The organism is Flavobacterium sp. FG68 (genome assembly GCF_057808895.1).
Genome location: NZ_JBMDIY010000045.1, coordinates 1 through 49456, shown reverse-complemented (window position 1 = coordinate 49456; position 49456 = coordinate 1). Strand labels below are relative to the sequence as shown.

General features: G+C 33.0%; 50 protein-coding genes and 1 tRNA gene. 25 read left to right on the top strand and 26 right to left on the bottom strand.

Features of this window, described 5'->3' with window-relative positions:
- Positions 1–191: 191 nt before the first annotated feature.
- Positions 192–1811, top strand: a complete 1620-nt coding sequence (pafA, locus tag ACODSB_RS21945) for an alkaline phosphatase PafA (RefSeq protein ID WP_488938579.1) — start codon at positions 192–194, stop codon at positions 1809–1811.
- 120 nt (positions 1812–1931) lie between these two features.
- On the opposite strand, the gene ald is transcribed toward pafA, so the two are convergent.
- A complete protein-coding gene (gene ald / locus ACODSB_RS21940) occupies positions 1932–3050 on the bottom strand; it encodes an alanine dehydrogenase (RefSeq protein ID WP_256635846.1) in 1119 nt (372 codons plus the stop codon).
- 199 nt (positions 3051–3249) lie between these two features.
- Here ald and ACODSB_RS21935 point away from each other — a divergent pair, with 199 nt between their 5' ends.
- Together ACODSB_RS21935 and ACODSB_RS21930 are read left to right on the top strand one after the other, a co-directional pair.
- The gene (locus ACODSB_RS21935) at positions 3250–3708 is read left to right on the top strand and encodes an Lrp/AsnC family transcriptional regulator (protein ID WP_053474073.1); all 459 of its coding nucleotides are present in this window, start codon (positions 3250–3252) and stop codon (positions 3706–3708) included.
- A 47-nt stretch (positions 3709–3755) separates the two neighbouring features.
- Positions 3756–4433 carry a hypothetical protein gene (locus ACODSB_RS21930; RefSeq protein WP_488938578.1) on the top strand — a complete coding sequence of 226 codons (678 nt, stop codon included), beginning with the start codon at positions 3756–3758 and terminating at the stop codon, positions 4431–4433.
- A 67-nt stretch (positions 4434–4500) separates the two neighbouring features.
- Here the strand turns inward: ACODSB_RS21930 and ACODSB_RS21925 are convergent, their stop codons facing one another.
- Together ACODSB_RS21925 and ACODSB_RS21920 are read right to left on the bottom strand one after the other, a co-directional pair.
- Positions 4501–5949 carry a glyceraldehyde-3-phosphate dehydrogenase gene (locus tag ACODSB_RS21925; RefSeq protein ID WP_488938577.1) on the bottom strand — a complete coding sequence of 483 codons (1449 nt, stop codon included), beginning with the start codon at positions 5947–5949 and terminating at the stop codon, positions 4501–4503.
- Between the two features lie 219 nt (positions 5950–6168).
- Positions 6169–7569 carry a trypsin-like peptidase domain-containing protein gene (locus ACODSB_RS21920; RefSeq protein WP_053474071.1) on the bottom strand — a complete coding sequence of 467 codons (1401 nt, stop codon included), beginning with the start codon at positions 7567–7569 and terminating at the stop codon, positions 6169–6171.
- A 172-nt stretch (positions 7570–7741) separates the two neighbouring features.
- On the opposite strand from ACODSB_RS21920, the gene dapF reads away from it, so the two are divergent.
- The 5 genes from dapF (at position 7742) to ACODSB_RS21895 (ending at position 11855) form a co-directional block, all read left to right on the top strand.
- The gene (dapF, locus tag ACODSB_RS21915) at positions 7742–8524 is read left to right on the top strand and encodes a diaminopimelate epimerase (protein ID WP_488938576.1); all 783 of its coding nucleotides are present in this window, start codon (positions 7742–7744) and stop codon (positions 8522–8524) included.
- An 82-nt stretch (positions 8525–8606) separates the two neighbouring features.
- Positions 8607–9140, top strand: a complete 534-nt coding sequence (locus tag ACODSB_RS21910) for a GNAT family N-acetyltransferase (RefSeq protein ID WP_073484255.1) — start codon at positions 8607–8609, stop codon at positions 9138–9140.
- Between the two features lie 10 nt (positions 9141–9150).
- Positions 9151–10191: an endolytic transglycosylase MltG gene (gene mltG, locus ACODSB_RS21905; protein ID WP_180859713.1), complete on the top strand. Its 1041-nt coding sequence runs from the start codon at positions 9151–9153 to the stop codon at positions 10189–10191.
- A 2-nt stretch (positions 10192–10193) separates the two neighbouring features.
- Positions 10194–11111, top strand: coding sequence for a DUF2279 domain-containing protein (locus ACODSB_RS21900; RefSeq protein WP_488938575.1), 918 nt, complete (start codon positions 10194–10196; stop codon positions 11109–11111).
- 99 nt (positions 11112–11210) lie between these two features.
- On the top strand, positions 11211–11855 hold the full coding sequence (locus tag ACODSB_RS21895; protein WP_053474066.1) for a hypothetical protein: 645 nt from the start codon (positions 11211–11213) through the stop codon (positions 11853–11855).
- Between the two features lie 49 nt (positions 11856–11904).
- Here ACODSB_RS21895 and scpA read toward each other — a convergent pair whose 3' ends face one another.
- The 11 genes from scpA to dnaA form a co-directional block, all read right to left on the bottom strand.
- Positions 11905–14043 (bottom strand): methylmalonyl-CoA mutase, encoded by a 2139-nt coding sequence (scpA, locus tag ACODSB_RS21890; RefSeq protein WP_488938574.1) that lies wholly within the window; start codon positions 14041–14043, stop codon positions 11905–11907.
- Between the two features lie 12 nt (positions 14044–14055).
- The gene (locus ACODSB_RS21885) at positions 14056–14229 is read right to left on the bottom strand and encodes a hypothetical protein (protein ID WP_180859719.1); all 174 of its coding nucleotides are present in this window, start codon (positions 14227–14229) and stop codon (positions 14056–14058) included.
- A 37-nt stretch (positions 14230–14266) separates the two neighbouring features.
- Positions 14267–15628, bottom strand: coding sequence for a methylmalonyl-CoA mutase subunit beta (locus tag ACODSB_RS21880; RefSeq protein WP_488938573.1), 1362 nt, complete (start codon positions 15626–15628; stop codon positions 14267–14269).
- A 16-nt stretch (positions 15629–15644) separates the two neighbouring features.
- Complete coding sequence (locus tag ACODSB_RS21875; protein ID WP_053474062.1) at positions 15645–15977, bottom strand: FtsB family cell division protein; 333 nt, start codon at positions 15975–15977, stop codon at positions 15645–15647.
- A gap of 94 nt (positions 15978–16071) precedes the next feature.
- Positions 16072–16680, bottom strand: a complete 609-nt coding sequence (gene udk, locus ACODSB_RS21870) for a uridine kinase (RefSeq protein ID WP_053474061.1) — start codon at positions 16678–16680, stop codon at positions 16072–16074.
- Between the two features lie 274 nt (positions 16681–16954).
- Positions 16955–17836 (bottom strand): SDR family oxidoreductase, encoded by an 882-nt coding sequence (locus ACODSB_RS21865; protein ID WP_053474060.1) that lies wholly within the window; start codon positions 17834–17836, stop codon positions 16955–16957.
- Between the two features lie 74 nt (positions 17837–17910).
- Entirely contained in the window at positions 17911–19038 is a 1128-nt protein-coding gene (locus ACODSB_RS21860) for a methionine aminotransferase (protein WP_488938572.1), read from the bottom strand.
- Positions 19039–19071: 33 nt separating this feature from the next.
- Complete coding sequence (locus tag ACODSB_RS21855; protein ID WP_488938571.1) at positions 19072–19539, bottom strand: energy transducer TonB; 468 nt, start codon at positions 19537–19539, stop codon at positions 19072–19074.
- A 21-nt stretch (positions 19540–19560) separates the two neighbouring features.
- Entirely contained in the window at positions 19561–20274 is a 714-nt protein-coding gene (locus ACODSB_RS21850) for an SAM-dependent methyltransferase (protein ID WP_488938570.1), read from the bottom strand.
- 73 nt (positions 20275–20347) lie between these two features.
- Entirely contained in the window at positions 20348–20815 is a 468-nt protein-coding gene (locus ACODSB_RS21845) for a low molecular weight protein-tyrosine-phosphatase (RefSeq protein ID WP_053474056.1), read from the bottom strand.
- Between the two features lie 9 nt (positions 20816–20824).
- Positions 20825–22252 (bottom strand): chromosomal replication initiator protein DnaA, encoded by a 1428-nt coding sequence (gene dnaA, locus ACODSB_RS21840; RefSeq protein ID WP_011921525.1) that lies wholly within the window; start codon positions 22250–22252, stop codon positions 20825–20827.
- 186 nt (positions 22253–22438) lie between these two features.
- Here dnaA and ACODSB_RS21835 point away from each other — a divergent pair, with 186 nt between their 5' ends.
- Entirely contained in the window at positions 22439–22843 is a 405-nt protein-coding gene (locus tag ACODSB_RS21835) for an acyl-CoA thioesterase (RefSeq protein WP_053474055.1), read from the top strand.
- A 31-nt stretch (positions 22844–22874) separates the two neighbouring features.
- Here ACODSB_RS21835 and ACODSB_RS21830 read toward each other — a convergent pair whose 3' ends face one another.
- The 3 genes from ACODSB_RS21830 to ribD all read right to left on the bottom strand — a co-directional run bounded on the left by ACODSB_RS21830 (position 22875) and on the right by ribD (position 25286).
- Positions 22875–23507: an IMPACT family protein gene (locus tag ACODSB_RS21830; protein WP_053474078.1), complete on the bottom strand. Its 633-nt coding sequence runs from the start codon at positions 23505–23507 to the stop codon at positions 22875–22877.
- A 134-nt stretch (positions 23508–23641) separates the two neighbouring features.
- Positions 23642–24244 carry an HAD-IA family hydrolase gene (locus tag ACODSB_RS21825; RefSeq protein ID WP_488938569.1) on the bottom strand — a complete coding sequence of 201 codons (603 nt, stop codon included), beginning with the start codon at positions 24242–24244 and terminating at the stop codon, positions 23642–23644.
- Positions 24237–25286 (bottom strand): bifunctional diaminohydroxyphosphoribosylaminopyrimidine deaminase/5-amino-6-(5-phosphoribosylamino)uracil reductase RibD, encoded by a 1050-nt coding sequence (ribD, locus tag ACODSB_RS21820; RefSeq protein WP_488938568.1) that lies wholly within the window; start codon positions 25284–25286, stop codon positions 24237–24239. The genes ACODSB_RS21825 and ribD overlap by 8 nt, the downstream gene beginning before the upstream one ends.
- Before the next feature lie 126 nt (positions 25287–25412).
- On the opposite strand from ribD, the gene ACODSB_RS21815 reads away from it, so the two are divergent.
- From ACODSB_RS21815 to ACODSB_RS21805, 3 genes are all read left to right on the top strand, one after another.
- A complete protein-coding gene (locus tag ACODSB_RS21815; protein WP_488938567.1) occupies positions 25413–25904 on the top strand; it encodes a GNAT family N-acetyltransferase in 492 nt (163 codons plus the stop codon).
- A 75-nt stretch (positions 25905–25979) separates the two neighbouring features.
- Entirely contained in the window at positions 25980–26846 is an 867-nt protein-coding gene (gene prmC, locus ACODSB_RS21810; RefSeq protein ID WP_256635831.1) for a peptide chain release factor N(5)-glutamine methyltransferase, read from the top strand.
- 23 nt (positions 26847–26869) lie between these two features.
- Positions 26870–27394, top strand: a complete 525-nt coding sequence (locus ACODSB_RS21805; protein WP_488938566.1) for a hypothetical protein — start codon at positions 26870–26872, stop codon at positions 27392–27394.
- A gap of 68 nt (positions 27395–27462) precedes the next feature.
- Here the strand turns inward: ACODSB_RS21805 and ACODSB_RS21800 are convergent, their stop codons facing one another.
- On the bottom strand, positions 27463–28707 hold the full coding sequence (locus ACODSB_RS21800; protein ID WP_488938565.1) for an ABC transporter permease: 1245 nt from the start codon (positions 28705–28707) through the stop codon (positions 27463–27465).
- A 183-nt stretch (positions 28708–28890) separates the two neighbouring features.
- On the opposite strand from ACODSB_RS21800, the gene hisS reads away from it, so the two are divergent.
- From hisS to ACODSB_RS21740, 12 genes are all read left to right on the top strand, one after another.
- Complete coding sequence (gene hisS, locus ACODSB_RS21795; RefSeq protein WP_488938564.1) at positions 28891–30318, top strand: histidine--tRNA ligase; 1428 nt, start codon at positions 28891–28893, stop codon at positions 30316–30318.
- 343 nt (positions 30319–30661) lie between these two features.
- A tRNA-Trp gene (locus tag ACODSB_RS21790) sits at positions 30662–30732 on the top strand.
- Positions 30733–31193: 461 nt separating this feature from the next.
- Positions 31194–31772, top strand: a complete 579-nt coding sequence (locus ACODSB_RS21785) for a nucleotide exchange factor GrpE (protein ID WP_053474046.1) — start codon at positions 31194–31196, stop codon at positions 31770–31772.
- Between the two features lie 77 nt (positions 31773–31849).
- Positions 31850–32959 (top strand): molecular chaperone DnaJ, encoded by a 1110-nt coding sequence (gene dnaJ / locus ACODSB_RS21780; RefSeq protein ID WP_053474045.1) that lies wholly within the window; start codon positions 31850–31852, stop codon positions 32957–32959.
- A 163-nt stretch (positions 32960–33122) separates the two neighbouring features.
- Complete coding sequence (locus tag ACODSB_RS21775) at positions 33123–34052, top strand: ABC transporter ATP-binding protein (RefSeq protein ID WP_488938563.1); 930 nt, start codon at positions 33123–33125, stop codon at positions 34050–34052.
- An 81-nt stretch (positions 34053–34133) separates the two neighbouring features.
- Positions 34134–35450, top strand: coding sequence for an ABC transporter permease (locus ACODSB_RS21770; protein ID WP_488938562.1), 1317 nt, complete (start codon positions 34134–34136; stop codon positions 35448–35450).
- An 83-nt stretch (positions 35451–35533) separates the two neighbouring features.
- Positions 35534–36697: a sigma-54-dependent transcriptional regulator gene (locus ACODSB_RS21765; protein WP_053474042.1), complete on the top strand. Its 1164-nt coding sequence runs from the start codon at positions 35534–35536 to the stop codon at positions 36695–36697.
- A gap of 45 nt (positions 36698–36742) precedes the next feature.
- Positions 36743–37405, top strand: coding sequence for a DEAD/DEAH box helicase (locus ACODSB_RS21760; RefSeq protein WP_180859756.1), 663 nt, complete (start codon positions 36743–36745; stop codon positions 37403–37405).
- A 95-nt stretch (positions 37406–37500) separates the two neighbouring features.
- Positions 37501–38316, top strand: a complete 816-nt coding sequence (locus ACODSB_RS21755) for an alpha/beta hydrolase (protein ID WP_488938561.1) — start codon at positions 37501–37503, stop codon at positions 38314–38316.
- 26 nt (positions 38317–38342) lie between these two features.
- Positions 38343–38561: a putative signal transducing protein gene (locus ACODSB_RS21750; protein WP_053474039.1), complete on the top strand. Its 219-nt coding sequence runs from the start codon at positions 38343–38345 to the stop codon at positions 38559–38561.
- Positions 38562–38653: 92 nt separating this feature from the next.
- A complete protein-coding gene (locus ACODSB_RS21745; protein WP_488938560.1) occupies positions 38654–39457 on the top strand; it encodes a Cof-type HAD-IIB family hydrolase in 804 nt (267 codons plus the stop codon).
- Positions 39458–39463: 6 nt separating this feature from the next.
- On the top strand, positions 39464–39991 hold the full coding sequence (locus ACODSB_RS21740; RefSeq protein WP_488938559.1) for a GNAT family N-acetyltransferase: 528 nt from the start codon (positions 39464–39466) through the stop codon (positions 39989–39991).
- Positions 39992–40077: 86 nt separating this feature from the next.
- Here ACODSB_RS21740 and ACODSB_RS21735 read toward each other — a convergent pair whose 3' ends face one another.
- Positions 40078–40602 carry a hypothetical protein gene (locus ACODSB_RS21735; protein WP_053474077.1) on the bottom strand — a complete coding sequence of 175 codons (525 nt, stop codon included), beginning with the start codon at positions 40600–40602 and terminating at the stop codon, positions 40078–40080.
- A 499-nt stretch (positions 40603–41101) separates the two neighbouring features.
- On the opposite strand from ACODSB_RS21735, the gene mtaB reads away from it, so the two are divergent.
- Positions 41102–42436, top strand: coding sequence for a tRNA (N(6)-L-threonylcarbamoyladenosine(37)-C(2))-methylthiotransferase MtaB (mtaB, locus tag ACODSB_RS21730; protein ID WP_488938558.1), 1335 nt, complete (start codon positions 41102–41104; stop codon positions 42434–42436).
- A 219-nt stretch (positions 42437–42655) separates the two neighbouring features.
- Here mtaB and ACODSB_RS21725 read toward each other — a convergent pair whose 3' ends face one another.
- The 7 genes from ACODSB_RS21725 to ACODSB_RS21695 all read right to left on the bottom strand — a co-directional run bounded on the left by ACODSB_RS21725 (position 42656) and on the right by ACODSB_RS21695 (position 49185).
- Positions 42656–43168 (bottom strand): hypothetical protein, encoded by a 513-nt coding sequence (locus ACODSB_RS21725; protein WP_317044747.1) that lies wholly within the window; start codon positions 43166–43168, stop codon positions 42656–42658.
- Positions 43169–43257: 89 nt separating this feature from the next.
- Complete coding sequence (locus ACODSB_RS21720) at positions 43258–43974, bottom strand: 3-ketoacyl-ACP reductase (RefSeq protein WP_053474034.1); 717 nt, start codon at positions 43972–43974, stop codon at positions 43258–43260.
- 112 nt (positions 43975–44086) lie between these two features.
- On the bottom strand, positions 44087–44674 hold the full coding sequence (locus ACODSB_RS21715) for an LURP-one-related/scramblase family protein (protein ID WP_053474033.1): 588 nt from the start codon (positions 44672–44674) through the stop codon (positions 44087–44089).
- A 52-nt stretch (positions 44675–44726) separates the two neighbouring features.
- Positions 44727–46898, bottom strand: coding sequence for a vWA domain-containing protein (locus ACODSB_RS21710; protein ID WP_488938557.1), 2172 nt, complete (start codon positions 46896–46898; stop codon positions 44727–44729).
- A gap of 79 nt (positions 46899–46977) precedes the next feature.
- Positions 46978–47946, bottom strand: a complete 969-nt coding sequence (locus ACODSB_RS21705) for a hypothetical protein (protein WP_488938556.1) — start codon at positions 47944–47946, stop codon at positions 46978–46980.
- Between the two features lie 2 nt (positions 47947–47948).
- A complete protein-coding gene (locus tag ACODSB_RS21700; protein ID WP_053474076.1) occupies positions 47949–48449 on the bottom strand; it encodes an RNA polymerase sigma factor in 501 nt (166 codons plus the stop codon).
- A gap of 220 nt (positions 48450–48669) precedes the next feature.
- The gene (locus ACODSB_RS21695) at positions 48670–49185 is read right to left on the bottom strand and encodes a hypothetical protein (RefSeq protein ID WP_256635820.1); all 516 of its coding nucleotides are present in this window, start codon (positions 49183–49185) and stop codon (positions 48670–48672) included.
- Between the last annotated feature and the right edge of the window lie 271 nt (positions 49186–49456).

Sequence of the window (49456 nt, the reverse complement as noted above, 5' to 3'; positions counted from 1 at the left end):
GTCGTCGCCTTTCTTTTGAAAAACCCTATCCAAAACGGATAGGGTTTTTTGTTTTTTACATGTTTCCTAAATGTGGCTTAGATTACAAAACTAAACTGTTAAATTATAGTCAATTGTTTGTTCTTCATCATTCATACTTTAGAAGTTTTAAATAGGATTGAGTATTTTTGTGTTTAAATTATTTATTAAACATGAAGAAAAGTATTTTACTGTTGACACTTTTTGTTATTACAAATTTAAGTGCGCAACAACGTCCCAAATTAGTCGTAGGTATTGTAGTTGATCAAATGAAAATGGAATATTTATATCGATTTTCAGATGATTTTTCCCCAAATGGTTTTAAGAGATTAATGAATGATGGATTTGTTTTCCAGAATATGCATTATAATTATATGCCAACTTACACTGCGCCAGGACACGCTTCTATATATACTGGCGCAACACCTGCTACACACGGAATTGTTGGTAACGAATGGTTCAGCAGAGCTCTTGGTAAAGACATGTATTGTACAGACGATGCTGGTGTAAAAACTGTTGGAGACGGAACTGCGGAAGAAGGTGCAATGTCTCCTAAAAATCTTCAAGCTACTACAATTACAGACGAAGTTCGTATGGCTACCAACTTTAATGGAAAAGTTATCGGAATGAGTCTTAAAGACCGTGGTGCAATTTTACCAGCTGGACATTTTGCAAATTGGGCATTTTGGTACAGTAAAACCGGGTCGTTTATTTCTAGTACTTTTTACGGAGAAAAATTACCGGAATGGGTATCAGAATTCAATAACGAAAAAAACTACCTAAAATACATTAATAAAGGTTGGGATTTATACAAACCAGCTTCCGTATACAATGAAAGTCTTCCTGATAATAATCCTTATGAAGGTAAATTATATGGAAGTGCAGCTCCAGTTTTTCCATATGATTTAAAATCAATGTATGAGAAAAATGATGCTGGAGTCATTCGTGTAACTCCTTATGGAAACGATTTACTTGCTGATTTTGCTAAAAGAGCAATCGAAAAAGAAAATCTTGGAAAAGATAATAATACTGACTTCTTGACGGTTAGTTTTTCTTCTACAGATTATGTTGGACATTTACTTGGTCCAAGATCTATGGAGCTTCAGGATACTTATTTGAGATTAGATCAAACTATTGCCGATTTCTTAGCGTATTTAGATAAAACAGTTGGAAAAGGAAACTATTTACTTTTCTTAACCGCAGACCATGCAGGTGCTGAGAATGTAATTTATTTAAAAGACCGCAAGTATAATGTAGATAATTATCCGTCAAAAGATGTAAAGAAAAGTATGCAGGATTTCTCAACACAAACTTTCGGAGTTGATTTAATTTTAAACTATTCAAATTTCAATGTTTTCTTCAATAAACAAATTATAAAAGATAAAGGTTTAGAATTAGCAAAAGTTAAACAAGCTTTTAAAGAGTTTTTAATTTTTCAGCCACAAGTTAAAAAGGTGTATACTGAAGAAGAAATTTTAGCCAATGCCGGAAACGATTATTCTCTGAATTTTGTAGCAAAAGGCTATGATGTAACTCAAAATGGAGATCTTGTTATTGTTGACAAGCCCGGAGATATTGAATATGCTACTACAGGAACTTCACACGGTACAATATATAGTTATGACACTCATGTTCCAGCTATTTTTTACGGATGGCATATTAAAAAAGGAGAATCTTACGATAAAAAGGCTATTACAGAAATAGCACCAACAATTGCACAAAAAATTAAAGTTACTTTCCCTAATGGAACTGAAGCAAAAGTATTGCAAGAAGTTTTAGATGAAAAGAAATAAACTATAAATGAGAAAAACCTGTCTTTCAAGACAGGTTTTTTTTATGCCATAAAAAAAGGCTTTTCATTACGAAAAGCCTTTTTACTTTATTGCTTAGTAAGCACTTATATAATATTGGCACTATGCGTTTGCCAATACTAATTCTTCATTAAAAGGAAGGTTCCATGCTTCAGCAACTCCTTTGTAAAGGATTTTTCCGTTAGCAATATTTAAACCTTTTTTCAATTCTTCGTTTTCTGCACAAGCTTTTTCCCATCCTTTGTTTGCTAATTGTACTGCATAAGGCAAAGTAGCATTAGTCAAAGCTAAAGTAGATGTATAAGGAACAGCTCCTGGCATATTTGCTACACAATAGTGTACGATATCATCAATAATAAAAGTTGGGTTTTCGTGAGTTGTAGGAGTACAAGTTTCGATACATCCACCTTGGTCAACAGCAACGTCAACTACAACAGTTCCCGGACGCATTAATTTAAGCATATCACGTGTAATTAAGTGAGGTGCTTTTGCCCCTGGAATTAAAACTGCTCCAACAATTAAGTCAGCATCTTTAATTGCTCTTGTAATATTATAATGATTAGACATTTCTGTATTAACGTTTGCTGGCATAATGTCATCTAATTGACGTAAACGTGGCAAACTTAAATCCATAATAGTAACCTGTGCTCCTAAACCAGCAGCCATTTTTGCTGCTTGAGTTCCAACAATTCCTCCACCTAAAACTAATACTTTTGCTGGTGGAACACCTGGGACACCACCTAAAAGAATTCCTCTTCCTTTTAATGGTTTTTCAAGGTATTTTGCTCCTTGTTGAATAGCCATACGACCTGCAACTTCAGACATTGGAACTAATAATGGTAAGCTGCGGTCTGTTTTTTCAACAGTTTCATAAGCTAAACAAACTGCACCTTTTTCAAGCATTGCATGAGTTAATGGCTCAGATGAAGCAAAGTGGAAATAAGTAAATAATAATTGATCTTTTTTGATTAATTCATATTCAGATGCAATTGGTTCTTTAACTTTGATGATCATTTCTGCAATTGCATAAACTTCTTCAATAGTTGGTAAAACTACAGCACCAGCTTGCGCATATTCTTCATCCGCAAAACCACTACCTAAACCAGCAGTAGCTTGTACATAAACTGTATGTCCATGTTTTTTCATTTCAGAAACACCAGCAGGAGTTAAAGCAACTCTGTTCTCGTTGTTTTTTATTTCTTTTGGAACACCTATTATCATTTGATATATTTTTTGTTTTTTATTGAATTTGTTTTACAAAGCTACAGAGAGAGAATAAATTATGGTTTACCGATTAATAAATAAGAAAATATTATTTTATTTTTTACTTTTACAGAAAATTATTCTGTTTTGACCCGTAATTTATTCTTCAAAAAGAAAAAAAAACTAAAAAATACTACTCTAATAAAACGTTTTCGTTATGGCTTTAGATGAAATTGACAAAAAAATCTTACGTCTTTTACAGGAAGATGCGCACTATACTTTAAAAGACATCGCAAACAAAATAAATTTGTCTTTAACTCCGGTTCACGATCGGGTGAAACGTCTTGAAAAAGATGGGATTATAGAAAAATACGTTACGATTTTAGACAAGAAAAAACTCGGAAATAATTTAACAGTTTACTGCCAGGTTACGCTTACCAAACAGACTTATGATACCTCTGAAGGATTTAATCAGTCCATTTTAAATTTACCTGAAGTTGTAGAGTGCAATTATGTTTCAGGAAATTTCGATTATATGCTTAAAATTATAATTCCAGATATGGAAAGCTATCATCATTTTCATCAAAAGAAATTATCTGTTTTACCTGAAGTTTCACTTATAAATACCGTCTTTGTAATATCTGAAGTAAAAAGCACAACTGTTTTACCTATTTAGTTTTGTAGTAAAATATTTATATATTTGTGTTTTGAAATTAAATATAGATGGGATACAAAATAAAACCATTGGATACTCGGGATAGAAAAAACATCTATTTATTATTTTTGTTTTTTTCATGCCCAGGAATTATAATCTTTCTAGTTTATTGTTATATAGCAATCTCTTGGAGTTCTAGCGAAATTTTTATAAATTCTTTACCACTGATTTTAGCTTGCATAATAATTCCGCACATTTTTTCAATCAAATATTTAATAGTATTAAAAAATAACGAAAAATATGTTGTAAAAGGAATTCTAACATATGTGTGTTCCATACACAATGGAACTTGTTGGTATACAGTTGACGAAAAAGATAAATTTACTACTACAAGTATTGGAGATATATTTTGTGATAGATTGCAAGGAGGCAATGTGGTTGAATTACATATTCTTCCTTATATGTATTCTAAGAAAAAAATATTTTATGCTAAAAGAATAAGTGAGTCTTATGAAATGACTTTAAGTGTTATAGACATTAAAATAGACAAAACAGAGAATTTTATAAGTATTGCTTTTTCTAATTTTGGGACACATACTTTTCTTAAATCTTCTTTTTTAAATAGTATAAAAATTGGAGATCTTCTTTTAGTGAAAGTAACAATAGAAATAACTTCTGGAAAGCCGTTGTTTGCTTTTGAAAAAATAACCTCAGATAAGAATTTAAAATTGGATTATAGATTTTAGATTTTCAATCATAAAAAACAAAAACCACCAAGTAAACTTGATGGTTTAAGTAAGTAGTTAGATTGAATTAATAATAAGTATAACGTCTTACCTTGGCAATATATTTTGCAAGACGAATAACTTGATGACTATAACCGTATTCATTATCGTACCAAATATAAAGTACAATGTTTTTTCCATCCTTTGAAACAATAGTTGCATTACTGTCATAAATTGAAGGAGCCGAAGTTCCCACAATATCAGATGAAACCAATTCATTATTAAGTGAATATTTAATTTGCTCTACGAGTTCTCCTTCAAGAGCATATTTTTTCATGATTTTATTGATAGCAGTAATAGACGTTGCTTTTTTAACTTCTAAATTTAAAACCACTAAAGAACCATTAGGAACCGGAACCCGAATAGCATTTGAAGTTAATTTTCCCTCTAAAGACGGTAAAGCTTTTGAAACAGCATTTCCGGCACCAGTTTCTGTAATTACCATGTTTAAAGCTGCAGCTCTTCCGCGACGATATTTTCTATGCATATTATCAACCAAATTCTGATCGTTGGTATAAGAATGAATAGTTTCTAAATGTCCTTTTACAACACCCAAAGTATCTTCAATAACTTTTAAAACCGGCGTGATAGCATTTGTTGTGCAGGATGCAGCAGAGAAAATATTATTTTCATCTGGATTATAATCATTATGATTTACTCCGTGCACAATATTTGGAACACCTTTTCCCGGAGCAGTCAATAAAACTTTATGAACCCCATTTGATGTTAAATGTCTTTTTAAAGCTTCTTCAGTTGTAAATGCTCCCGTATTATCAATTACTAAAGCATCATTAATTTCATATTCCGTATAATCAATTTCTTCCGGAGAATTTGCTGAAATAATATGAACCGTAGTTCCATTGATTATTAATGCATTGTTTTTGGCATCTGCAATTACAGAACCCTGAAAATCTCCGTGAATGGAATCATGACGCAATAAAGAAGCACGTTTCTCTAAAGTTACAGCGTCATTTTTATCTCGGGTCACAATCGCTCTTAAACGCAATTGATTTCCTTTTCCGGTTTTAGACATTAATTCTCTGGCCAATAAACGTCCGATTCTTCCAAAACCATAAAGAACAACATCTTTAGGCTGAATTTCTTGTGAAGTTTTTGATTTTTTCAATTTTTCGATCACAAAATATCTTGCGTCCGGATATTTCTCATCTTCTAAATGATACTCATAAGTTAATTTTCCAAGATCTATTTTCGCAGGCGGAAGATCTAAAGACAAAACAACTTTTGCGATTTCGACCGAATCGAAAATGGTGATAGGTTTACCCACAAATTCACCCGCATATTGATGAAGATTGATAATATCGCTGACATTTTTATCCAATAACTGATTTTTAAATAAAACCATTTCGATGGATTTGTCATACCATAAATCACTTATCACTTTAATTAATTCGACACCAGCTCTTCTTCGGTCGACTTGTAATGATACCTCTTTTTGGTACAAAGAATTTTTGCTCATAATTGATTAAATTGAAATAATAAAACACTCACTTATTTTATAATTTGGCGCAAAAGTATCCATTTCAATCGATTTCGTAAACTATTTTAGCATTTATTTTTCAAAACAAAAAAGCCACCTTATTTATTTCTAAGATGGCTTTTTTTTGACTTTTCAGTCGCAGTCACAGTTTACAGTTTTTTGAGACTGTAAACTGTGACTGAATACTGCGACTAATTTTTAAATAATAATTCTAAATATCTCTCCGTTTTTATTGATCATTTCGATACGTACACTTTGTCCTTCGTCTTTTTTATTTAAAAGTTTAGAAACAGTTTCAACATTTGTTGCTTTTACGTTATCGATACTCAAAATAATATTTCCCTGTAATTCATTTTGATACTGCATTAAATTCTCATTTGTGATGTTTTTAATTTTTACACCATAATCAATTTTGAATTTCTTTTTATCAGCAGCATCAATATTTTCTAATTCAATTCCTTTAAATTCAGTACTGAAAAACTCATTTTTACTTAAAGTAACTGGAACCGTTTTAGTTTTTCCGTCTTTAATATAAGTTACTTTTACAACGTCATTCGGGCGTTTTGTATTGATGTAACCTGAAAGATCAGCAAAAGTCGAAATGTTTTGCTCGTCCAGTTTTACAATAATATCACCTTTTGTAAGACCTGCTTTTTCGGCACCAGAATTTTTAGAAACTTTATTAATGTAGAAACCTTGTGTTTCAGTAATTCCTAATTCTTTTGAAGCCGTACTGTTCAATTCACCGCCTTCAACACCCAGAATTCCTCTTTGAACATTTCCATATTCCATAATATCCTCAATAATTTTTCGAGCGATATTTGACGGAACTGCAAAAGAATATCCAACATACGATCCTGTCATAGACGAAATCATCGTATTAATTCCAATTAATTCACCTCTTGTATTTACTAATGCACCACCAGAATTCCCCGGATTTACAGCAGCATCAGTTTGAATGAAAGATTGAATTCCGCTTTGGTCTAAATTTCTGGCTTTCGCCGAAACAATTCCAGCAGTAACTGTTGAAGTTAAATTGTACGGATTACCAACTGCCAAAACCCATTCTCCAATTTTTACCGAATCAGAGTTTGCAAAAGCAGTGTAAGGTAATTTTTCATCGGCACTTATTTTTAATAAGGCAATATCCATTTTAGAATCTGTACCAACTAATTTTGCTTTGTACGATTTTTTATTGTTCAAAGTAATTTCAATTTCAGATGCATCTTTAATAACGTGATTGTTTGTCACGATATATCCATCTTCAGAAATAATAACACCAGATCCGGTTCCTACTTGTTCTTGTTGCTGCTGTCCGCCATAACCGTAGAAAAATTCCATCATAGGATTACTTACCGTTCTTCTCGAAACATTTTTTACGTGAACAACCGTGTGAATTGTTTTGTCTGCAGCTTCAGTAAAATCAACTGCTTCACCAGGTAATCCAACGGTTCTTCCGTATGAATTAGGAGCCAGGGTAACAACAGAGTTTCCTTTTCCAAAAAAAGAATCACTGCCATCAAATAATAACTTGTAAGCACCAAGCGTAGTAGCACCGCTTAGTAGTGAAACTAGAAATAAGGTTGAAAATCTTTTCATATTACATTTATGTTTTTGAGTTATTTAGGGATTTGTTTTTAACATTTATAACGTAAAATTATGCCAAAAAATTATTTGAAAAAATGGTTTAACTCTCTTTAACATTGATTAACATTTCATTAATTAATCTTCATAGATTCTTCGTACTTTTGTATTTCTTAATGAATAAAAAATGCAATTAGAATTTTATAAATATCAAGGTACAGGCAACGATTTTGTAATGATCGACAACAGATCTAATTTCTTCCCAAAAGAAGATGTAAAGTTGATTGAACGCTTGTGCGACAGACGTTTCGGAATTGGAGCTGACGGCCTAATTTTGTTAGAAAATGACTCTGAAACTGACTTTAGAATGGTTTACTATAATTCAGACGGAAACCAAAGTTCAATGTGTGGCAATGGAGGCCGCTGTCTGGTAGCTTTTGCAAATCAATTGGGAGTTATCGACGATAAAACTACTTTTATTGCTACAGATGGTTTACACCATGCGTCAGTAGGAAATGATGCAATTGTTTCGCTTCAGATGATCGATGTTGATAAAGTGCAAAAAAATGACTCTTATACTTTTTTAGATACCGGATCTCCACATCATGTACAAATTGTTGACGATTTAGAACATTATAATGTAAAAGAAAACGGAGCAGCCATTCGTTACGGAGATTTATACGGAGAAAAAGGAAGCAATGTTAATTTCGTAAAAAAAGTTGATAATGATACTTTCTCTCTTCGTACTTATGAAAGAGGAGTGGAAGACGAAACTTTAGCCTGCGGAACCGGAGCAACAGCCGTAGCAATTGCCATGAATGCAATTGGACAAACAGACAAAACTTCAATCAACTTAAATGTTGAAGGAGGAAAATTAGTTGTTTCTTTCGATAAATTAGGAGATCATTTTACCAATGTTTTCCTAACCGGACCAGCAAAATTTGTTTTCAAAGGAACTATAGAAATATAAAATTCCAATATTCTAAAATTCCAAATTCCAAAATTGACAATCAATAATCTGAAATCAACAATCTAAAATCTAAAATTGCAAAATGATCACACTCAAAGGCGAAACCATTTATCTGCGTGCACTAGAACCTGAAGATTTAGGCTTTGTGCATTCGATGGAAAATGACCAAAGCATTTGGGAAGTCAGCAATACCAATACGCCATATAGCCGATTTTTAATTCGTCAATATCTTGAAAATGCACAACAAGATATTTATGAAGCGAAACAATTACGCTTAGCAATTTGTCAGGACGAAGATTTTCCGGCGATTGGATTGATCGATTTATTTGAATTTGATCCAAGAAATAACAGGGCAGGAGTTGGTATTGTCATTCAAAAAAATAAAAACAGAAGACAAAATATTGGTTCTGAGGCATTAGAACTTCTAATTAAATATTCTTTTTTTAATTTAAATCTGCATCAGCTTTATGCAAATATTAGTACAAATAATGAAGCAAGTATAGCTCTTTTTACTAAATTTGGTTTTGAGAAAATAGGAATTAAAAAAGACTGGATTTTGCTAAATAACCACTATCAAGACGAAGCAATCTTTCAGTTAATCAATAAAAACATTTAAACTAATAGCTTTGAAATTAAAAAAAATAATCACACTAGCTGCCGTAGCCGTAATTTCTGTTTTACTGATTTACGGTTTTATTTTAATCAGCCAAATTTTTAGTGCCAATACAAAATTTGAAGAAAAAGAAGTTTACGTTCACGTTCCAACCGGAGCAAATTATACCGATGTAAAAAAAATATTAGAACCATATATCAAAAACTTTGACAATTTTGAACTGGTTGCCAGCAAAAGAAGTTATCCTGAAAATGTAAAATCAGGACGTTTTCTTTTGAAAAAAGACATGAATAACATTGACTTAGTTCGCGCAATGCGTTCAAATGTTCCAGTTAAATTAGCTTTTAACAATCAGGAACGTCTGGAGAATTTTGCAGGAAGAGTTGGTTCTGAAATCGAAGCCGACAGTTTATCTTTATTGAAAGCTTTTAGAGATCCTAAATTTTTATCAGACAACGGATTTAATGAAGAAAATGTTTTCGCTATGTTTATTCCAAATACATACGAAGTATATTGGAATACATCTGCAGAAAAATTCCGTGATAAAATGATCAAGGAATATCATAATTTTTGGACAGATAAAAGAATTGAAGAAGCAAAAAAACAAGGTCTAACTCCGGTTCAGGTTTCTATTTTGGCTTCTATTGTTCACAAAGAATCAGTTAAAAAAGACGAAAGACCTCGTATTGCAGGTGTTTACTTAAATCGTTTACGTTTAGAAATGCCACTACAGGCAGATCCAACCGTAATTTATGCTTTAAAATTAAGAGATAATAATTTTGATCAGGTTATAAAAAGAGTTTTTTATAATGATTTGGTTATGAAATCTCCATACAATACTTACGTAAATATCGGTCTTCCTCCGGGACCAATTGCTATGGCCGATATTACAGCACTTGAAGCAGTTTTAAATCCAGAGAAAAATGATTACATCTATTTTTGTGCAAGCGTTGATCGTTTTGGCTACCATGAATTTGCTTCAAATTATGCAGAGCACACAAAAAATGCAAAAAAATATTCAGACTGGATTGCTAGTCAAGGCGTAACAAGATAGTTTTGAATTTAAAAGAATACCTTTTATTATCGGTTTTATTTATTTTAAGCTTTCAATCTTTTTCTCAAAATAAGATTGAAAGCTTTTTAACTCCATCTGATACCTTAAATAAAAAAAGACAAAATACAGTAATAGTAACTGAGACTGCTTTGGCTTCGGCTACTTTATTGGGTTTAAATCAAATTTGGTATGCTGATTATCCAAGATCAAAGTTTCATTTTATAAATGATAACAATGAATGGCTTCAAATGGATAAAGTCGGGCATATGTATTCTGCTTATCATTTAGGAAGATTTGGTGCTGAAATGCTAAACTGGAGCGGCGCGGATCAAAAAAAACAATTGATTTATGGGGCAGGTTTAGGCTTTGCCTTTTTAACTGCAGTTGAAGTTTTAGACGGGTATTCATCACAATGGGGTGCTTCTCCGGGCGATATTATTACGAATGCGACTGGAACAGGTTTGTATGTTTCTCAGGAATTATTGTGGAAAGAACAGCGTATCATTCCAAAATTTTCATTTCATACAACGCAATATGCGAGTATGCGCCCTAATCTTTTAGGGAAATCATTAAATGAGGAGATTTTAAAAGATTATAACGGACAAACTTATTGGCTTTCTGTCAATCTTCATTCTTTTGCAAAAGAGAGCAAAATTCCAAAGTGGCTGAATGTTGCTTTTGGATATGGAGCGGAAGGAATGGTTTCCGGAAATGTTCAGAATGATATTCCAATTTCGGTCGAAAATCCAGAAAGATACCGTCAGTTTTTTCTTTCTTTTGATGTAAATTTAGCTAAAATTGACACAAAATCGCATTTTTTGAAAACTATTTTTTCTGTTTTTAACACAATAAAAATTCCCGCTCCAACTCTCGAATACTCCGCCAATAAAGGCTTTAAAGCACATGCACTCTATTTTTAATTTCTGTTAAACTACTGAATATCAGATTTTTTTGTTTTTCATTACCTTTGCACCGTAGAAATTTCAAAAAGGTGACAGCGTTTTGAAGAAAAACAATTTATGATAAAGAAGTGGTATTTTTATGCGAGTTTAATCGTTATTATTACATTTTTAAGTTTGGGTTTTAAACCCTTTAGTGTCGAAACCAAACCGTGGTTTCTAACAGAAAAAACAGATGGATCAGAATACATTTTTCCATCTTTAGAAAAGGATGATTATCCTAAAGTAAATCTAAACGTCCCATACACTGGAAATCATCTTATCGGTTTTAAAGAAGCAGTAGCTTTCAAAGAATCACAGGGAAAATACCGAATGGTAAATTCACTGGGTTACATGGGAAAATATCAATTTGGTTCAAAAGCATTACGCGCCATTGGAGTCAGAAATGAAAAAGACTTCTTAACAGATCCGGCATTACAGGAAAAAGCTTTTGTTGCGTTATTATCCAAAAACAAATGGATTTTACGTAATGAAATCGAAAAGTACGAAGGAAAAGTTATTAATGGTGTTGAAATTACAGAATCTGGTATTTTAGCAGCTGCACATCTAGGAGGTGCAGGATCAGTAAAAAACTTTTTTAAACATGGAGGAAACAGGCATTTTAGAGATGCTTTCGGAACTTCTTTAAAAAGTTATATGCGAGATTTTGCCGGCTATGATCTTTCTTTTATTGAAGCAGACAGTAATGCGACAATAAACGATTAAAAACTAAAAAAAAATCCCGAATGATAATTCGGGATTTTTTTTGAATATTTTAGTCAATTAAGATTTCTAAAATTTTAATAGCCGCTTCACTTATTTTAGTTCCCGGCCCAAACACAGCTGCAGCGCCTGCATCAAATAAAAATTGATAGTCCTGTGCAGGAATTACGCCGCCAACTATTACCATAATATCTTCGCGATCATGTTTTTTAAGTTCTTCAATAACTTGCGGAACCAATGTTTTATGCCCTGCAGCAAGTGATGAAACGCCTAAAATATGAACATCATTTTCTACAGCCTGTTTTGCTGCTTCAGCCGGAGTTTGAAATAATGGGCCTATATCAACATCAAAACCTACATCGGCATAACCGGTTGCTACAACTTTTGCACCGCGATCATGACCATCTTGTCCCATTTTGGCAATCATAATTCTTGGGCGTCTTCCTTCTTGTTTTGCAAAAGCATCTGCTAATTGTTTTGCTTTTTCAAAATTCTCGTCATTTTTTATTGCTGCACTATACACACCGCTAAATGATTTAATTTGCGCTTTAAACCTTCCGAAAACAGTTTCAAGAGCATCACTTATTTCGCCTAGTGTTGCTCTGTTTCTGGCAGCTTCAACAGCGATTTCTAATAAGTTTCCTTCTCCGGTTTTAGCGCAATGAATTAATTTTTCCAGTGATTGATTTACTTTTTCAGTATCTCTTTTTGCTTTAATATTTTCAAGTTGCTCTATTTGTTGTTTACGAACCATTTGGTTATCAACATCCAAAATATGCAGCGGATCTTCTTTCTCTAATCTAAATTTATTTACGCCAACAATAATATCCTGCCCGCTGTCAATTCTTGCTTGCTTTCTAGCTGCCGCTTCTTCAATTCGAAGTTTCGGAATTCCGGCTTCAATTGCTTTTGTCATGCCGCCCAGTTCTTCGACCTCTTCAATTAATTTCCAGGTATTTTCTAAAATCTCATTGGTCAAAGATTCTACATAATAACTACCGCCCCAAGGGTCAACTGTTTTGGTAATTTTCGTTTCTTCCTGTAAATAAATCTGTGTATTTCGTGCAATTCTTGCCGAAAAGTCAGTTGGCAAAGCAATTGCTTCATCGAGTGCGTTGGTGTGTAAAGACTGTGTTCCCCCAAAAGCTGCTGCAGTAGCTTCAATACAAGTTCGGGCTACATTATTAAACGGATCTTGCTCTGTTAAACTCCATCCGCTGGTTTGGCAATGCGTTCTTAAGGCTAATGATTTATCACTTTTCGGATTAAACTGCTGCAATAGTTTTGCCCAAATCATTCGGCCGGCTCTCATTTTTGCAATTTCCATAAAATGATTCATTCCAATTGCCCAAAAGAAAGAAAGGCGTGGAGCAAATTCATCAATTGTCATTCCAGTCGATAATCCAGTTCGAATATATTCTAAACCATCTGCTAAAGTATAAGCCAATTCAATATCAGCCGTTGCTCCGGCTTCCTGCATATGATATCCGGAAATTGAGATAGAATTGAACTTCGGCATTTTTTTGCTCGTAAATTCAAATATATCGGCAATAATTTTCATTGAAGGCGTTGGCGGATAAATATAAGTATTACGCACCATGAATTCCTTCAATATATCATTTTGAATAGTTCCCGAAAGTTTATTCAATTCAACACCTTGTTCTTCGGCAGCCACAATATAAAATGCCATAATGGGTAAAACAGCTCCGTTCATAGTCATTGAAACCGACATTTCATCTAACGGAATCTGATCGAATAATACTTTCATATCTTCAACAGAATCGATAGCAACTCCGGCTTTTCCAACATCACCAACCACTCTTTCATGATCTGAGTCGTAACCGCGATGTGTTGGTAAATCAAAAGCTATTGAAAGTCCTTTTTGACCCGCGGCAAGATTTCTTCTGTAAAAAGCATTACTTTCTTCTGCAGTCGAAAATCCGGCATACTGACGAATCGTCCACGGACGACGAACATACATTGTAGCGTAAGGTCCGCGTAAATTGGGTGTAAAGCCAGCTCCGAAATCCAGAAACTCTAAGTCTTCTATATCTTTTTCAGAATAGCTTTTCTTAAGTTCAATACCTTCGGCTGTGGTGAAGTTTTGACTTATGAGTTTTGAGTTATGAGTTTGTTCACTTAACTCATGACTTTTAACTTCTAACTTTATATGTTTAAGGTCTTTTCTCAATTGTAAAAATTGTTATTTAAATAGGTTTAAATCACTTTCAATTTCTTTTAAAAAATCATCAATATCATTCGCATTATTTGGATTCTTTAAATAGTTTTCTGTTCTTTTTCTTACCTCATTAATTTGCCACTTTGGAATTTCAGATTCGCCATTTTCAGCTGATATTATTTTTATAAGTTTTTCCATAATATTTAGGCTTATATTCAATTAATTGAAGTTAATTTTACTCAAGCTCAAGTCTTTCCTGTTCCAGTTTCTCAGCTAATCTTTTTTCTATAATTGGTGTAATTAATGTTTTTCTAGGTTTGATTTTTACAAACGGAAACAATTCTAAATCATGTTTCATTCTGTCTTCTTTGTTCGGATATTTATTGGTGCCCAATAAAACTTCCTTTTTAGAATCGAATAATTCCTGTTCTTTAGCAGCACTTTCCTGAATTTTCTTTTTGATCGTTCCGTCGTTTAAAAGTCTTAGGAAACCTCCGTCAGCTTCAATATCTTTAAATAAGTTTAAACTCTTTTCTGCCAATTGCATTGTTAAACTTTCAATATAATAACTTCCATCGGCTGGATTATCGACTTTGTCAAAATAACTTTCATGTTTTAAAACTAAAAGCTGATTTCGGGCAATTCTATCTCCAAATTCGTTGTCTTTATGATATAAAGCATCGTAAGGCAAATTAGCCACAGCATCGGCTCCGCCTAAAATCGCCGACATACATTCGGTTGTAGTTCGAAGCATATTTACGTTGTAATCGTAAATGGTTTTATTTCGTTTGGTTGGCGTAACCAAAAAATGACAATCTATATCAGGATTGTATTCTGCAGCAATTAATTTGAAAAGCATTCGTAAAGCACGAAGTTTTGCAATTTCAAAAAAGTAATTAGTTCCAACAGCTATTTCAAAAACGATTGGTTTTGTTGAAGTTGAGAAACGGTTTAAATATTCATTGGCATGCGCTAAACTGTAGGCAATTTGCTGGGTGATATTAGCTCCTGAATTTTGATACAAACCTAAATCTACACTAAGAAATGGAAGTTTGGTTTGGTTTGAAATTTTTTCAAGCGTTTCAAAATTATCTTTATCCGATGTTGTAAACCAGTTTCCGTCGCGGGCTAATTGTCCAATTGGATCTAAATTGCAATAAAATGTTGCGTTTTTTTGAGCAGAAATAGCATCCAGTTTTTTTACGAAATCGATTGAGAGAAAACTCAAATGAAAATAAACGGTTCTATTTTCTAAAGGAAGATTTTCTAATAATTTTTGAATGTCGGTATTTTCGTTCTGGATCGTAAAACGTAAACTTTCGGCACCTCTTTCAATCGTATTTATTGCTCTGCTGATAGATTTTTCAACGTCGTGAACAAATATATTTTGACAGATTTTAAATTCTGAAGCCTGAGTGTGAACAGCAGCACTTTTGGTAAATTCGTCACTGTGATAAAAAGGTTTTACCTGAATATCCTCTGGAGAACTCCAAATTACGGTTTGGTTATAATCGGCTCCATCTAATTCAAACTGAATTTTTTGTTTCCATTGTTTGGATGAAATCGGATTAAAATCGTCGAATAGGTTAGTGGCCATTTAGTGTTTTTTGTGTTTATTCTTTATCTTGAATGGTATCTCCTTCAAACTGGATAATGTAAATATCTTCGCTGTCTTTTTTCATAAAGTACTTTTCGCGAGCATATTTTTCTATTTGTTCAGGATTTTTAAGTTGTTTGATCTGTTCCTGATCTTTCTTTATTTCTTCCTGATAATATTTTTTATTGTCTTGTAATTCATTAATCTGCCCGTCTAAAAAGCGATGATCAAAATAGGAGTAATTATCTAAAAACAACATCCAGATCACAAAAAACAGCAAAACCCAGACGTATTTATTGCCTAGATATTTGAACCATTTTTTGTCTTTATATGGATTTTTTATTTTCATTTTTTATAAACCTGTTATTTCTTTTGAATTTGATTGGTCTTTTTAGCCCCGATAGAGCCGGTATCCTTTTTATGGTTTAAATTTACGATAAAAATTATGAAATTCTCTGATTAATTACAGCGCGAACTACATCAATTGCTACCGTATTGTATTTATCATTTGGGATAATAATATCTGCAAATGCTTTTGATGGCTCGATAAATTGCTCATGCATAGGTTTTAACGTGTTTTGATAACGGTTTAAAACCTCGTCGATATCACGTCCGCGTTCTGAAATATCTCTTTTTAAACGACGAATTAATCTTTCATCTGAATCTGCATGAACGAAAATTTTGATATCAAAAAGTTCACGCAATTCCGGATTTGTCAAAATTAAAATACCTTCAACAATCATTACTTTTCTTGGATGAGTTGAAACCGTATCATCAGTTCTGTTATGCTGAATAAAAGAATAAACTGGCTGATCGATAGTTTCTCCCGCTTTTAAAGCTTTAAGATGTCTTACCAATAATTCAAAATCGATTGCACGCGGATGATCAAAATTAATTAATGCTCTTTCGTCAAATGATAAATTATCGGTTTGTTTATAGTACGAATCCTGAGAAATTACGCCCACTTCAGTGTCTGGTAATTCGTTCATGATTTGGTGTACTACCGTTGTTTTTCCACTTCCTGTTCCTCCTGCAATTCCAATAATGAGCATAAAATTTTTGTTTGATATTTGTTTGGCAAAAATAATAATTTAACTGAATTGCTAAACATATAATGTAATTTAACCATATAAGTAAAGTAAGTAAATTTAAGCAGCAAAATATTTAAGTAAAATAATACTTAACTGAACTTATATCACTTATATGGTTAAAAGATTATTACTTATATGGTGAAAAATATAAAAAAAATCCCGAAAGTAAACCTTCGGGATTTGGTGCAATCAGTATAGTTTAAAAAAATATTCTGAATTTAGTAAGCACTTGTAATTATTTGTTCTTCTTTGCTTTAATCATCATTTCAAGCTGATCCCAAAGTTCTTCTGGGATTGCTTCTAATAAATTGAATTGTCCGGCACCTTTTAACCATTCGCCGCCATCAATCGTAATGACATCACCATTTACATAAGCTGAAAAATCAGACACTAAATAAGCTGCTAAATTGGCTAATTCCTGATGATCTCCCACACGTTTCAACGGCACTTTTTTTGCCATATCGAACTTTTCAGAAAGATCTCCTGGTAATAATCTGTCCCAAGCCCCTTTAGTAGGGAATGGTCCCGGAGCAATCGCATTAGAACGAATTCCGTATTTTGCCCATTCTACAGCAAGACTTCTTGTCATGGCTAAAACTCCAGCTTTTGCAGTCGCACTTGGCACGACATAAGCAGATCCTGTCCAGGCATAAGTCGTAACAATATTTAAAATCGTTGCCGATGTTTGTTTCGTATCAATCCAGTGTTTTCCAAAAGCAAGCGTACAGTTTTTAGAACCTTTAAGTACGATATCTATAACAGTATCAAATGCATTTGCAGATAAACGTTCTGTTGGAGAAATAAAATTTCCGGCTGCATTGTTTAAAAGAACATCTACTTTTCCAAAAACTTTTAAAGTTTCCTGAAGCATATTTTCTACTTCTTCATAATGACGAACGTCACATTGAAGTGGTAAACATTTTCCGCCAGTTTCACTTTCAAGTTCTGCTGCAGTAGTTTTCAGCTTTTCTAAATCTCTTGAAGTTATCGCAACTTGTGCGCCTAATTCAAGAAAATATTTAGTCATTGCTTTTCCTAGACCGCTTCCGCCGCCTGTAACTACAATGACTTTTCCTTTTAAAGCGTCGTCACGTAACATTTTATCTGTATAGCTCATACTTTTCTTTTTTTACAATATTAATTAAAAAAATAGGATGCACGCATAATATTGTTATAAAATTTTGATAAACTTTATATATCACATAGTTTTTTTGCGGCAGATTCTAAAGTAAAATCGTCTTTGGCAAAGCAAAAACGTATTAATTTTTGATCTTTATGATCAGAGTAAAAAGTTGAAATAGGAATGGCAGCAACGCCATGATTGATGATTAGATTTTTGCAGAAGGTTACATCATCTTCATCTGAAATATTAGCATAAGAAGCAACCTGAAAATAAGTTCCTTCGCATGGTTTTAATTGAAATTTGCTTTTTTTGAGAAGTTTTTGAAAGTAATCTCTTTTTTCCTGATAGAATTTCCCAAGAAAATTAACATCAACAACATCTAAATATTCACTTATGGCAAATTGTGAAATACTGTTGACACTGAAAACCAAGAACTGATGTACTTTTTTAATTTCCTTCATTAAATATTCGGGAGCAATGGTATAGCCAATTTTCCAGCCAGTAATATGAAATGATTTCCCGAAAGATGAAACCATAATACAACGATCTAAAAGAAAGTTTTTGGTATGTGCCGAAATATGTTTTTCTTCAAAAGTGATGTATTCATAAACTTCATCAGATAAAACAATGATATTAGGATATTTTGAAAGTATTTTTTCAAGCTGAAGAAAATCGGCTTCATTCAATATTTTTCCTGTTGGGTTATGCGGATTATTGATGATAATCATTCGGCTTTTTGCAGAACAGGCTTTTTCGATTGTTTCCCAATTTGGCGTGTAATCATCGTTTAATGCCACACGAACTGGTTTTGCTTTGCAAAGTAAAACAGGAGATTCGTAAGAATCATAACTTGGATCGAGAATAATTACTTCGTCATTTTCTTTTACCAAAGCTAAAATTGAAGTAAAAATTCCCTGCGTTGCGCCGGCCGTAACCAAAAGTTCTAAATCAGGATTGATTGTTCTTTTATAAGAATCCTGAATCAGCTTTGCAATTTTATTCATCAATGGCGGATAACCTGCCATTGGAGTATATTGGTGTACATTTTCCTTTGATAATCGGGCAACAATATCCGTTAATCTTTCATCAACAGGAAAATTTGGAAATCCCTGTGAAAGATTTATCGCATTATATTCGACTGCCATTTTTGACATTACCGTAAAAATGCTTGTGGTTACGTTTGGAAGTTTACTCATGATAAAGTTTGATTTGGGGAAAACTTGGAGTAATTATTTTGGAGAACTATTTACATACATAGGCGCAGAATAAAGAACTCTAACGTTTTTATTGTTTTGTTTTCCAGGACTCCATTTAGGAGACATTTTTAAAACACGTATTGCTTCCCTTCCTGTTTCGAAACCAATATCTCTCAATATTCTAATATCGCTTAATGAACCATCTTTTTCTATGACAAAAGTGACATAAACCTTTCCTTTTAATTCTGGATTACTTGCAGGAATTTTAAAATTCTTCTCAACAAATTTATTGAATTCAATCATTCCTCCCGGGAAATCAGGTTTGATATCTATTCCAGCAGTATTGTAAACGCTATAATCATCATTAGGGACATCGCCTTCTGGGTAAGCTTTATCAGTAGGTTCGTCAACTGTGAGGATATCGTCAGTTTTTGTTTTTGGAGTTTGAGCAAATATATTTTGTGCAAAACAAATCAAAATTAGCAGAAGAAATTTTTTCATTATGATGGTTTTAAAGTTAGTTTACATTTTATGAATAATAAAAATCGTCGGTCGATTATGTAAATCTACTTTTAATTTTTTCCAATCCGAAATTTTCATTGTTTTTATGAACTCTGTTGGCAGCGTAATATCAGTTGCAATACATAAATGTGTTGAAGGATTTACGATTTGCAAAATATCTTCCACTAATTTATTGTTTCTATAAGGTGTTTCAATAAAAATCTGCGATTGGTTTTTATCGAGAGATAATTTCTCAAAATGTCTCAATGCCGATTTTTTCTCGTCTTTATCAATTGGTAAATAACCGTTGAAAGTAAAGCTCTGACCGTTCATTCCAGAAGCCATCATCGCCAATAGGATAGAAGAAGGGCCGACTAAAGGCACAACCTGAATTCCTTTTTCATGTGCCAGTTTTACAATGACAGCACCGGGATCAGCAACGCCCGGACATCCGGCTTCGCTCATTAATCCCATGTTTTTTCCTTCTAATAAAGGCTTGATAAAATCTAAATGTTCGCTTGGTTCTGTTCTTTTATTTAGGGTAAAAAGTACCAATTCCGATTGTTTTTTTTCAGGATAAACTGCTTTTATAGATTTTCTGGCTGTTTTATCATTTTCAACAATATAGTGGTCAATAAGTTCTATTGCTCTTCTTACGGTTTGTGGTAAAACATCCATCGGATCGCTTTCGCCCATTGTAGTTGGAATTAAGTATAGTTTTCCGAGAAGTTTCATTTTGAGATATTTTATAAATTAAAACAAAAAATGTATTTCAATTCTATAAATAGCAATTGAAATACAAATTTAATTATGAATGTTTTTCGATAAGTTTTTGGGCAATAATTTCAGATACTTCGTCCAGCATTTGATAAACATTATCAAATCCGTTAGCGACTCCGTAATAAGGATCTGGAACATCTACATTTTCGTCTGGAAATAATTCGTTTAGAATAAGACGAACTTTATTTTTATGTTCAGGAGTTTTGGCAAGATGAAGGACGTCACGTAAATTCGAGCTGTCCATAACGTAAATATAATCGAATTCGTCAAAATCAGAGGCTTTAAATTGTCTTCCTTTTTGACCGTCAATGCATAAACCGTTTTTTTGGGCGACAGCAATCGAACGTTTGTCTGGAGCGTGGCCAATATGCCATGATCCTGTTCCGGCAGAATCAACAATAAATTTATCTTTAGGTAATTTTGATGCTAAAATTCCTTCTGCTAAAGGAGATCTGCAGATATTTCCTAAACAAACCATTAAAACTTTTACTGGCATGATTCGCGTTTATAGCGTTAGTTTTTTGTTGATGTCTTCGACAAATTTTTTGAATTGTTTGTCTGTAGAAACTAAATTATCAACGGTTTTACAAGCATGTAAAACGGTAGCGTGATCGCGGTCTCCAATTTGTGAACCAATGTTTGCCAAAGAAGCTTTTGTAAATTTCTTTGCAAAAAACATAGCCAATTGTCTTGCCTGAACAACGTGTCTTTTTCTGGTTTTAGATTGAAGAGTTTCAATATCCAGCTGAAAATAATCAGACACAATTTTTTGGATATAATCAATAGAGATTTCTCTCTTTACGTTTTTAACAAATTTCTCAACTACACTTTTCGCTAATTCAATCGTAACTTCTTTTTTGTTGAAAGAAGACTGAGCAATTAACGAGATAATAGCACCTTCTAATTCTCTTACGTTAGACTTGATATTCCGTGCAACATACTCTAAAATGTCTTCCGGCATATCAACACCATCACGATATAAAATGTTTTTTAAGATCGAGATACGGGTTTCATAATCAGGCTGGTGCAATTCTGCAGACAATCCCCATTTAAAACGGGATAACAAACGCTGTTCAATATCCTGCATATCTACAGGAGCTTTATCAGAAGTTAAAATTACCTGTTTTCCGTTTTGGTGCAAATAGTTGAAAATGTGGAAAAATACGTCCTGAGTTCCTGATTTTCCAGATAAAAACTGAACATCATCAATAATCAAAACGTCGATTAATTGGTAAAAGTGAATGAAATCGTTACGATTGTTCTTTTTAACCGAATCAATATATTGTTGTGTGAAAATCTCGGCAGAAATATATAAAACCGTTTTTTCAGGATATTTGTCTTTTACTTCAACACCAATAGCATGCGCTAAGTGTGTTTTTCCTAAACCAACTCCTCCAAAAATCAACAAAGGATTAAATGAAGTTCCTCCAGGTTTGTTGGCAACAGCCATACCTGCAGAACGGGCTAAACGGTTTGAATCTCCTTCAAGGAAATTATCAAAGCTGTAATTAGGATTTAACTGAGATTCAATTTTTAAATTTCTGATACCAGGAATTACAAACGGATTCTTAAGTTCAGGATTTAAATTTTTAAACGGAGCGTCAACTTCTTGTGGTTTCATAGGAACTCTGTTAGAACTTGGCAGCTGCTCGGTAAACGGCTGTTTATTTCCATAAGTGTTCTCCATTTTAATTTTATAGAGTAACTTTGCGTTTTTTCCCAGTTCTTTGGTAAGTGCAACTTTCAATAATTTTACGTAATGCTCTTCGAGCCATTCGTAGAAAAATTTACTTGGTACTTGAATATATAACGCGTTGTCGGTTAGCTCAACTGATTTGATTGGTTCAAACCAAGTTTTGTATGCCTGATCTTGAATATTGTCCTTTATAAAAGACAAACAGTTTTCCCATACCGATTGAGCAGTTTTAGTCATAGATTCAAATAAATTTTTTTATTATTGATAAAGATTCTCCTATAAAATAGGAGCAAAATTTTTCCGTTTTTCAGGATAACAAATATGTGAACAAATTTCTGTAAAAAAAAATATTTTGGTATCTAATTTTATAAAAAAATGTTGTAAGAGAACTTCAGTAATTTTAAATTTTTTAATGTATAAATAATGAAAAATCATCAAACGCAAGTGCGTGTTCGTTACTCCGAAACTGACCAAATGGGGGTCGTTTATCACGGAAATTATGTGCCTTATTTTGAAATTGGACGCGTGGAATGGCTTAGAAATAAAGGGATTTCGTATGCAAGTATGGAAGAAAGCGGAATTGGGCTTCCAATTGTTTCGATGCAGATCAACTATAAAAAATCAGCGCGTTATGATGAGCTTTTAACAATTCATACAACATTCAAAAGTCAGTCATCTGTTAAGATCGAATTCGACTGCGAAATCTATAATGAAGCAAATGAGTTATTAACAACCGCAGTGTTTATTTTAGTATTTATTTCGTTAAAAACGGGTCGCCCAACTGCCCCTCCGGATTATATTTTGGAATTGTTCAAAACGCTAACGTAATTGTTAAAACGAAGCACGTTTTTATACTAAATTACACAATTTTAATATCGATTTCAAACATTAAATCAAAAATGTCGAATATAGATTCGGCATTTTTTTTTCGTGTTTTAGTCATTATCTTACCAATTGGCAGTCCTGAATCTTCATCGATTTCCATTTCCTGAGAAATTATGTCCAGCTTTTTTTCCTTTATAACACGCATTACCTTGTTCATGTTTTTATAATCAAAAGAAATTAAAAACTGAACATCAATTGTTTTTTCAACAATTTCGCAAACTTCTAATGTCATTTGCGCCGTTGTTCGATAAGCTGCGATCAAGCCGCCAACTCCTAATTTTGTACCGCCAAAAATGCGAACCACAACTATAAGTATATTGGTTACACCAAAAGATTGTATTTGTCCATATATAGGTGCACCGGCAGTATTACTTGGTTCTCCATCATCATTAGCCCGATACGAAATTTTTGGAGCCGTCCCCAATTGATAAGCGTAACAATAATGTACAGCATGCGGATGGAGTTTTCTTAAGTCCTCAATAATAGGTTTTACTTCATCCTCATTTTCTATAGGAAATGCATAACCAAAGAATTTACTTCCTTTTTCCTTAAAAAGAACTTCTTCAGATGCACTGGCAATGGTTTGATACGTATCGTTATATTCCAAATCTAATATTCTAAATTGTATTTTGTTTTTTTAGCCACAGATTAAAGGGATTAAAAGGATTTTTTTAACTGTTGTAAATAATCTGTGTGAATCCTTTTAATCTGTGGCCAAATATTTTATAGACTCCTAATATATTATAGTATGTTTTTATCAAACAAATCGATAACATCTTCCTGCCCAACTTGTAAATTCCAAACATTAAGACCTAATGCAGCAGCGGCATCAGTATTATCTTTTTTATCATCAACAAATAACGTTTGCTCAGGAATTAAATTATGTTCATCAATTAAATGTTGAAAAGACTCCGCATTTGGTTTTCGTTTTCTGATTTCAAAAGAGAAATGAACTTTCTCAAAACAATTATAAAAATCAGTATAAAAAGGAATACCAACCGTTTTTTCAAAAGTAGCAATATGAATAGCATCCGTATTACTTAATAAAAACAAACGATATTTTTTTGAAAGCTCTTTTAAGAAATCTAATCGATAAGAAGGAAAATCAGCCAAAACCGCATTCCAGGCTTTCAGGATTTCTTCAACTGTTGCATTTGGAAGCTGTTTTTGAAATCCGCCTATAAAATCATCATATGAAATATCTCCGGTTTCATACAATAAATTCAAACGGTCAAGTTCAGCGTTCCATTCGGTTAAACCTAAATTTTGCAAACCTGAAATTGTTCCTTGTTTGTCTAAATTGATAAAAATATCTCCAAAGTCAAAAATTATCGTATCAATCATGGTTTCTTATAAATATTAAGTCGTCGTTTTGAATATAAGTTTTAATAGCATTTTTCTTTTGAAGCTCTGGTGCTTTTGTGCCTTTTTCAAAAGTATTTTTTCCAACAAAAATTCTCGCTTCGTCCCAAATATTTTGATCTATAAAAGACTGTAAAGTTTGTCTTCCGCCTTCAATAATTATTGATTGAATTTGATGCTGATATAAAACAGATAAAATATTCTCAATCAGGTTTTCATTGAAATCAATCTTCTCAAAAATTGTATTTTCAGTCGAAACATTCTCCTCCGATTTCGAAAACACAATCGTTTTTACACTATCATCAAAAACAAAACTATCTTTTGAAATTCGGTTGTTTTGATCTAAAATCACCCGAACCGGATTGTTTCCTGACCAATCACGAACATTTAATTTCGGATTATCATCAACAACCGTCTGTGTACCGGCTAAAATAGCCTGCTCTTCACTTCGCCATTTATGAACTAATTGTTTCGAATATTTGTTAGTAATCCAAACTGGTTTGCGTTCCTGATCGTCTGCTTTTTCGGGAGCTAAAAATCCGTCCTGACTTTCTGCCCACTTTAATATAATATAAGGTCTCTTTTTTTTGTGAAAAGTAAAAAAGCGTTTGTTGAGTTCGTTACATTCGTCTTCTAAAATGCCTACGGTTACATTTGCTCCTGCTTCAACAAGTTTCTTGATTCCTCTTCCTGCTACTTTTTCGTTGGGATCAACTGTTCCAACAACCACATTCGGGATTTCGTTTGCAATAATTAAATCACAACAAGGCGGCGTTTTCCCAAAATGAGAGCAAGGTTCTAAACTAACATAAATTGTTGATTTTTTTAATAGCGATTTATCTTTTACAGAGCGAACCGCATTTACTTCGGCGTGTGGTTCTCCGGCTTTTTTGTGCCAGCCTTCACCAATAATTTTATCTTCATAAACAATTACACTGCCTACCATGGGGTTTGGATAAGTTGTTCCAAAACCATTTTTAGCAAGTTCAATGCATCGTTTGATATATTTCTCATGTATTTTCACCCTGCAAAAGTAATTATTTTTGAGTTTTGAGTCTAATATTGCAATTATTGTTGTGAAACAAAACAAAATGTTATGAAACTATCGGAAAAGTATTTTTATTTTTGTAGTTACAAGTGAAAAAATAAAATGAGAAATTGGGTTATCAGAAAAATTAAAAAGGAAGACAATCAAGCAGTTGCAAAATTAATACGATCTGTTTTTGATGAAATGGAAATTCCAAAAGTGGGAACTGCTTATGAAGATCCATATTTAGATTTGATGTTTGAAGAATACAATAAACCACAGTCAATCTATTTTGTAGTTGAAAGTGAAGGCGAAATTTTAGGCTGTGCCGGAATTGCTCCGTTAGAAAATGGAGATCCTAAAATTTGCGAATTGCAAAAAATGTATTTTTTACCAGAAGTCCGCGGATTAGGTATTGGAAATAAAATGATGGATGAATGTCTAAATGAAGCAAAGAATTTTGGTTTTGAAAAATGTTACATAGAAACAATGCCGTTTATGCACGCGGCACAAAAATTATATAGAAAATCAGGTTTTGAATATTTAGATGCGCCAATGGGCTGTACCGGGCACAATTCTTGCCCTGTCTGGATGTTGAAAGATTTGCAGAACTAATTAATAAATTGATTTTGTAAATACTTATATGAAGAATAATTAGCTTTGGCTGAAAAATAATACGCAATAAACGCAATGAAAATCAAACAATATCGTACTCAGTTTATTAAAGAGTTATCTCCTTTGTACGATGCGTACGAAGCAGAAAGTTTTTTCTATTTAATTCTAGAAGATAAACATAAACTGCGTCAAATAGATTTAGCTTTAAATCACGAATTATTTTTTTCTGAGTCTGATTTTGCTGTTTGGGATTTATTATTAGCACAGCTGAAAAGAGAAGTTCCAATTCAGTATTTATTAGGTAAAACCAGCTTTTATGGTTTAGAATTTGAAGTAAACGAAAATGTTTTGATTCCGAGACCGGAAACCGAAGAATTGGTCGAATGGATTATCAACGAAAATAAACCATTCGATAAAACTAAAAAACTGAAAATTCTTGATATAGGAACCGGAAGCGGATGTATTGCTATTTCACTGGCTAAAAATCTGCCAAATGCAGATGTATATGCTATTGATGTTTCAAAAAAAGCAATAGAAACGGCAAAACGAAATGCAAACAGAAATAAAGTAGATGTTACTTTTATGTTTCAGGATATTTTAGAAACACAAGAATTGAAATGTCAGTTTGACGTAATTGTTTCAAATCCGCCTTATGTGCGAAATCTTGAAAAAGAAGAAATAAAGAAAAATGTTCTCGATTACGAACCGCATCTAGCATTATTTGTAGATGATAATGATGCGTTGGTTTTTTATAGAAAAATAGCCTCTTTGGCACATAATAATCTCTTGGAAAACGGACAATTGTATTTTGAAATCAATCAATATTTAGGAAAAGAAATGATCGATTTGCTAGGTAAAATGGATTTTATAAACATCGATCTTCGTAAAGATATTTATGATAATGACCGCATGATTTCCTGCAAGGTTTCCAAAACCTTGTAGGTATTTTTATTCTATAGCTAAAAATGAAATTACAAATTAGGAGTTTTAATGCACATCAAAAATCTGAAAGATTTGATATCGAAATTCCTTCTGACAATTCTTCAGATTTAAAGATTTCCTATGTTGATTTTGAGTTTGAAGAAATACCAGAATATAACATTACTGCAAAAATTTTTCTCAATGAAAATAATTTGAAATTAGACGATTTTAACTTTGTTTATTTCAAAAATGTAGATTTAATTTTCTTCAGATTCATTTATCAATGGGGAACAATTGATTTGAAAAACAGAAGATTGAAAAGAAATATAATTGATTACTCCTTAGATTTTCCTTTTTTTTATTTACATCAAAACTGTATTTTAATTGTAGATGATCTATTTGCTGAAACTACAACATTTGATGGTGAGACAGTAGATAGAATTCTAAATGAGCAGCCTCATGAAATAATTGAGTTCGAGGATTATTTTGAATTTGATATAATAGGAGTTGAAAAAAGAAAACTTATGAAAACTATTTCAGATTCCTGCAAGGTTTCAAAAACCTTGTAGGTTTAAATTATATAGACGATGAAAATAATACCTACAAGGTTTTTGAAACCTTGCAGGAAACGTGAAGATTACTCGTATCGTAACGCTTCAATAGGGTCTAATTTCGAAGCTTTAATTGCAGGATATAAACCGGAAACAATAGCAACAATAAAACTGGTTGCAAAAGCAGCAAATATCGCTTTCCATGGAATTACAAAAGCAAAATCCATTATTCCGGCAAATGCACTGCCAACAACAATTCCTAATATAATCCCAATTAAACCTCCGATTTGACCAATCAATAAAGTTTCAATAAAAAACTGAACTGAAATTGTAACCTTTGTCGCGCCCAATGCTTTACGAACGCCAATTTCTCGCGTGCGTTCAGTAACCGAAACAATCATAATATTCATTAAAGCAATTGACGAACCTAGAATAGTGATAACAGAAATAATCCAGGCAGCCCAGCCTAAATATTGTGTAATTCCTAAAATTCTGTTGATCAAGTCATCACTTCGGCCAATACCAAAGTTATTATCACGAACCGGGCTAAGTTTTCGAACTCTTCGCATTGTACTAGTTGCATTATCAACAGCTTGGTCTAAAAGTTCTTTTTTAGAAACCATAATACTTATCGTGTAGTTAATATTTGGAGCAGTAAATAATGAGCGTGCCACCTGAATAGGAATTAAAACACGTAAATCCTGACTGTTTCCAAATGTTGAACCTTTTTCTTTTAAAACGCCAATGACTTTAAAACGTGCACCGCGAATTGAAATTACTTTATCAATTGGGTTCACATCTTTTAATAAACCTTTTTCAAAATCAGAACCCACAACGCAGGAATAAGTATTGTTATCAATATCAAATTGATTAAAAGAGCGTCCTAAAGTAGTTTCCAAACCTGAGTTTGAAATAAAATGTTCATCAACACCCACAACCGTAATTTCTGGATCTGTTTTGGTGTCTAAATATTTTACTTCTGCTTTTGATGTTGCTGTAAACGAAAGGGAGGTTTCGGTAAAAGGATATTTGTATTTGTTTTTAAAAGCAACTGCTTCAGGATAAGAAATAATTGGATTTATGATTTCTCGTTCATTTCCGCCGCGGTTACGAACTGTATTTTCATATTGATTGATGTTAAAAGTATTCGCTCCCATCGAAGCAAAATTGGTCGAAACCGTGTTTTCAAGTGCCGTTACAACAGTTAAAATTCCAACCAAAGCGGTAATTCCGATAGCAATAATTAAAACGGTAAGAATGGTTCGCAGTAATTGAGTTTTGATAGAACCAAAAGCAATTCGGATATTTTCTTTAAATAATTTTAGCATCATGACCAATTTGTCACGAAAATACGGTTTTTGTTACAAGTTTGTTTTCGAACCGCTATTATTTATTTTAAAAAGTAAGATATTTGCAGTCGATTAAAATCAAAAGAAAATAATGTTAAAGAATTTTAGGTTTTTAGATTTCACAATAAATCTAAAATCTAAAATCAGAAATCTAAAATAAAAAAGATGGCTTCAAAACCAAGCATTCCACAAGGGACAAGAGATTTTTCGCCTGCCGAGGTGTCAAAACGTCAATATATTATTCAGACGATAAAAACTAATTTTGAAAAATTTGGTTTTCAGCCGATAGAAACTCCTTCGTTTGAAAATTCAGATACTTTGATGGGAAAATATGGGGAAGAAGGAGATCGTTTGATTTTTAAAATCCTGAATTCAGGTAACTTTTTCTTCAATAAAAATAAAATTGAATTACCGGAATCTATAGAATCGCTGCAAGTTAATTCTGCCGAAACAATAGATTTAAGTCAAAGAATTGAACTGAATAAATTTACAGGAAGAATTTCAGAAAAAGCATTGCGTTACGACTTAACAGTTCCGTTTGCAAGATACGTTGTACAACACCAAAACGAAATTGAATTTCCTTTTAAAAGATACCAGATTCAACCAGTTTGGAGAGCTGACAGACCACAAAGAGGACGTTACAGAGAATTTTATCAATGTGATGCCGATGTTGTAGGTTCAACTTCACTTTGGCAGGAAGTAGAATTGGTTCAGTTATACGATACCGTTTTTACATCTTTAGGTTTAGAAGGCGTAACAATCAAAATTAACAATAGAAAAATATTATCTGGAATCGCTGAAGTTATTGGAGCTTCAGATAAATTAATTGATTTTACAGTTGCTCTTGATAAATTAGATAAAATTGGAGAAGACGGCGTAAAGAAAGAAATGATCGAAAAAGGTATTTCTGAAACGGCGTTGGTAAAAGTACAGCCGCTTTTTAGCTTCACCGGAACTTTCGCAGATAAAATTAAGCAGCTTTCAGAATTACTAGCTTCATCAGAAGAAGGAATGAAAGGTGTTGAAGAATTGAAATTTATTTGTGACAATGTTGCAGTTTTAGGATTGTCAAGCGCAATTTTAGATCTTGATGTGACTTTGGCACGCGGATTAAATTATTATACAGGTGCTATTTTTGAAGTTGGAGCTCCAAAAACGGTTTCAATGGGTTCTATTGGCGGAGGCGGAAGATACGACGATTTGACTGGTATTTTTGGTTTAAAAAATATGAGCGGTGTCGGAATCTCTTTCGGATTAGATAGAATTTATTTAGTTTTAGAAGAATTACAATTGTTTCCGGAAACTGTTGCTGCGACTTCAAAAGCAATATTTATCAATTATGGAGATAAAGAAGCTTTGTACGCTTCAAAAGCTATTCAGAAATTAAGACAAGAAAATATAAAAGTAGAATTGTATCCAGATAATGTAAAAGTTGGAAAACAATTTCAATATGCAGATAAACGCTTGATTCCGTTTGCTGTAATTGCAGGTGATCAGGAAATTGCATCAGATTCTTACGCTTTAAAGAATTTAGTGACAGGTGAGCAGGTTTCAGTAGATTTCGAAGGATTGAAAAATGCTTTATTAGGTTAAATATTTGTAGCGAAGGTTTTTTTTGCCACAGATTATATAGATTTAAAGGATTTTTTTTCACGCAGATTAGGCAGATTTTAGCAGATTTAATTTGATTTTTATATTAAATAATCTGCTTCAATCTGCCTAAATCTTTTTTAAAATCTGCGTGAAATAAAATTTTTTAGTGACAAGCTAATAGATTTCAACGAATAGAAAAAAAACTTTGTTAGTTAACTATTTGGAACGAAGGTTTTTGCCTCAGATTGCCGAGATTTAAAGGATTTTCTTTTTAAATCTCTATGTGAAATAGTTGCTGGTAAAGAAAAAAAACTTTTAATTTGCCGACCTTAAGTTACAAGTTACGGGCGTAGTTCAAGGGTAGAATAGCGGTCTCCAAAACCGTTGATGGGGGTTCGAATCCCTCCGCCCGTGCAATATTTTTTACCGCAAAGAGCACAAAGTTTTTTGCCAAAAATACTTAAAAACATAAAGTTCGCAAAGCTAAATCAATACAAAGCTTTGCGAACTTTGCCTTTTTTAAAAAGTTTAAGAGTAAAAAAACTTAGCGTTCTTGCGCTATTTTTCAAGATAAAAAAGCATAAAAAAAAGCTTCGTCTCTGTAAGGCGAAGCTTTTTTTAATATAAGGTAAACTTGAATTAATAATTATTTAGAGGCCTTAGCCAACCCTTAAATTCAATTTTGATAGGTAATAAATTTTTGTTCCCAATTTGGATACCAAAGATACGACAAACTAAATCGTAATAGTCTTAAAATTATAATAAATTTTTATTGCCTATTTTCGCTTTTTAAAACACTCATATTTAATAAAGTGACAATTTGACATTTTATAAGATTTGGCAGTACTTTTGCAATCCAACAGAAAGAAATAAAAATGAAGTTTAAGAATATTTTTAAAAATAAAAGTAATATGACTACGGAAAATACAGAATTCGATCAGGAATTAGATGATGTAACGTTAGAGAACAATGCCAACGGTGAGCAGTTAATTGTTGAAGAATTAAGTGTTGAAGAGCAATTAGCTCAAGACTTGGCAAAGGAAAAAGATAAGTTTTTGAGATTATTTGCCGAATTTGAAAATTACAAAAAAAGAACTTCAAAAGAGCGCATTGACTTGTTTAAAACTGCAAATCAAGAAGTTTTGTTAGCAATGCTTCCTGTTTTAGATGATTTTGACAGAGCAATGGTAGAAATCAACAAATCTGAGGATGAAAATTTAACTAAAGGTGTTGAATTGATTCACGAGAAACTAAAAAGCACTTTGGTAACTAAAGGTTTAGAACAAGTTGACGTAAAAGCAGGAGATGCCTTTAATGCTGATTTTGCTGAGGCAATTACCCAAATTCCGGCACCGTCTGAAAAATTAAAAGGGAAAATTGTTGATGTTATTGAAAAAGGGTACAAATTAGGAGACAAAATTATTCGTTTCCCTAAAGTAGTAATCGGAAACTAAAAAATGCAAGTAAAATTCTAAAGCCCAATTTTTAATGTTGGAATTTGGAATTTGTGATTTGGAATTTAAACCTAACTATGAAAAAAGATTTTTACGAAATACTAGGCATTTCAAAAAATGCTGACGCTGCCGAAATAAAAAAAGCATATAGAAAAAGTGCGCTTAAATATCACCCTGATAAAAATCCAGGCGACAAAGAGGCAGAAGAAAACTTTAAATTAGCTGCTGAAGCTTATGAAGTTTTAAGTGATCCACAGAAAAAAGCAAAATACGATCAATATGGACATCAGGCATTTGATGGTTCTGGCGGATTTGGCGGTGGTCACGGCGGTATGAATATGGATGACATTTTCAGCCAGTTTGGTGACATTTTTGGAGGAGGATTTGGCGGTTTCGGAGGCGGAGGCGGAGGCCCTCGCCGTGCTAAAGGAAGCAATCTTCGAATTAAAGTAAAACTTACTTTAGAAGAAATTGCAAATGGTGTTGAGAAAAAAGTAAAAGTAAAACGTAAAGTTCAGGCAAAAGGTGTAACGTATAAAACTTGTACGACTTGTAACGGTCAAGGTCAGGTAATGCGTGTAACTAATACCATTTTAGGAAGAATGCAGTCAGCATCAACTTGTCCTACTTGTGGTGGTTCTGGTCAAATTTTAGATAAAAGACCTTCTGAGGCAGATGCTCAAGGAATGGTTCAGGAAGATGAAACTGTATCAATCAAAATCCCGGCAGGTGTTACTGACGGAATGCAGTTGAAAGTTTCAAACAAAGGAAACGATGCGCCGGGAAATAGTATTCCGGGAGATTTAATTGTTGCCATTGAAGAAGTTGAACACGAATTTTTAAAACGTGAAGGTGAAAATATTCATTTTGATTTATACATCAGTTTCCCGGAAGCAGTTTTAGGAGTTTCAAAAGATATCGAAGCCATCAACGGAAAAGTTCGTATTAAACTGGAAGAAGGAATTCAATCTGGAAAAATCCTAAGATTAAAAGGAAAAGGAATTCCAAGTTTAAACGGTTACGGAAGCGGAGATTTATTGGTTCACGTAAATGTCTGGACACCAAAAACATTAAACAAAGAGCAAAAACAATTCTTTGAAAATGCGTTAAACGACGAACATTTTGCACCAAGCCCTGAAAAATCAGAGAAATCATTTTTTGAAAAAGTAAAAGATATGTTCTCATAATCTAAACTTTTCTAAAATGTTTAAATAAATTCAAAACCCATTCTAAACATAAATAGAATGGGTTTTTTGCGTATTATTATGCAGATTCGCTAGTAATTATTTACTTTTACAGACTGTTGGTAAAAATAACAAAAACCAGCGCAAGAAAATCCAAAAAAACAAAATGAGCAACTTACTCGAAGTACATAAAGTCGTAAAACAATATGGCGATTATGTAGCGCTTAACGAAGTTTCATTAAATGTGCCAAAAGGCAGTATATATGGACTTTTAGGTCCTAATGGAGCTGGAAAAACTTCCCTAATCAGAATCATCAATCAAATTACAATGCCAGACAGCGGCGAAGTAATTTTAGATGGAGAAAAACTGCACCCAAAACACGTACAGACAATTGGTTATCTTCCGGAAGAAAGGGGATTATACAGCTCGATGAAAGTTGGGGAGCAATGTTTGTATCTCGCACAAATGAAAGGACTTTCTAAAGCCGAAGCCAAAAAACAATTGGATTATTGGTTTGACCGTTTAGGAATTCAGGGCTGGTGGAATAAAAAAATTCAGGAGCTTTCTAAAGGAATGGCGCAGAAAATTCAGTTTGTAGTTTGTGTATTACATAAACCAAAATTGTTAATTTTTGATGAACCTTTCTCAGGTTTTGATCCCGTAAATGCCAATGTTATAAAAGATGAAATTTTGGCATTAAAAGAGCAGGGAGCAACTATTATTTTCTCGACACACAGAATGGAAAGTGTTGAAGAACTGTGCGATCATATTGCTTTAATTCATAAATCAAATAAACTGATTGAAGGAAAAGTGGGCGATGTAAAACGTCAGTTTAAAACCAACAGTTTTGAAGTGGGAATCCTGACAAACAATGTTGAAGGTTTGATGTATGATATTACACAAAAGTTTACCGTTTCGCCTGCGAATTTTAAATCCTTAAATGACGATTTAAAATTAAATATTCAAATAGGAAATGCAGCGCCAAATGAATTATTACATATCCTGACACAACGCGGACAAGTAACGCATTTCGTAGAAAAAATTCCAAGTGTAAACGATATTTTTATTCAAACTGTTACAGAAAATACAAAATAAAATTCCAAAAAAAAGAAATTCCAAATTCCAATTTAAGAGTTTTCAAAATTGGAATTTGGAATTTGAAAATTTAAAATATTTATGAGCATCATTTCGTTGATTATAAAAAGAGAATTTATTGCCAAAGTCCGCAATAAATCTTTTGTTGTCATGACTTTTTTGAGTCCGCTTTTGTTTGTTGCTATAGCCGTTTTTATTGGTTATTTAAGCACGATGAAAGCCGAAACAAAACGTATTGCTATTCATGACGAAACCGGACTTTTTGCTGCTGATTTTTTAAAGGAAAATAAAAAAGGTGCTGAATTCAAATATCTGAATTTATCTGAAATTGATGTAAAAGCTTTAAAAGACAGCATTACAAAAGAAAATTTCAGTGGCTTAATTGTCATCCCAAAAACAAATAAAACAAAAGATTTAGAAAGTAAAATTGAGTTTATTTCGAATAACAGTCCAAGTATTTCTTTTATAGAAAGCACACAGAAAATCATTGGAACAAAAATTACCAAACTAAATCTCGAAAGCGCCAAACTAGATACGCTGGCAATTCAAAAAGCACAGTCAGAAGTTAATATTCATTTGGTTAAAGCTTCGGGGGAAGAAAGTTTAAAAGGATTAAATGAAATAAAAATTGCAATAGGCGGTGCATTCGGTTATTTGATTATGATGTTTATTATCATCTACGGAAATATGGTAATGCGAAGTGTAATCGAAGAAAAAACAAACCGTATTATCGAAATCATTATTTCATCTGTAAAACCATTTCAGTTAATGATTGGTAAAATCGTTGGAACTTCTCTTGCAGGAATTTTACAATTTATAATTTGGGCTTTTATTGGTTTGGGATTAATGTTTGCGGCATCAACATTTTTTGGCGTAAACGTTGGACCAACAGCCAGAATTTCGCCGGAATTAATGCAATCTGCACAGCATGAATTTTCAGGAACAGCACAAATGTATATTACTGAATTATGGAATCTGCCAATTGCCAGTATCATAATTGGTTTCGTGATTTATTTTATTGGAGGCTATTTTCTATACAGTTCATTTTACGCCGCAATTGGAGCAGCTGTTGACAATCAAACCGATTCTCAGCAATTTTTACTGCCAATATTAATGCCGTTAATTCTAAGTGTATACATCGGATTTTTCACGGTTGTAAACGATCCACACGGAACCGTTGCCGTTGTATTCTCCATGATTCCGCTTACGTCGCCAATAGTTATGCTAATGCGTATTCCGTTTGGCGTGCCGTGGTGGCAAATCGCAATTTCGGTATCATTATTGTTTGCTACCTTTTTCCTTGTTGTTTGGTTCGCAGCAAAAATTTACCGCGTAGGTATTTTAATGTACGGCAAAAAACCAACTTGGAAAGAATTGTATAAATGGTTAAAGTATTAAATTCCAATTCAAAAAAGAATGGGAATAAATCCCAAATTCCAATAATTGGATTTTGGAATTTTTAAAATTGAAAATTACGAAGAATGAGTAGGATACTAATAATTGAGGACGAAGCAGCGATTAGAAGAGTTTTGGTAAAAATATTATCAGAAGAAAATGACACCTATCAGGTTGATGAAGCTGAAGATGGGGCTGCGGGTCTTGAAAAAATAAAAAACAACGATTACGATTTGGTTTTGTGCGATATCAAAATGCCAAAACTGGACGGTGTTGAGGTTCTAGAAGAAGTAAAAAAGATAAAACCGGAAATTCCAATGGTTATGATTTCAGGTCATGGCGATATGGAAACCGCAATTCATACCATGCGTTTGGGTGCTTTTGATTATATCTCAAAACCACCAGATTTAAATCGTTTATTGAATACCGTTCGTAATGCTTTAGACAAAAAACAATTAGTTGTTGAGAATAAAATTCTAAAGAAAAAAGTCAGCAAAAATTACGAAATGATTGGCGACAGCGAATCTATTAATCATATTAAAGTTATGATTGATAAAGTTGCTCAAACTGAAGCAAGGGTTTTAATTACGGGACCAAACGGAACCGGAAAAGAATTAGTGGCACATCAATTACACGAAAAAAGCGAACGTGCCAATTTTCCTTTAATTGAGGTAAACTGCGCGGCGATTCCGAGTGAATTGATTGAAAGCGAATTATTCGGACACGTAAAAGGTGCTTTTACATCGGCAGTTAAGGATCGTGCCGGAAAGTTTGAAGCGGCTGATAAAGGAACTATTTTCTTAGATGAAATTGGTGACATGAGTCTTTCGGCTCAAGCCAAAGTTTTACGCGCGCTTCAGGAAAGTATGATTACAAGAGTCGGTGCCGATAAAGACATTAAAGTTGATGTTCGTGTGGTTGCCGCAACAAATAAAGATTTAAAAACAGAAATTGCCGAAGGCCGTTTCCGTGAAGATTTATACCATCGTTTGGCTGTAATTTTAATTAAAGTTCCGCCATTAAATGAAAGACGTGACGATATTCCGGCTTTGATAAGGCATTTTGCAGAGAAAATAGCTTCTGAACAAGGAAATGTAGTTAAGGTATTTTCGGCGCAAGCCATACAATTATTACAGGAATACGATTGGACTGGAAATATTCGTGAACTTCGAAATGTTGTCGAAAGATTAATCATTTTAGGAGGTAACGAAATCTCTGAAGGCGACGTGAAAATGTTTGCCAGTAAATAAATGATTTAGAATCTAAATTCTAAAATCATAAATCTAAAATTAAGCATGAAACTAAAAAAAATAAACGAGAAACTACAAGACGGACTAATTGAAAACGGTTTAACAGAAGCAAATGTTTTGCAGCTGGAAACTTTTTCGACCATTAAAAGTGGTGCGGATTGTATTATTATTTCTCCGGAGAAAAGCGGAAAAACAACTACAATTGTTTTAAATGTGATTCAGCAATTGGCTGGAAAAAATGAGGAATCGCCTCGTGCTTTGATTATTGTTGAAGACAAAGCAAAAGTGCTTGAAATGGAAGAGCTTTTTGAGAAATACGGAAAATATACGAATCTCGAGGTATACGGTGTTCATGACAAAGGCGATATGGATTATGACAAAAACTACGTTTCTACGGGAATTGATGTTTTAATTGGAACGCCAAATAAATTGAGCGATATGTTTTCGACAGCGGGTTATAATGTAAACCGCTTGAAAATGTTTATCCTTGATGATGCAGATCCTATTTTGAAATTACGTCATGAAACTAAAATCATGCGTATTTCGAACAGTATTGCCAAAACACAGCGTTTAATTTTTGCTGAAACTTTGACAGAGCGTATCGAAATTTTGGCAGATAAAATGTTACTTGAACCTTATTTGTTTGATATGGATGAAGAAGGCGAGGAGGAATTGGATGAAGAGGAAGACGATATTGAGGAAGAGTAAAAAGTCGCAATTTACAGTCTCAGTCGCAGTTTTTAGTCACAGTTTACAAGCTTCACTGAAAACTGTGACTGAGACTGAAAACTAACTAATAATATATGGAAATATTAAAAACGCTTAAATTCTTGTCAATCGTACTTCTGTGCTTTTTTCTGATTATTTATGTTTTGATAATTTCTTATGTTTACTTTAATCAGGTTGAATTGGTTTTTCATAGTTCGAGATTACCAAAAGATTACAAGTTTGATTATCAGCAAAAATTCGAAGAAATAAACATCAAATCCTTTGACGGAACTATTCTGAACGGATTATTATTTAAAGCTGAAAATTCAAAAGGACTGATTTTTTATCTTCATGGAAATGCCGGAACACTTGAAACCTGGGGTAAAATTGCAAAAGTATATACTTCATTAGGATACGATATCTTTATTCTAGATTATAGAAGTTTCGGGAAAAGCGAAGGTGAAATCGAAAATGAAGAACAATTGTCAAAAGATATTTCTATTGTGTATCAGTCAATGACTAAAAGATATCCAGAAAATAAAATCATAATTGCCGGATATTCGATAGGCTCCGGATTTGCGGCTAAATTAGCTTTCGAAAATAAACCAAAAGCTTTACTGCTGCAGGCGCCGTATTATAATTTTTTAGAATTATCAAGTAAACGAGTGCCAATGTTTCCGGACTTTATGAAAAAGTTTAGTTTAGAAACCAATGTATATCTCCCGCAGATAAAAGCTCCCATTTATATTTTTCATGGAACAGCAGACCAGTTAATTCCTTTTGAGAATTCAGTTCGGTTAAAAAAGCTTTTGAAGTCAAATGCGGCTTTTTATCCATTAAAAAATCAGGAACATATTGGAGTAAATGAAAACGAAGATTTTCAAAATCAATTAAAAACAATACTAGAATAGATTAATAATTAATAAAATAAAATGTCATGGGATTAATGAAGGTGTTTTCGGGAAGTGAAGTATTAGCCATTGCTTTGCAGGAAAGATTAGAAGAAGCCGGTGTAGAAACTGTAAAAAAAGATAATATTCAATCCGCTCGTTTAGGAGGTTTTGGCGGTACAGATTTAGCCGTTGAGGTTTTCATTCAGGAAACAGATTTTGCAAAAGCAAATCCGGTTATTGAAGAATTTAGAATGAGTATTTAAAAAGTTTTCAGTATTCAGTCGCAGTCTCAGTTTTCAGTGCAAAACTGCTTACTACGACTGCGACTGAATACTGCGACTGCAAACTAAAAAAAATGCAATACAAAATGTTAGTTCTGGACATGGATGATACCTTGTTGACAGACGACCACAAAATTTCAGATTTAAATAAAAAAGTTTTATTAGAAGCACAGGCAAAAGGCGTTTATGTTGTTTTGGCTTCGGGAAGGCCAACATCGGCAATGATTGCTTATGCTAAAGAGCTGGAACTGGATTTGAATGATTCTTATATGATTTCTTTTAACGGAGCTATTATCAGCCAGGTAAAAGATGATTTGGTTTTATTTGAACAAAAACTTACTGTCGAACAAATTCACGCTTTATACGATTATAGTGTAAAAATGAAAACGCACATTATAACGTATTTAGATGACGAAATTATAAGCGAAACCGATTCTGAATATATCGAGATCGAAAAAGATATTACCGGAATGGCGCATCGTAAAGTTTCGAGTTTTAAAGACTATGTTGACAGACCTGCTGTAAAATGTATTTTACTTGAAGATCCAGCTTATTTAAAAGAAGTCGAAAAAGATTTATTAGTAGCAATGCCGCATTTAAGCGTTTCAATGTCTAAACCTTTTTTCCTTGAAGCAGCGCAAAACGGCATAGATAAAGCAGCAAGTTTAAAACAATTAGCAGATAAACTCAGAATTCATCAAAGTGAAATTATCGCCGTTGGAAACGCCGGAAATGACTTAACGATGATCGAATATGCCGGTTTAGGTGTTTGGGTTGATAATGTAACGCCAGAATTGCGCGATAAAGCAAATTTAATTGTATCTTCAAATAACAATGACGGCGTTGCCGAAGTAGTACAGAAATATATTTTAAATTAATTTGAGATGAAAAATCCAATCGAAACAGAACGTTTGATATTACGGGAATTAGAAATTTCTGATGCAGAAGGAATGTTCGAATTGGATTCGAATCCGAATGTGCATTTGTTTTTAGGGAATAATCCCGTAAAACATATTGAAGAAAGTATTGATTATATCAAATTTGTTCAAAAACAATACAAAGATTTTGGAACAGGCCGCTGGGCTGTCGTTTTAAAAGAAACCAATGAATTTATTGGCTGGTCAGGAATAAAGTATATTACGGACGAAATCAATAATCATAAAAACTTTTACGAGTTAGGATATCGTTTTATCGAAAAACATTGGGGAAAAGGATATGCCTCAGAAGCTGGAAAAGCTTTTGTCGATTATGCTTTTAACGAAATGAAAGTAGAAAAACTTTACGCTTTCGCGGATGCGGGAAATGAAAATTCCAGAAAGATTTTAGAAAAACTAGGTTTTCATTTTGTAAATTCTTTCGAGTATCAAGGAGAAATAGAAGTTTGGTACGAACTCAAAAATCCAAACTTATAAGGAATTGTGTTTTAAGAAATGCGTTCCTCCAAATCTTTGAAAACTGTAAAAGTCTGCAAAGATTTGGAAAACGTAATTTCTTGGAATTATTTTTTAGCTACAGAAACAAAATATTTATTTCCGTCACCCATTGTAAGTTTTACACGCTCGTCGCAAAGATCAATTGCATAAACGGCACTTTCGTAACAGCTGCAAGTTGTGTTTTTGTCTTTAGACATTTCAGTTTTACAATTGTTATTTTTGAATGTTGCTAATTGTGGAGTATATAAACTTACTAAATCTGTAGAAGCAGTAACTAAAGAGATGATACTTGCAGAATTATTATTAGTAATTCTGTAAACAATTCTATCAGTATAGTTTACTTCATTTACAGTTACTTTACGAATATAAGTGTAAGCTGTAGATTCTGTACTTGGCTCCTTTACTTCAAATTTAAATCCAACCGCACGAATTGCAATATCAAATTGTGATTGAGAGTTTAAACTCGCCCAATTTGTTAAAGTACTAATAGATGGAAATGGGTTTGCATTTGCAGCTGGGGCATTAGTTTGCGCTTGCGAACTAAAAATGGTCAAGAACATCAAGCAGATCGTGGGTAAAAATGCTTTCATAGTGGAGTTTTTAATTTTTAATTTTTGCCTACTCTTTATGGTTTTCGGCGTTCCCATTCGTTTTTTAATAACAAAACAACAACATAACGATTGAAAATCAAAATTGTTTTACATGAATTGTTATAATATTAATATTAACGTTTAAAATCTATAAAAACTCAATATAACACTGAAATTTTCTAAGCAAAGTTAAATGTAAGAAAATTTTAATTTAAAAGACAAAAAAATGTATTTAATCGATAAAATTTGCACTTAATCGATAATTTTGTCATTTTATTCTTATTGAATCAAAAATTATCATCTCCTAAAATACAAAATTTAAGAAATAATTGATTTATTATTTGGTTTTTTAATGCGTTTTAAAATTGATGCTTTCTGCAAAATATTGATATATAGTATATTATTGATTTTATTTTCAAGAATATTGTATGTAAATTTGCAAACTCTTTAATAGAGATGTAAATATAATATCTTACTACTATAAATGTAGTGCATTCCTATGGAAAATAGAAAAAAAGTTGCTTTTTATACGCTTGGCTGCAAATTGAATTTCTCAGAAACCTCTACGATTGCCCGAAACTTTAATGACGAAGGTTTTGATCGTGTCGATTTTGAAGAAATTGCAGATATATATGTTATCAATACCTGTTCTGTAACAGAAAATGCAGATAAGCAGTTTAAGCAGGTTGTAAAAAAGGCAATGAAACTTAATGATAAAGCTTTTGTTGCAGCAGTTGGATGTTATGCACAATTAAAACCAGAAGAATTAGCTGCCGTTGACGGTGTTGATTTAGTTCTGGGAGCTACCGAGAAATTTAAAATCACAGACTATATTCATGATTTGAGCAAAAACGATATGGGTGAAGTTCACTCTTGCGAAATTGCCGAAGCTGATTTTTATGTGGGAAGTTACTCTATTGGCGACCGTACCCGTGCATTTTTGAAAGTTCAGGACGGCTGCGATTATAAATGTACCTATTGTACCATTCCTTTAGCACGTGGAATTTCAAGAAGTGACGCTTTAGAAAATGTCTTAAAAAATGCCAAAGAAATTTCGGCTCAAAATATCAGGGAAATTGTTTTAACAGGAGTTAATATTGGAGATTACGGAAAAGGCGAATTCGGAAATAAAAAACACGAACATACTTTTCTGGATTTAGTTAAAGCTTTAGATGAAGTTGAAGGAATTGAACGTCTTCGTATTTCATCTATTGAACCAAATTTATTGAAAAATGAAACCATAGAGTTCGTTTCAAAAAGCCGAACTTTTGTTCCGCATTTCCATATTCCGCTGCAATCAGGAAGCAACGATATTTTAAAATTAATGAAACGTCGTTATTTAAGAGAAGTTTATACAGACCGTGTAAATAAAATTCGTGAAGTTATGCCGCACGCTTGTATTGGTGTCGATGTAATTGTTGGTTTTCCTGGAGAAACAGACGAACATTTCTTAGAAACGTATCATTTCTTAAACGAAATGGATATTTCTTATCTGCACGTTTTCACGTATTCTGAAAGGGATAATACAGAAGCTGCAGATATGCCGGGAGTTGTTCCTGCGAATGTAAGGGTAAAACGAAGCAAAATGTTACGCGGATTATCGGTTAAAAAACGCCGTGCTTTCTACGAAAGTCAAATAGGAACAAACAGAACTGTTTTATTCGAAAGTGAAAATAAAGAAGGTTACATTCATGGTTTTACAGAAAACTACGTAAAAGTAAAAACGCCATGGAACCCAGAACTGATTAATACTTTGCACGAAATCAATTTGACAAAAATTGATGAAGATGGAAGTGTTCGTTTGGAGTTTGTAAATAAATTGGCGGAAGCTTAAAAATATATGTGATTTAACTTTGTCAAAGTTTAAAACTTTGACAAAGTTATCGCGACATCCATATATCCAAAGTATTGTCATTTCGACCGAAGAGAGAAATCGCACTATTTTGTCGACAAAGATTGGAGATTTTCTTTGCGGAATTATTAGTGCGATTTCTCCCTTCGGTCGAAATGACAAATAAAAAAGCCTCATAAAAGAGGCTTTTTTATTTTATAACTACTTCTGATTCTCAGGAATCACCAATTTCAAAGAATTAATATAATCGGTATCAAATTCAATAACCCTGATTTTTTCAGGATTAAAAGCTAATTCACCGCCAAATTTGCCTTTTGTTTCAAGGAAATCAATTAATAGTTCATCTGGTGTAAGCGAAATCAGTTTACCCAAATAGACCGCTTTTGAAGATTTTTTAGCAATCTGAAAAATGGTATACTTCCTGTCAAGAAAATTTACAATAGCATTCAGATCCTGAATCGGAATAATATCTTCTGTATTAATGTTTATTCCTTTTAAGCGAATAACCTTTTCGGTAAAAACGAGGTCTTCATCCCTGTGAATCGCTTCGATATTTTTATTCTTTAAAATAACAAAGCCATCCAAAATATAATCAACCGGATTGTTTCGAAGTAAAATCCAGTCATCAGAATAATCAATAAGAAATCCGGTAAAAATTTCTTTTTTATCCTGAAATTCTATCGCAATTAATTGTCTTAAATATTGTTCCATCATTTTAGTTTTGAAATTCCAATTTTTTTAAACTCCAAATTCCAATTACATTAAGAGTTGGAATTTGGAATTTAAAATTTGGATTTTTATTTTTAAGGATTAGTAGACCAAATACTGCTGTTTTTAATAAAAACTCTGCGGTTTAATTTTAGCTGTGCAATAATCAGTTCAGCAACATCTTCAGACTGCATTACTTTTTCTGGATTTCCATCCGTTAATTTTAAATCGATTGCCAAATCTGTTGCCACTGTGCTTGGCGTTAAGGCAGTAACACGGATATTGTGTTTTCTCATTTCCTGCATTAAAGAGTCAGTTAAACCCATAACAGCAAATTTTGAGGCACTGTAAGCGCTTGTAACAGCATTCCCGTTTAATCCCGCTGTTGAAGAAATATTAATAATATCGCCCGTTTGTCTTTCGATCATTTGCGGAATAACAGCGCGGGTTGTATAATACGTTCCCATTAAATTTACCTGAATAATTCTTTCCCAGTCTGCAGGTTCTAATTCCAGAAATTTTCCAAAAGCACCAATTCCGGCATTATTAATCAGGATATCAATAGTTTTAAATTCTGCTAAAGCTTTTTCAACGGCAGTATTTACAGAATTGATATCAGATACATCTGCAGATAAAGCTAAAGATTTTACACCAAATTGATTTACTTCAGCGGCTAATTGATCCACATCGGCTTGCGTTCTGGCAAGAAGAATTACGTTTACACCTTCTTTTGCCAAAGCAATGGCAATTGCTTTTCCAATTCCTTTACCAGCGCCTGTAATAAGCGCATTTTTATTTTTTAAGTCTGTCATGATTTATGTTTAGAAATGCAAAAAGCATCATTTTAAGTCTAACAAAAATAAAACTTTTGCCAACTAAAATGATGCTTTTAGGTGTTTTCTTAATCTAAGTTTAACAACTTTGTTATTCTTTCAAAACCATGTCGATACACATAACGGCAGCAAGAATTAATTGTCTAAGCGGACTATCTGATGGTACAGTTTCTTCAATTTGAAGTACATAATTATCTGCACTTGTAAAAAACTCTTTTCCTAATCCGGCCCATTTTTTGCTTACTTGTGCAAGTTGTTTATTTTCGTGAGAAAATTTAAAATCCCATCCTGTCCATTTCCCTTGTAATGTTGCAGCAGGTTTGTCATTTTTATCTAAGATTTCAAATCTTCCTCCAAATGAGAAAAATTTCTGTTTGAAAGTTCCAATTAACCTGTCTTTTTCGTCAAAAACTTCAACTGTCGAACGAAAGATTGCAATTCCTCTTTTTACCGAAATTAATTTTTCGCCCGAAGCAGTTGTGATTTCAACATTAAAAGGCGTTGCTCTTTTATAATCTGTAAAACGAAATACTTTAGTAAAGAAACCAAGATTATTTTCTCGGCAGTTCATAATTATTTGATTCGTTTCAGGGTCGTAAATGTCGTAGTTGTTAGCAGCTTTAAACATTCCGATATGTTCTTTAACTAAAAATAGATTTTGGCTTAAAATTGGATTCATACGTTTTTAAAATTAATGATTCGATTAGAAACCAAATGTAAAGAAATATTTATTAATTATATTGTTCGGAAGTTTCAATAAGACGAATAAATTCAGCTTTGTAACCTCCTTTGTCGAATGATATTCCTTTTTGTGCTAATTCCGCAATTGCTTCAGATGATTTGTCAGAAATTAATTTTGAATCTCTGAGTTTTAATCCAAACCAAGCCACGGCTGTACTAAATTTAAAATCATCACTCGCTCTGTCTAAACTAATCGATTTGTTGTTGATTATCTGAACCATTTCAATACTTTTATCGCCGTCGGGTTTTTTGTAACGAAATTTTATTGTCGCCAGTTCACCGCTGTAATTGTTTGAACTTGTTTCGGTTTGAGTGTATTTTAAATCATCAGGCTGAACGTTTAAATAATCGCTTTTTACACCAGCCGGAATAATTTCATACAAAGCCGTAACGGTATGGTTACTTCCTAATTCTCCGGCATCGATCGCATCATTTTTAAAATCTTCCGGACGAAGTTTTCTGTTTTCGTAACCAATCAATCGATACGCCTGAACTTGTTTTGGATTGAATTCAATCTGGATTTTTACATCTTTTGCAATCGCAAACATCGAACCTTTAAATTCTTTTCCAAGAAAACGGTTTGCTTCCTGAATATTATCGATATAGGCATAGTTTCCGTTTCCTTTATCAGCAAGGATTTCCATTTTACTGTCTTTGTAATTTCCCATTCCGTAACCCAGACACGTTAAGAAAACGCCTGTTTTTCTTTTTTCTTCAATTAATTGTTCCATGTCAGAATTTGAAGAACTTCCCACATTAAAATCACCATCAGTTGCCAGAATTACACGATTGTTGCCGCTTTTAATGAAATTTTCTGTTGCAATTTTATACGCCAGTTCAATTCCTGCTCCTCCGGCCGTACTTCCTCCGGCTTCTAATTTATCCAGCGCTTTAATTATCGTTTTTTTCTCGTTTCCAGAAGTTGGAGGTAAAACCATTCCTGCCGCTCCCGCATAAACCACAATGGCTACTTTGTCATTTGGGCGTAATTCGTTTACTAATATTTTTAGAGATTGTTTTAATAAAGGCAGTTTATTCATTTCGCTCATTGAACCCGAAACATCAATTAAGAAAACAAGATTTGAAGCAGGTAAATCTTCAATTGGAATGTTTTTTCCCTGTAAACCAATTTTCAGAACTTTATTTTGTGAGTTCCATGGCGAATCACTTACTTCTGTATTGATAGAAAATGGATGTTCGTTTTTTGGCTGCGGATAATTGTATTTAAAAAAGTTGACCATTTCTTCTACACGCACCGCATCTTTTGGAACTTGTTGTCCGCTATTCAAAAAACGTCTGATATTGGTATAAGAAGCATTATCAACATCAATGGAAAAAGTAGAAAGCGGAGCCGTTTTTGGACTTTCAAAAGCATTTTCTGTAAAAGCATCATAATCTTCCTGCGTTGGTTCAACAGGACGAATAGGAGTGATCTGATTTAGTTTTTTATCTAATTCTTTTTCAGAAAGATTTTTGTAAAGTTCATTTTTGGTCGAAATTACAACGATACCATTTGAAGCTTTACTGCCATAAACAGAAGTTGCCGCCACATCTTTTAAAACAGATACATTGTCAATATCATTCGGATTAATTTTTGCCATTTGATCGGCTTTTATTGCTACTCCGTCAACAATATACATTGGTTCATTTTTTGGAGAAACAGAGACTGCTCCGCGTATGGCAATACTGGGACTTGGACTAGCCATATATCCTACATTGCTTTGGACCTGAACCCCGGCAACTTTTCCTTTAAGTGCCTGAGAAATATCTTTTTTCTCTTTTCTTTTTTCGGCACGTGCATAACTTCGACTTTCATATTCAGAATCATTTGAGCCATAACCCACAACTACAACTTCACTTAAGGTTTGAGTATCCGAAAAAAGCTGTATATTAATTGTATTTGAATTTTCAACTCTTTGTCTTTGCGTTTTATATCCAATGAAGCTAAAAATAAGCATGTCTCCTTTTTTTGCCTGAATACTGTATTTTCCATCAAAACTGGTTATGTAATTTGCTTTTGAATTTTGGTTGATAATAGTAGCACCCGGAACTGGCATAGAAGTTTCATCTGTAACAATTCCTGTAATCGTTCTTTCCTGCGCCATTGACACGAAACATATAAGCATAGCAATGGCTGATGAAATAAGTTTTAGACTTTTCATGATAGTAAGTTTTAAATTAATGTTCGGATTTTTTCTTAGTCAAAGCTTTAAACTTTGACTATGATTTGGTGAGTTTTGGCTATTTCTTTAAAGCCGGTTTTCCTGTTTTTGTAGTTATAATGACAACTCCTTTTTTTCCTTTTTCGCCATATTTTGATGTGGCTTCAAGATCTTGTAAAATGGTTATTGTTTTAATGTCTTGTTTGTCCAAAGGTGCATAAGGGCTCGTTGGATTATTTCCAAATAAATCATTTTCAGAATAATAAATTCCGTCAATAATGTATAAAGGTTCATCTAAAACAACAAGGGATTCTACGTTTTCAGGCTCTAGATTTGTAATTTCGGCCTGCATCATTTTATCTTTTTTTACCTCGTCGCTGTGAGCCATTGCATTACCGTTAAGAATAACTAAAGGCGCACTTTTTTTAGCTCTTTGAGATTGCATTTCTGCAGAAGAGGCTTTAAAAGTTTCTTTCTCCATTTTTCGTGAATATCCGGAACTTACATCTATTTTGTCTTTAGCTTTTGAAACTTCAGTTTCTTCTTCTGAGTATGCGGATTCTGCAGCAACGGCGACAGGCGCACTAAGTGCAGGCATCGCATCATAATTTGGTGCTGCAGCTACATTAGCAGCACTTGGAACTTCATGTATTGCAACTGGTTCTTGGTGTTTTATTTGTTTCTCCAGAATTTTAAGAGCTTCTTCTTTTGGAACTAATTGTGAATCTGCGGCAACTACAGCTTTGTTTTTCTCTATATCAGAATTTCCAATTGTTTCTTTTTCCGTTTCATTAACTACAACCTTATCAGGTGTTTGAATAATCGACGTTTTGTCTGTTTTTAAAAACTGATATCCTAAAGATATTACTAATAAAAGTGAAGCAGCAACAGCGATTTTTTTCCAGAGTGCAATACTTTTTTTATCTTCTTTTCTGTCCAGTTTGTCTTCAAGTCGTGACCAGACTTTTTCCATTCCCGGAAAATCTTTTGGTTCTGCATTATCTGCAGCTTCCTTAAATCTGTTGAATATTTTATCTTGATTGTCCATGACTATTTTGCTTTTTGATAATATAATTTATTTACTAATTCCTTTAGCTTGGTTTTCGCGGCATTCAATTGTGATTTTGAAGTGCCTTCAGAAATGTTGAGCATTGCTGCAATTTCTTTATGTCCGAAACCTTCAATAACAAAAAGGTTAAAAACAGTTTTACAGCCATCCGGAATATGGTTTAATAAATTAAGTAAGTCTTCTTCTTCTAATGAGTTCATTTCTTCTGTAAATGGCTGTGCAAGCATTTTTACATCATCAAGATACATGTTGAAATTTGTGTTTTTCTTGATGGAAGCCAAACAGTAATTAACGGCAATTTTTCTAGCCCAGGCCTCAAAGGCTTTTTCTTCCTTAAGCTGATCTAGTTTTGTAAATATGGTATAGAAAGCGTCGGCCAAGGCTTCTTCGATTTCTTCTTCCTTCTTGAGGTATCGTTTGCAAACGCGATACAATTTTGGAGCCATGTGCTCATAAACCTGACGCTGGGCATCGCGGTTCATTTTTTTGCAGTTAGAAATTAGCGTTTCGTTTATCACAATATTGGTCTTTAATTATAAAGAGAGCGAAAAAGATAAAAAGGTTGGGTCGGGTGTGAAAAAAAAGTTTTTTTTTCAGGTTCAAAGGTTCATAGTTTCAAAGTTACAAAGGTTTTATGTAGATACGCACAGCAGTGCGTCTAATGTACCGTAAAATCGAAATGACATGAAATAAGTTCAAATTTTATTTTTTTGTATTTCGATACCAATCTTCAATTTTCTTAATTGATTCCTTGTCAATTTTTGGATTACTGTTTAAACCTAAATTAATTTTTGTATTAGAAATATATGAGTTTAGAAAAATTATTGCAAAACCTCCAACTTCAGCATCTTCAGTTAAAAGAGTTGAAGAAAAAACATTCATATATCCGCAGCATTTTTCTTTAGAATTCATAACTGAAATCAAATATTCGACATCTTTTGGCTGTACCCAGTTATCAGGAAAATCCCCAAGCATTGATACAAAATTTAGCGCAGACTTTTTATTGTATTTTTCTTTGAAAAGAAGAATAAATGATTTTGGATCTAAATCTTTTGGAGATAAAGTCTTGTGATTTTTTTTTACATTTGAAGTTAACTCTTCAATACTTAAAGTGCTTAAGTTTTTCTTTTCTTTATTATTTATTTTAAAGGTATAAAATAAATAAGCGCCTGCCGAAAGAGTAAGAATTATTATCAATGAAAGAATTCCTTTTTTCATAAAATTGAAATTATTTTATAAACCTATATTTCTCAACGAAGGTATTTGTAGAGACGCACAGCAGTGCGTCTAACGTATCGTAAATCCGTAATTTTTATCATTCAGCATTTTTATATTCTTTGCGGAGACGCACTGCTGTGCGTCTCTACGTTATTATGGTAATCGAAATACTTTGTGTCTCTTTGCTTTATAATTTTGTTTAGAAAGGCATTCTTTTTTAACGATGGTTTTATTGTAGAGACGCACAGCAGTGCGTCTAACGTCTCGTAAA

Excerpts from the sequence above, each read along its gene's own strand:
- ACODSB_RS21885 (WP_180859719.1), bottom strand. The coding sequence starts at position 14,229 with ATGGAAAAACTTATAAAAATAATATCAGCTGAAAATGGCGAATCTGAA.
- ACODSB_RS21920 (WP_053474071.1), bottom strand. The coding sequence starts at position 7,569 with ATGAAAAGATTTTCAACCTTATTTCTAGTTTCACTACTAAGCGGTGCT.
- ACODSB_RS21895 (WP_053474066.1), top strand. The coding sequence starts at position 11,211 with ATGATAAAGAAGTGGTATTTTTATGCGAGTTTAATCGTTATTATTACA.
- ACODSB_RS21775 (WP_488938563.1), top strand. The coding sequence starts at position 33,123 with ATGAGCAACTTACTCGAAGTACATAAAGTCGTAAAACAATATGGCGAT.
- ACODSB_RS21910 (WP_073484255.1), top strand. The coding sequence starts at position 8,607 with ATGATCACACTCAAAGGCGAAACCATTTATCTGCGTGCACTAGAACCT.
- ACODSB_RS21745 (WP_488938560.1), top strand. The coding sequence starts at position 38,654 with ATGCAATACAAAATGTTAGTTCTGGACATGGATGATACCTTGTTGACA.
- ACODSB_RS21755 (WP_488938561.1), top strand. The coding sequence starts at position 37,501 with ATGGAAATATTAAAAACGCTTAAATTCTTGTCAATCGTACTTCTGTGC.
- dnaA (WP_011921525.1), bottom strand. The coding sequence starts at position 22,252 with ATGACTAAAACTGCTCAATCGGTATGGGAAAACTGTTTGTCTTTTATA.
- ACODSB_RS21765 (WP_053474042.1), top strand. The coding sequence starts at position 35,534 with ATGAGTAGGATACTAATAATTGAGGACGAAGCAGCGATTAGAAGAGTT.
- ACODSB_RS21760 (WP_180859756.1), top strand. The coding sequence starts at position 36,743 with ATGAAACTAAAAAAAATAAACGAGAAACTACAAGACGGACTAATTGAA.
- ACODSB_RS21855 (WP_488938571.1), bottom strand. The coding sequence starts at position 19,539 with ATGAAAAAATTTCTTCTGCTAATTTTGATTTGTTTTGCACAAAATATA.
- pafA (WP_488938579.1), top strand. The coding sequence starts at position 192 with ATGAAGAAAAGTATTTTACTGTTGACACTTTTTGTTATTACAAATTTA.
- mtaB (WP_488938558.1), top strand. The coding sequence starts at position 41,102 with ATGGAAAATAGAAAAAAAGTTGCTTTTTATACGCTTGGCTGCAAATTG.
- ACODSB_RS21845 (WP_053474056.1), bottom strand. The coding sequence starts at position 20,815 with ATGCCAGTAAAAGTTTTAATGGTTTGTTTAGGAAATATCTGCAGATCT.
- ACODSB_RS21720 (WP_053474034.1), bottom strand. The coding sequence starts at position 43,974 with ATGACAGACTTAAAAAATAAAAATGCGCTTATTACAGGCGCTGGTAAA.
- ACODSB_RS21700 (WP_053474076.1), bottom strand. The coding sequence starts at position 48,449 with ATGAACCGCGATGCCCAGCGTCAGGTTTATGAGCACATGGCTCCAAAA.
- ACODSB_RS21880 (WP_488938573.1), bottom strand. The coding sequence starts at position 15,628 with ATGGCCACTAACCTATTCGACGATTTTAATCCGATTTCATCCAAACAA.
- ACODSB_RS21925 (WP_488938577.1), bottom strand. The coding sequence starts at position 5,949 with ATGAGCAAAAATTCTTTGTACCAAAAAGAGGTATCATTACAAGTCGAC.
- ACODSB_RS21805 (WP_488938566.1), top strand. The coding sequence starts at position 26,870 with ATGAAATTACAAATTAGGAGTTTTAATGCACATCAAAAATCTGAAAGA.
- ACODSB_RS21850 (WP_488938570.1), bottom strand. The coding sequence starts at position 20,274 with ATGAAACTTCTCGGAAAACTATACTTAATTCCAACTACAATGGGCGAA.
- ACODSB_RS21750 (WP_053474039.1), top strand. The coding sequence starts at position 38,343 with ATGGGATTAATGAAGGTGTTTTCGGGAAGTGAAGTATTAGCCATTGCT.
- ACODSB_RS21695 (WP_256635820.1), bottom strand. The coding sequence starts at position 49,185 with ATGAAAAAAGGAATTCTTTCATTGATAATAATTCTTACTCTTTCGGCA.
- ACODSB_RS21740 (WP_488938559.1), top strand. The coding sequence starts at position 39,464 with ATGAAAAATCCAATCGAAACAGAACGTTTGATATTACGGGAATTAGAA.
- ACODSB_RS21715 (WP_053474033.1), bottom strand. The coding sequence starts at position 44,674 with ATGAATCCAATTTTAAGCCAAAATCTATTTTTAGTTAAAGAACATATC.
- ACODSB_RS21785 (WP_053474046.1), top strand. The coding sequence starts at position 31,194 with ATGAAGTTTAAGAATATTTTTAAAAATAAAAGTAATATGACTACGGAA.
- udk (WP_053474061.1), bottom strand. The coding sequence starts at position 16,680 with ATGCTCATTATTGGAATTGCAGGAGGAACAGGAAGTGGAAAAACAACG.
- ACODSB_RS21935 (WP_053474073.1), top strand. The coding sequence starts at position 3,250 with ATGGCTTTAGATGAAATTGACAAAAAAATCTTACGTCTTTTACAGGAA.
- ACODSB_RS21930 (WP_488938578.1), top strand. The coding sequence starts at position 3,756 with ATGGGATACAAAATAAAACCATTGGATACTCGGGATAGAAAAAACATC.
- ACODSB_RS21735 (WP_053474077.1), bottom strand. The coding sequence starts at position 40,602 with ATGAAAGCATTTTTACCCACGATCTGCTTGATGTTCTTGACCATTTTT.
- ACODSB_RS21860 (WP_488938572.1), bottom strand. The coding sequence starts at position 19,038 with ATGAGTAAACTTCCAAACGTAACCACAAGCATTTTTACGGTAATGTCA.
- ACODSB_RS21725 (WP_317044747.1), bottom strand. The coding sequence starts at position 43,168 with ATGATGGAACAATATTTAAGACAATTAATTGCGATAGAATTTCAGGAT.
- ACODSB_RS21825 (WP_488938569.1), bottom strand. The coding sequence starts at position 24,244 with ATGATTGATACGATAATTTTTGACTTTGGAGATATTTTTATCAATTTA.
- ACODSB_RS21770 (WP_488938562.1), top strand. The coding sequence starts at position 34,134 with ATGAGCATCATTTCGTTGATTATAAAAAGAGAATTTATTGCCAAAGTC.
- ACODSB_RS21710 (WP_488938557.1), bottom strand. The coding sequence starts at position 46,898 with ATGAAAAGTCTAAAACTTATTTCATCAGCCATTGCTATGCTTATATGT.
- ACODSB_RS21705 (WP_488938556.1), bottom strand. The coding sequence starts at position 47,946 with ATGGACAATCAAGATAAAATATTCAACAGATTTAAGGAAGCTGCAGAT.
- ACODSB_RS21800 (WP_488938565.1), bottom strand. The coding sequence starts at position 28,707 with ATGATGCTAAAATTATTTAAAGAAAATATCCGAATTGCTTTTGGTTCT.
- prmC (WP_256635831.1), top strand. The coding sequence starts at position 25,980 with ATGAAAATCAAACAATATCGTACTCAGTTTATTAAAGAGTTATCTCCT.
- dapF (WP_488938576.1), top strand. The coding sequence starts at position 7,742 with ATGCAATTAGAATTTTATAAATATCAAGGTACAGGCAACGATTTTGTA.
- ACODSB_RS21875 (WP_053474062.1), bottom strand. The coding sequence starts at position 15,977 with ATGAAAATAAAAAATCCATATAAAGACAAAAAATGGTTCAAATATCTA.
- ald (WP_256635846.1), bottom strand. The coding sequence starts at position 3,050 with ATGATAATAGGTGTTCCAAAAGAAATAAAAAACAACGAGAACAGAGTT.
- ACODSB_RS21865 (WP_053474060.1), bottom strand. The coding sequence starts at position 17,836 with ATGAGCTATACAGATAAAATGTTACGTGACGACGCTTTAAAAGGAAAA.
- ACODSB_RS21815 (WP_488938567.1), top strand. The coding sequence starts at position 25,413 with ATGAGAAATTGGGTTATCAGAAAAATTAAAAAGGAAGACAATCAAGCA.
- ACODSB_RS21835 (WP_053474055.1), top strand. The coding sequence starts at position 22,439 with ATGAAAAATCATCAAACGCAAGTGCGTGTTCGTTACTCCGAAACTGAC.
- hisS (WP_488938564.1), top strand. The coding sequence starts at position 28,891 with ATGGCTTCAAAACCAAGCATTCCACAAGGGACAAGAGATTTTTCGCCT.
- dnaJ (WP_053474045.1), top strand. The coding sequence starts at position 31,850 with ATGAAAAAAGATTTTTACGAAATACTAGGCATTTCAAAAAATGCTGAC.